We start from the raw sequence: 55,835 nt of genomic DNA on the forward strand, positions 1-55,835 counted from the left end.
CACTCCACCCACTTCCGGCCGCTGCTCGCCGCCCTCGACTGGGTTCCGGTCGGCCACCCCAACAAGAAGGGCGCTGTCACCGGCACGCCCGCCGTGGCGGTCGACGCGCAGGGCCGGGGCCACGTCTTCGTGCGGAACGGGGGCGGCGGGGTGAGCATGGTCGCCCAGAAGGAGAAGGGCGGCTGGGACCCCTGGCGGGACCTCAAGGGCGCTGATGTGCGGGACGGGTTGGCGGCGGTGACGGGGGAGTCGGGGCGGGTGGAGCTGTACGCGGCCGTGCCCGGCGGCATCCTGCACTGGCGGCAGGAGGAGCCGGGCGCGCGGCCGGTCCTCCAGGAGGCGCTGGAGACGCCGGTCCGTCCGGGCACCCTGTACGCGCTGGCGACCTCCGCGGAGAGCACGACCCTTTTTTACACCGATGATTCGGGTGACCTGTGCGCCTGGCGTCCTGGCTCCAAGCCGGCCGCCCTGCTGCCCTCCGCGGGCCCCGGCCCGGTCCGGGCCGTCCGCTGCGAACTCGACGGGTACGACTGCACGTTGCTCGCCCAGCGTTCGGCGAGCGGCCGGGTGGCTTTCGCCGCGTACCCGACCGAGCAGGAGTCGGCCGGCGCCTGGTGGGCGGAGTCCGGGCCGCTGCTCCCCGAGGACGCCGGGGTGTCGCCCGCCGTGGACGAGGACGGCCGTGTGGTGGCGGCTACGTCGTCCCCGTCCACCGGGAGTCTGCTGCTCACCCGCCGCAAGGACGAGCCGGGCCTCGCGCTGGAGGCGTGGCGGGAGGCATGAGGAGACGAAGGAGGGCCTCCGCCGTGTGGCGGAGGCCCTCCTCAGGGGTGTGCGGCGGTTACGCGGGGACCGACGCCACGCCCGGGGCCAGGAACTTCTTGCCGTTGACGCGCTCGGAGACGCCCTCGCGGTCCAGGTACGGAGTGATGCCGCCCAGGTGGAAGGGCCAGCCGGCGCCGGTGATCAGGCACAGGTCGACGTCCTGGGCCTCGGCGACGACGCCCTCGTCGAGCATCAGGCCGATCTCCTGGGCCACCGCGTCCAGGACGCGGTCGCGGACCTGCTCCTCGGTCAGCACCGTGTCGCCCTGCTTCAGCAGCGCGGCGACCTCCGGGTCCAGCTCCGGCTTGCCGCTGTCGTAGACGTAGAAGCCGCGCTTGCCCGCCTTGACGACGGCGGCGAGGTTCTCGGAGACCGTGAAGCGGTCCGGGAACGCCCGGTGGAGCGTCTCGGAGACGTGCAGGCCGATCGCCGGGCCGACCAGCTCGAGGAGGACCAGGGGAGACATCGGCAGGCCCAGCGGCTCGACCGCCTTCTCCGCGACCTCGACCGGGGTGCCCTCGTCGATGACGTTCTGGATCTCGCCCATGAAGCGGGTCAGGATGCGGTTGACCACGAACGCCGGGGCGTCCTTGACCAGGACCGCGGTCTTCTTCAGCTTCTTGGCCACCGCGAACGCGGTCGCCAGGGAGGCGTCGTCGGTCTGCTCGCCGCGGACGATCTCCAGGAGCGGGAGGACGGCCACGGGGTTGAAGAAGTGGAAGCCGACGACCCGCTCGGGGTTCTTCAGCTTCGACGCCATCTCCGTGACGGAGAGGGAGGAGGTGTTGGTGGCGAGGATCGCGTGCGCCGGGGCGACCGCCTCGACCTCCGCGAACACCTGCTGCTTGACGCCGATCTCCTCGAACACGGCCTCGATGATGAAGTCCGCGTCCGCGAAGCCTTCCGCCTTGTCCAGGACGCCCGTGACGAGGGCCTTCAGGCGGTTGGCCTTGTCCTGGTTGACGCGGCCCTTGGCGAGCAGCTTGTCGATCTCGGCGTGGACGTAGCCCACACCCTTGTCGACGCGCTCCTGGTCGATGTCCGTGAGGACGACCGGGACCTCCAGGCGGCGCAGGAAGAGCAGGGCGAGCTGGCTGGCCATCAGGCCGGCGCCGACCACGCCCACCTTGGTGACCGGGCGGGCCAGCGACTTGTCCGGCGCGCCGGCCGGCCGCTTGCCGCGCTTCTGCACCAGGTTGAACGCGTAGATGCCGGCGCGCAGTTCGCCGCCCATGATGAGGTCGGCGAGCGCCTTGTCCTCGGCGTCGTAGCCCTGCTGGAGCTCACCGTTCTTGGCGGCGGCGATGATGTCCAGGGCGCGGTAGGCGGCCGGGGCCGCGCCGTGCACCTTGGAGTCCGCGACGAAGCGGCCCTTGGCGACGGCCTGGTCCCAAGCCTCGCCGCGGTCGATCACCGGGCGCTCGACGACGATCTCGCCCTTGAGGACGGACGCCGTCCAGATCAGCGACTGCTCCAGGAAGTCGGCGCCCTCGAACAGCGCGTCGGCGATCCCGAGCTCGTGGACCTGCTTGCCCTTGAGCTGCTTGTTCTGGTTGAGGCTGTTCTCGATGATGACCGAGACGGCCTTGTCGGCGCCGATCAGGTTCGGCAGCAGCGTGCAGCCGCCCCAGCCGGGCACCAGACCGAGGAAGACCTCGGGCAGCGAGAACGCCGGGAGGGCCGCGGACACCGTGCGGTAGGTGCAGTGCAGGCCGATCTCCACGCCGCCGCCCATGGCCGCGCCGTTGTAGTACGCGAAGGTGGGGACGGCCAGCTTCGACAGCCGCTTGAAGACGTCGTGGCCGCCCTTGCCGATGGCGAGCGCGTCCTCGTGCCGCTTGAGCAGCTCGACGCCCTTGAGGTCGGCGCCGACGGCGAAGATGAACGGCTTGCCGGTCACGCCGACGCCGACGATCTCGCCGTCCGCGGCCTCCTTCTCGACCTGGTCGATGGCGGCGTCGATGTTCGCCAGCGACTGCGGGCCGAGGGTGGTCGGCTTGGTGTGGTCGTGCCCGTTGTCGAGCGTGATCAGCGCGAAGCGGCCCGCGTTCAGGGGCAGGTCGAAGTGGCGTACGTGCGCACTGGTGACGACCTCGTCCGGGAACAGCTCGGCCGCGCCCTTGAGCAGTTCGGCGGTGGTGCTCACTTGTCCCCCTCGAAGTGCGGGTTCTCCCAGATGACCGTCGCGCCCATGCCGAAGCCGACGCACATGGTGGTCAGGCCGTAGCGGACGTGCGGCTGCTCCTCGAACTGGCGGGCCAGCTGCGTCATCAGACGGACGCCGGAGGAGGCGAGCGGGTGACCGAAGGCGATGGCGCCGCCGTACTGGTTGACGCGCTCGTCGTCGTCGGCGATGCCGTAGTGGTCGAGGAAGGCCAGGACCTGGACGGCGAACGCCTCGTTGATCTCGAAGAGGTTGATGTCCTCGATCGACAGGCCCGCCTTGGCGAGGGCCTTCTCCGTCGACGGGATCGGGCCGTAGCCCATGACCTCCGGCTCGACGCCCGCGAAGGCGTAGGAGACCAGCCGCATCTTGACCGGCAGGCCGTTCTCGCGGGCGAAGTCCTCGGAGGCGATGATCGAGGCGGTCGCGCCGTCGTTCAGACCGGCCGCGTTGCCCGCGGTGACCCGGCCGTGCACGCGGAACGGCGTCTTCAGGCCCTGCAGGTTCTCCAGGGTGGTGCCCGGGCGCATCGGCTCGTCCGCCGTGACCAGGCCCCAGCCCGTCTCGCCGGCCTCGGGGCTGGTGCGCCGTACGGAGATCGGGACCAGGTCGGCCTGGATCTTGCCGTTGGCGTACGCCTTGGCGGCCTTGTCCTGCGAGCGCACCGCGTACTCGTCGGCGCGCAGCTTGGTGATGTGCGGGAAGCGGTCGTGCAGGTTCTCCGCCGTCATGCCCATGAACAGGGCGGACTCGTCGACCAGCTTCTCGCTGACGAACCGCGGGTTGGGGTCGACGCCCTCGCCCATCGGGTGGCGGCCCATGTGCTCGACACCGCCGGCGATGACGGCGTCGTACGCGCCGAACGCGATGGAGCCGGCCGTGGTCGTCACGGCGGTCAGGGCGCCCGCGCACATGCGGTCGATGGAGTAGCCGGGCACCGACTGGGGCAGGCCCGCGAGGATGCCGGCGGTGCGGCCCAGCGTCAGACCCTGGTCGCCGATCTGCGTGGTCGCGGCGATGGCGACCTCGTCGATCTTCTTCGGGTCCAGGCCCGGGTTGCGGCGCAGCAGCTCCCGGATCGCCTTCACGACCAGGTCGTCGGCGCGGGTCTCGTGGTAGATGCCCTTCGGGCCCGCCTTGCCGAAGGGGGTGCGGACGCCGTCGACGAACACGACGTCCCTGACAGTACGAGGCACGATGGCTCTCCTCCAGGGTGCGGGATGGCACTGCTGCGACACGCTGAGCGCGCGCTCAGGCTTATGCTACTTGTGGGTAACACTGCTGCACACCCCCAACGGCTGGAGCGGCGAAGGTCACACCCGAACGGCCCCCACGGCGCCGCCGTCGACCTCCGCGAGGGGGCGGCCGTCGACGGCTTCCGCGTCTTCTTCCTCCGGGTGCCGGACCGGGATCTCCTCCGTGCGCCGGGCCGGGATCTTCAGGATCTTGGCGTGATCTCGACGTCGGGCGGTGCCGGAAGACCCGGGCGGCGGTCAGGCGGACAGGGCGGTCACCAGCACCGGCGTGACCTGTTCCACCTGCCAGGGCCGCGCGCCGTGCCCGGTGAGCGCGGCCGCCACCGACTCCGCGTCCACGACCTGCGGCGGTTCCCAGCACACGCGCCGCACGGTGTCCGGCGTGATCAGGTTCTCCTGCGGCATGTTCAGCCGCTCCGCCAGCGCCGACACCGCGGCCCGCGCCGCCGACAGCCGGGCCGCGGCGGCCGGGTCCTTGTCGGCCCAGGCCCGCGGCGGCGGGGGGCCCGTCACCGGCTGGCCGGGCTGCGGGAGCTGGGCGTCGGGGAGTTCCTTGGCGCGGTCCACCGCGGCCTGCCACTGCTCCAGCTGGCGGCGTCCCATGCGGTGCCCGAACCCGTTCAGCGCGGCCAGCGCGTGCACGTTGGCCGGTATCGCCAGCGCCGCCTCGACGATCGCGGCGTCGCCGAGCACCTTGCTCGGGGAGACGTCCCGCCGCTGGGCGATCCGGTCCCGGGTCTGCCACAGCTCGCGCACGACGGCGAGCTGCCGGCGCCGGCGCACCTTGTGCATCCCGGAGGTGCGGCGCCAGGGGTCCTTGCGCGGCTCGGCGGGCGGCGCGGCCGCGATGGCGTCGAACTCCTGCAGGGCCCACTCCAGCTTGCCCTGCCGGTCCAGCTCCTTCTCCAGCGCGTCGCGCAGGTCCACCAGCAACTCGACGTCCAGCGCCGCGTACCGCAGCCACGGCTCGGGCAGCGGGCGGGTGGACCAGTCGACGGCGGAGTGTCCCTTCTCCAGGACGAATCCGAGGACGCCCTCGACCATGGCGCCCAGCCCGACCCGCGGGAACCCGGCGAGGCGCCCCGCGAGTTCGGTGTCGAACAGCCGGGTCGGCACCATGCCTATCTCCCGCAGGCACGGCAGGTCCTGGGAGGCCGCGTGCAGCACCCACTCCGCGTCGGCCAGCACCTCGCCGAGACCGGAGAGGTCGGGGCAGGCCACCGGGTCCACCAGCGCGCTGCCCGCGCCCTCGCGGCGCAGCTGGACGAGGTAGGCCCGCTGGCCGTAGCGGTAGCCGGAGGCGCGCTCGGCGTCGACGGCCACGGGTCCGGAGCCGGCGGCGAAGGCGGCGATCACCTCGGCGAGGGCGTCCTCGTCGGCGGTGACGGGCGGAATGCCCTCGCGCGGGTCCAGCAAAGGAATCGGCGCCCCGTCGTCAGTAGATCCGCCGTCGTCCGGAGGGGCGCCTCCGGTGGTTCGCAGTGAGATGTCTGCTGCGGTCTCTTGGGCGTCGGTCACCTGTCAAGGGTATCTGTGTGTGGACAGCGCCCGCCGACGTAACGTTCCGTCGGCGGGCGCCTGGGGGTCGTAAACCGGTCAGCACGATGAAACGTCCGGTTCACGACGTGGATGGGCGGGCGGACGGGGCTCGGGGGCCGGTCCTATTCACGCCGGTGAACGATCGGGGGCGGTGTCCGGGGTCGGGGTCTGCGGGGGCAGCGGGGATCAGTGGGGGAGTGGGGGTCAGTGGATGATGCCGGTGCGCAGGGCCACGGCGACCATGCCGGCGCGGTCGCCGGTGCCGAGCTTGCGCGCGATGCGGGCGAGGTGGCTCTTGACGGTCAGTGCGGACAGGCCCATGGAGACGCCGATCGCCTTGTTCGACTGGCCCTCCGCAACCAGCCGCAGCACCTCGACCTCACGGCCGGACAGTTCGCGGTAGCCGCCCGGGTGGCTCGGGGCGCCCGGGTGGCGGCGGTGCAGACGGGCGGCGGCCGCGCCGATGGGAGCGGCGCCCGGCCGGGTGGGGAGCCCGACGTTGGTACGGGTGCCGGTGACGACGTAGCCCTTCACACCGCCCGCGAGGGCGTTGCGCACGGCGCCGATGTCGTCGGCGGCGGAGAGGGCGAGTCCGTTGGGCCAGCCCGCGGCGCGGGTCTCCGACAGGAGGGTGAGGCCGGAGCCGTCGGGCAGGTGGACGTCGGCGACACAGATGTCGCGGGGGTTGCCGATGCGGGGACGAGCCTCCGCGACGGACGAGGCCTCGATGACATCGCGCACACCGAGCGCCCACAGGTGGCGGGTGACGGTGGAGCGGACGCGCGGGTCGGCCACGACCACCATTGCGGTCGGCTTGTTCGGGCGGTAGGCGACCAGGCTTGCGGGCTGCTCGAGGAGAACGGACACCAGGCCTCCTGGGGGGTGGGACGGCTTTGTAGGTCAAAGTCGTCTTCGGCACCAAACCTCCGGGCCTTTAGAAAAAGATCACGATTTAGTGAGTAACAATCTGCGCAATTCGGACAGGCTGTCGATCGTTCGGTGAACGAATCGGTTCGTTCGAGGGGTCACCTATGACTGAAAGTGGCCGTATCGACAAAGAGATGGGCAAAAAGGTGGTCAGTGGGGGCCTGCCGTGGTCGGTGGGCAGGCTGTCGTGTCCGGCGGGGAGGCTGCCTCGGTCAGCGGGGGGACTGCGGGCCGCGGCGTTGCGGCAGCGTCACCACCGACGCGTCGCCCGGTCCGGCCGGCGGCAGCCCGGCTACCTGCGCCAGCAGATCGCACCAGGCGGCGAGGTGGCCGGCCGTGTCCGGGACGCCGCCCAGGCCCTCGCGCGGCGTCCAGGAGGCGCGGATCTCGATCTGCGAGGCGGCGGGACGCTCTGCCAGCCCGCCGAAGTAGTGGGAACTCGCCCGGGTGACCGTGCCGCTGGGCTCGCCGCAGGCCAGCCCACGCGCCTGCAGCGCGCCGGTCAGCCACGACCAGCACACCTCGGGCAGCAGCGGGTCGGCGGCCATCTCCGGCTCCAGCTCCGCGCGCACCAGCGTCACCAGCCGGAAGGCGCCCCGCCAGGCGTCGTGCCCCTCCGGCTCGTGCAGCAGCACCAGCCTGCCGTCGGCCAGGTCCTGGTCGCCGTCGACGACCGTGGCCTCCAGCGCGTACGCGAACGGCGCCAGCCGCTGCGGCGCGCGGGTCGGCTCCACCTCGATCTGGGGCCGCAGCCGGCTGCCGCGCAGCGCCTCGACCGCGGCCCGGAAGGCCGGCGGAGCCGTGATGCCCGCATGCCGGTCCGCATCCCCGGTGTCCTTCGCGTCGTCCATGTCGCCAGCGCCGTCCGACAGTCGTTCCTGAGCCGCAGCCATGCGGGAAGGTTAAAGGGAACCGGGGCTTCGCGCTGGCCTAGACACCCCGGGCCCACGCCGCCGGACCGGCCGTGCGGCGGCGCGGGTCGGGCGAAGGGCATCGGCCGGGTTGGGCGGAGGACGCCGGCCGGGTTGGGCGGAGGGCGCCGGTCGGGTTGGGCGGAGGGCGCCGGTCGGGTCGGCGGAGGGCGGCGGCCGGGTTGGGCGGAGGGCGGCGGCCGGCGTCGTGCGAGACTTTCCCCGTGAGTGCCAACGACACCCCCGCGGGCCGCCCGCAGCCGACCGCCACGTACGACTCCGCCTTCCTCAGGGCCTGCCGGCGCGAGCCCGTGCCGCACACGCCGGTGTGGTTCATGCGGCAGGCCGGGCGCTCCCTGCCGGAGTACCGCAAGGTCCGCCAGGGCATCGGGATGCTCGATTCCTGCATGCGGCCCGACCTGGTCACCGAGATCACGCTGCAGCCGGTGCGCCGGCACGGGGTGGACGCGGCGATCTACTTCAGCGACATCGTCGTGCCGCTGAAGGCCATCGGCCTCGACCTCGACATCAAGCCCGGCGTCGGCCCGGTCGTCGAGCAGCCGGTCCGCACCCGCGCCGACCTGGCGCGGCTGCGCGACCTGACCCCCGAGGACGTCTCCTACGTCACCGAGGCGATCGGCCTGCTGACCCGCGAGCTCGGCCCGACCCCGCTCATCGGTTTCGCCGGCGCCCCCTTCACCCTCGCGAGCTACCTCGTCGAGGGCGGCCCGTCCCGCACGTACGAGAACGCCAAGGCGATGATGTACGGCGACCCGGAGCTGTGGGCCGACCTGCTCGACCGCCTCGCGGACATCACGGCCGCCTTCCTGAAGGTGCAGATCGAGGCGGGCGCCTCCGCGGTCCAGCTCTTCGACTCCTGGGCCGGCGCGCTCGCCCCCGCCGACTACCGCCGCTCGGTGATGCCCGCCTCGGCCAAGGTCTTCGACGCCGTCGCCGGGTACGGCGTCCCGCGCATCCACTTCGGCGTCGGCACCGGCGAACTGCTGAAGCTGATGGGCGAGGCCGGCGCGGACGTCGTCGGCGTCGACTGGCGCGTCCCCCTCGACGAGGCCGCCCGGCGGGTCGGCCCCGGCAAGGCGCTCCAGGGCAACCTCGACCCGACGGTGCTGTTCGCCACCACGGAGGCCGTCGAGACGAAGACCCGCGAGGTGCTCGACGCCGCGGCCGGCCTGGAGGGCCACGTCTTCAACCTCGGCCACGGCGTCATGCCGTCCACCGACCCCGACGCACTCACCCGGCTCGTGGACTACGTCCACACGCACACCGTGCGCTGACTCACCAGGTGTGCCGGGGCCGCGCCTGCCTGCCGAACAGCAGGCCGCGCGGTTCCGGCGGCGGGGGAGTGCCCGGTTTCAGCGGCCAGGCGAGCAGCATGCCGACGACGAAGCCGACCACGTGCGCCGCGTACGCCACGGTGCCGGCGGCGGAGACGCCCTCGCCCGAGGAGTACACCGCCTGCAGACCGAACCAGAAGCCCAGCACCAGCCAGGCGGGCAGTCTGAGCGGCAGGAAGACCAGGAAGGGCACGAGCACCCACACCCTGGCCTTCGGATACAGCACCAGGTAGGCGCCCAGGACACCCGCGATGGCCCCCGAGGCGCCGATCAGCGGGTCGGTGGAGTCGGCGTTGAACAGCGCGAAGCCGTACGACGCCGCGTAGCCGCACACCAGGTAGAACAGCGTGAACCGGACGTGCCCCATGCGGTCCTCGACGTTGTTGCCGAAGATCGCCAGGAAGAGCATGTTGCCCAGCAGGTGCAGCCAGCTGCCGTGCAGGAACATCGCCGTCAGGACGGACAGCGGCGGCGACTTGTCGTAGCCCGGCGGGGCCACCACGCAGCCCGCGCCGTGCGCGCCCACCGCCACGTCACCGGTCGGCACCAGCCGCGGCATCTGATGGTGGATCAGCTCCCGCGGCACCGCCGCGTAGTGGTCCAGGAACGCCTGCAGGTGGCACAGCTGCGACAGGCTGCTGTCGCCCGCCACGGAACCGGCCAGGCCGGGCGTGTACAGGAAGACCAGGACGTTCGCGGCGACCAGCGTGTACGTCACCCACGGGGTGCGCCGCACCGGGTTCACGTCATGAACGGGGATGACCACAGGGAAGTACTGCCCCCGATCGGATCGGCGAATCTGTGAACGGCCGCACGCGCCCGTGCGTATGTCTCCTCAACCGCCCGCGGCGCGGGGAAGGCGGGTCGCGGGGACGACGTGAGGAACAGGCGATGAACGACCGAGTTACTCCTGCGATGCACGCCCTGCCCGACGGTGAGGCGGAGCTCGCCCTCGTGGTCCGTCTGCCCTGGGAGGACGTGGCCAGGCTGGGCCAGGAGGCCGGACGGCTGGCATCGCAGATGCAGCGGCCGGTGACGCTGGACGAGGCGGTGAGCCACCGGCTGCGGTCGGCGCGGCCGGCCGCGGCGCACGCGAAGCCGGCGGGGGAGCAGCAGCCGGCCGGTGCCATGCCCGCGAGCGCGTCCGTGTCGTCGCTGCCGTCGCGGGCGCCGGCCGAGCACGCGCGGCAGGCGATCGAGCGGATCAACGGATCGGCCTGAGCGTCGCCGCGGGACCCGCCCCCGGGGCGGGGGCGCGTCCCGCCCGCTCGTCACACCGTGCCCCTGCCACGACGGTGCTCCGGCACATCCGTGCTCAGCTACACCGTGCCCCGTTTCACCGCCGCCGTCGCCTTGCGGGCCGCCACCAGCACCGGGTCCCACACCGGGCTGAACGGCGGGGCGTAGCCGAGGTCCAGGGCCGTCATCCGCTCCACCGTCATGCCGGCGGTCAGGGCCACGGCCGCGACGTCGACCCGCTTGCCCGCGCCCTCCCGGCCGACGATCTGCACGCCGAGCAGGCGGCCCGTCCGCCGCTCGGCGAGCATCTTCACCGTCATGGGAGAGGCGCCGGGGTAGTAGCCCGCCCGGCTGGTCGACTCGACGGTGACCGTCTCGAACTGCAGGCCGACGCGGCGGGCGTCCTTCTCACGCAGCCCGGTGCGCGCGATCTCCAGGTCGCACACCTTGCTCACCGCAGTGCCGACCACGCCCGGGAAGGTGGCGTAACCGCCGCCGACGTTGGTGCCGATGACCTGGCCGTGCTTGTTGGCGTGGGTGCCCAGCGCGATGTGGCGCTCCTGGCCGGAGACCAGGTCCAGGACCTCGACGCAGTCCCCGCCGGCCCAGACGTTCTGCTGCCCGCGCACCCGCATCGCGAGGTCGGTGAGCAGGCCGCGGTGGGCGCCGAGGGGCAGCCCGGCGGCCTCGGCGAGCGCGGTCTCCGGGCGTACGCCGATGCCGAGGACGACCACGTCCGCCGGGAACTCGGCGTCCTCGGTCGCCACCGCCCGCACCCGCCCGTCCTCGCCCGTGAGCACCTTGGTGACCTCGGCGTCGTTGACCATGGTGATGCCCAGGCCCTCCATGGCCGTGTGCACCAGGCGGCCCATGTCGGGGTCGAGCGTGGACATCGGCTCGCTGCCGCGGTTGACGACCGTCACCTCGTAGCCACGGTTGATCATCGCCTCGGCCATCTCGACGCCGATGTAGCCCGCCCCGACCACCACGGCGCGCCGCCCGCGCGTGCGGGCCAGCGTGTCCAGCAGGGCCTGCCCGTCGTCCAGCGTCTGCACCCCGTGCACGCCGGGGGCGTCGACGCCCGGCAGGTCCGGGCGGACCGGCCGCGCCCCGGTGGCGATCACCAGCTTGTCGTACGACGTCCAGGACTCCGCCCCGGAATCGACGTCACGCGCGCGGACCCGCCCCCGGGCGACGTCGATCTCCGTGACCTCCGTCCGCATCCGCAGGTCGATGTCCCGCGCGCGGTGCTCCTCGGGCGTGCGCGCGATCAGCCGGTCCCGGTCGGGCACGTCGCCGCCCACCCAGTACGGGATGCCGCACGCCGAGAAGGAGGTGAAGTGGCCCCGCTCGAACGCCACGATCTCCAGCTCGCCGGGGCCCCTCAGCCGGCGGGCCTGCGACGCCGCGGACATCCCCGCGGCGTCCCCGCCGATCACGACCAGTCGCTCCCTCGCACCGCTCATCGTCATGCGAACACGCTACGGCCACCCCCGACTTCAGTGGCGCTCGCCACCCTCCTCGGGCACCGGCCGGGCCGCCGGAAGGTGGCCCGAGGCGCCCGCCATCGGCGCGTTCGGCATCGTGGCGCCCGGCATCGGGGCACCCGGCGCCGGCGCGGTGGCCGTCCGCCGCGGCAGGCGGGGGCGCACCAGCCGCCGCCAGACGAGCACCAGCAGGACCGCCACGGCCGCGAACGGCAGCACCGCCCCGAACGCCACCGCCAGCCAGCGCAGCATCGTCACGAAGGCGTCCCAGCCGCCCGCGAGGGCGTCCACGAAGCCCGGGTCGTCGTCGTCCTTCGCGGCCTTCTTCACCGGCGTCTCGGACAGCGACAGGGTGATGGTGGCCAGGCTCGTGCGGTCCTTCAGGGACGCCTGCTGCGCCAGCAGCGCCTCCAGGTCGGCCTCGCGGCCGCTCAGTTCGCCCTCCAGCGTGACGACGTCGCTCAGCTTGGTGGCCTGGTCCATCAGTTCGCGGACCCGGGCGACGCTGGCGCGCTGCGACTTGATGCGGCTGTCCACGTCGACGACCTGGTCGGTGACGTCCTCGGCCTTCGCGGTGCGGTCCAGGAGCTTGCCCGCGCCCTGCAGATCGGTGAGGACGCCGTCGTACTTCTCCACCGGCACCCGCAGCACCACGCGCGTGTGCTCGTGGCCCTCCTCGTCGCGGGTGGTGTTCTCCTCGCCGACGTAGCCGCCCGCGTTCTCGGTGGTGACGCGGGCCTGGTCGAGTGCCTTCGGCACGTCCTTGACCTGAACGGTCAGCGAGGCGGTGCGGATGATGCTGCTCGCCGTGAGGCGGGGCGTGCCGGACGTCTTGCCGCCGCCCGCGGCGCCGCCGGGGGCGCCCTCCTTGGCGTCGCTCTGCGCACCCGCCTGCGCCTGGCTCTGCGCGCCGGCCTTGTTGTTGTCGCTGCCGCCGCCCGCGTCGCTGCTGCTGTCGTTCGCGCTGCTGCACCCCGTCAGCGCGAGGGCCGCGGCGAGCAGGATCCCGGCCAGGGCCGGAGCGGGTCGTACGGAACGCTGTGTGCGCATGTGGGCATCCCCCCGTGGGTCTGTGACCAATTACGTCTCTACGACGCGGCAGGCGGCCCGGGCGTTTGGCGCGGGTGGTTCCGATGCGGTCACGGTCACGACTCGACAGGGCCACAAGGCCCTGGCGTGAGTGCCGGTGGCGTCTGAGAGGGTGGAGCCATGAGCGGATCACGCACGGGCACGGGCCGGGTCGTCGTCGTCGGAGCGGGCATCGCGGGACTGGCCGCGGCACACCGGCTGCTGGAGCGCGGGGCGCGCGTGACCGTCCTGGAGGCGTCGGAGAGGACCGGCGGCAAGCTGCTCGCCGGTGAGATCGCGGGCGTCCGCGTCGACCTCGGCGCCGAGTCGATGCTGGCCCGCCGCCCCGAGGCGGTCGCTCTCGCCCGCGAGGTGGGCCTCGCCGACCGTCTCCAGCCGCCCGCCACCGCGACCGCCTCCATCTGGACCCGCGGCGCCCTGCGCCCCATGCCCAAGGGGCATGTGATGGGCGTCCCCGGCACCGCCGCGGCCCTGTCGGGCCTGCTCTCCGAGGAGGGCGTCGCCCGCATCGAGCGCGACGCCGACCTGCCCCGCACCGAGATCGGCGACGACGTGGCGGTGGGGGAGTACGTGGCGGCCCGGGTCGGCCGCGAGGTCGTCGACCGTCTCGTCGAGCCCCTCCTCGGCGGCGTGTACGCCGGTGACGCCTACCGCATCTCGATGCGTTCGGCGGTCCCGCAGCTCTACCGGGCCGCCCTGACGCACACCTCGCTGACCGAGGCGGTCCGCGAGATCCAGGCCGGCGCCGCGGCCGGCCCGCAGACCGGCCCGGTGTTCCTGGGCATCGCCGGCGGCGTCGGCACGCTGCCCCAGGCGGTCGCCGAGTCCGTCACCGCGCGCGGCGGCGAGATCCTCACCGGGCACCCGGCGACCCGGCTGCGCCGGGAGGCCGGCGGCTGGCGGGTCACCGCGGGCGACCGCGTCCTGGACGCCGACGCCGTGGTCCTCGCCGTCCCCGCGCCCGCCGCCGCGGACCTGCTGGCGGCCGAGTCCCCCGCGGCCGCCGCCGAACTGCGCACCGTCGAGTACGCCTCCATGGCCCTGGTCACCCTCGCCTACCGCCGCGCCGACGTCTCCCTCCCCGCCGGCAGCGGCTTCCTCGTGCCGCCCGTCGACGGCCGCACCATCAAGGCGTCCACGTTCGCCTCCCAGAAGTGGGGCTGGCTGGCCGAGTCGGCACCGGACGTGGTGGTGGTGCGCACCTCCGTCGGACGCCACGGCGAGACGGAGATCCTCCAGCACGAGGACGCCCACCTCGTCGACGTCTCCCGGCGCGACCTGAAGGCGGCCACCGGCCTCGACGCCACCCCCCTGCAGACCCGGGTCACCCGCTGGACCGACGGTCTGCCCCAGTACCCGGTCGGCCACCACGCGCGCGTGGCCCGCATCCGCGAGCATGTCGCCAAGCTGCCCGGCCTCGTCGTCTGCGGCGCGCAGTACGACGGCGTCGGCATCCCGGCCTGCATCGCGAGCGCCCACGCGGCCGTGGACCAACTGGACGGAGACCTCGGTGGTGTGCAACGGCTCACCGCCGACCCGGTGCAGAGTCTGCACGGAGGAGCAGGAGAATAAGGGACATGAGTGACGACGCCCCCACCACCGAGTCCGGCAGGATCCCGAACAAGGGCAAGCTGGCCAAGGACCTCAACGAGGTCATCCGCTACACGCTCTGGTCGGTCTTCAGGCTGAAGGACGTCCTGCCCGAGGACCGCGCGGGCTACGCCGACGAGGTACAGGAGCTGTTCGACCAGCTCGCCGCGAAGGACGTGACGATCCGCGGCACGTACGACCTGTCCGGGCTGCGCGCCGACGCCGACGTCATGATCTGGTGGCACGCGGAGACCAGCGACGAGCTGCAGGAGGCGTACAACCTCTTCCGGCGCACCAAGCTGGGCCGCGCCCTGGAGCCGGTGTGGTCGAACATGGCGCTGCACCGCCCCGCCGAGTTCAACCGCTCGCACATCCCGGCGTTCCTCGCCGACGAGACGCCGCGGAACTACGTCAGCGTCTACCCGTTCGTGCGCTCCTACGACTGGTACCTGCTGGCCGACGAGGACCGCCGCCGCATGCTCGCCGACCACGGCAAGATGGCCCGCGGTTTCCCGGACGTGCGCGCCAACACGGTCGCCTCCTTCTCGCTCGGCGACTACGAGTGGATCCTCGCCTTCGAGGCCGACGAACTGCACCGCATCGTCGACCTCATGCGCCACCTGCGCGGCTCCGAGGCCCGGATGCACGTCCGTGAGGAGATCCCGTTCTTCACCGGCCGCCGCAAGTCCGTCGCCGACCTGGTCGCCGGGCTGGCCTGACCGGCCCGGGCCGGAGTGGCCGAGGGGGGGGGGGGGGGGGGGGGGGGGGCGGGCCCCCCCCCCCCCCCCCCCCCCCCCCCCCCCCTCGGCTCCGCCTTCCGCTCCGCTGACTGCGACTGCGACTGCGACTGCGCCCGCGCCTGCCCTTGCCTCTGACCCTGCGTCTGCGGCTCCGGCTCCCGGTGCGGCGCGCAGGCCGCCCGCCGCACCGGCAGCCGCCCGTCCAGCAGGTACGCCTCCAGGTAGCCGTTGACGCAGCGGTTCGCGCCGCCCGCCACGCCGTGCGTGCCGGCGTCCCGCTCCGTCACCAGCACCGACCCCGACAGGCGTCGGCGCAGTTCCAGGGCGCCCTCGTAGGGGGCGGCGGCGTCCCGCTCGGCCGCCAGGATCAGCGTCGGCGGCAGCTCGCCGGGGCCGGTCCGCACGTCGAGCGGCCGCTGACGCGGCACCGGCCAGTACGCGCACGGCAGGTTCGTCCACGCGTTGCCCCAGGTCTCGAACGGCGCCACGCGCGCGAGCCGCGTGTTGTCCCGGTCCCAGACCCGGAAGTCCGTCGGCCAGGGCGCGTCGTTGCACTCGACGGCCGTGTAGACGGCGCTCGCGTTCTCCGCCTCGGCCGCCGTCTCCCGGGCCGGCGCGGCCTGCTCGATCAGCGGCTTCGGGTTGCCCTTGAGGTACTGCGACAGCGCCTCGGCGCGCAGCGGCCAGAAGTCGTCGTAGTAGCCGGCCGTCAGGAACGCGCCGCGCAACTGCCCCGGCCCCACCGCGCCGCCCGCCGGTTCGGCCGCGAGCCGCGCGCTCGCCCGGTCGTAGCTGCGCTGCACCGCGTCGGCCGTCGCACCCAGCCCGTACACGGCGTCGTGCCGGGCCATCCACTCCCGGAAGTCCGCCCAGCGGTCCTCGAACGCGGCCGACTGGGCGAGGTTGTTGCGGTACCAGATCTGCTCGGGGTCCGGGTTCACCGCCGCGTCGAACACCATCCGCCGCACGTGCGAGGGGAACAGCGTCGCGTACAGCGCCCCGAAGTAGGTGCCGTACGACGACCCCACGAACGTCAGCCGCCGCTCGCCCAGCGCGGCGCGCAGGACGTCCAGGTCACGGGCGTTGTCGAGGGAGGTGTAGTGCCGCAGCGCGCTGCCCGCCCGCCGGGCGCAGCCCCGCGCGTACGCCTTGGCCTCGGCGACGCGCTCCCGCTTGTACGGTTCCGAGGGGTGGGTGGGCGCCTGCGAGGGCCCCTTGAAGAACGTCTTCGGGTCCTGGCAGGACAGGGGGGCGCTGCGGCCCACCCCGCGCGGGGAGTAGCCGACCAGGTCGTAGGCCGCCGCGATGCGCTTCCACTCCGGCATCAGGCCCATCAGCGGGAAGTACCGCCCGTCGGCGCCCGGTCCGCCCGGGTTGAAGACCAGGGCGCCCTGGCGGGGCACCGGGCGCCCTGTGTCGCGCGGGTCCTTGCGCGTGGCCCGCACCCGGCTGACGGTCAGCCGGATCCGCCGGCCGTCGGGGCGGGCGTAGTCGAGCGGTACGGACACCGTGCCGCACTGCAGGCTGCCCGGCGTGTCCTGGCCGTCCGCGCAGGTGCCCCAGCGGATGCCGGCGGCCGCGGCACGCGCGGCGGCGACCGCCGTGCCGCGCACCTCGTCCGGAGTCCCGGGCGCGCCGTCGGCCGGGGCCGCGGCCAGGGTGCTCAGGAGCAAGGATCCGGCGGCCGTGTAGAGGGCGGGAGCTCTCATCGGTGTCCCTTCGGTGCGCGGCTGCGACAAAAGGGATGTTTCGTTCGCGTGCCGGGGAAGGCAAGCACCGTTCCGCCGGTGTCGCCGCCGATGCCCCCGTGCGCCCCCGGCGGGAGTCAGTCCCGGCGGGGCTGGTCGCGGTGCGCGAAGGCGGCGCGCAGGTCCGGTTCGCCGGCGGCCCGGACGCCGCGCACGGCGACCGAGGTGAGGAACGTGCAGTCGTCGGCGCCGGTCGCCCGCCGGGTCAGGGCGCCCAGCAGCCGCTGCCCGGCGGGGGAGGCCCAGCGCGAGCACGGGTGGACCTCGAGCCGGGCGATGGCCAGGCAGCTCAGGGTCAGTGTCAGCGGCAGCGCGAACCACAGGGCGACCAGATGGCCGGGTATGCCTTCCTGAACGGGCGTCAGCAGCGCGGCTGCGCAGAGGGCGGACACGGCGACCGCGGCGAGGCGCACCCGGTGGACGCCCGCCGCGACACTGCCCCGGCCGCCGTCCGGCTCGGCGAGGCCGGCCCGGACCAGCCGGTCGGCGATGCGGCCCACCTCGTCCGACGCGGCGACGGCCGCCCGGGCCGGGGCGATCCGGCTCTGCCCCTCCGGGCCGACGGCGTCGATGACCGCGCGTTCCAGGTCGTCCCGCCCGTGCGGCTCGACGACCGTCACCCAGCCGGTGTGGGCGAGCAGCAGCCGTCGTCGGCGTGCCATGGCGACCATGGCCACGTCGGCCACCCGGCTCCGCCCGCCGGAGAGGAACGCGGCCTCGTACAGCGTCAGTTCGTGTCCCCGGGCGTCCAGTACGGCGTCGGTGTCCACGGCCGCGGCGCGCGCCGCCGCCAGGCACAGCCGCGCGCACGCCGTGCCGGCCACGGCCCAGGCCGACAGGAGCAGAAGAACCCAGAACATGCAGCGTTTCTATGCCAAAGGCCGCACCGGACGCCATGCCCTGTTCATCATCCGGACGCGGAGTCGCGGATATGTGACGTTCCGCTTGAGGTGTGGCAGGACGAGGCGTGGCGTGGCTACGCGCTCGGCGGGGGCGGGCTGGAGGCGGCCGGCGGGAGCGGGTAGTCCGTCGAGGCCGACGGCGTGACGGGTACGGCCGGGACGGGATCGGAGACGGGACCGGGCGGGGCCGGGGACGGGGTGAGCGGCGGGGTGCTGTTCGCGGCCAGGTCGCGGGCCAGGGCGTCCCAGTCGACGTACCCGGTGGCCTCGAGGACCTTGATGTGGTCCAGCACCACCGTGTTGGCGTCGTCGGCGAGCGCCCGCACCAGCGAGTTGCCGGTTCCGGCGCGCACCTGTGCGACCAGCGAGAAGACCTTGCCGTGCGCCAGCCGCAGGATGTTGGCGAACTGCCGGTCGAATTCGGTTCCCTGCGCCGCGTCCAGGGTGGCCAGCCAGCCCTTCTGCTGGGCGTTGGGCTCGTCGGGCAGCCGCAGTCCCAGCCGGCCCGCCACCTCGCGGACCCGCCGGTCGAGGAAGGTGTGCCCCTCGACGAGGTGCCGCCCCGCCGTCCGTACGGCCTCGGTGGTGCCCTTCTGCTGGGCCTGCTGCCCGGCGGGCAGCTCCCACAGGCCGGCGAGGCGGACCTTGGTGACGAACTCGCGGTCGGCGGCGGACAGCGGGCCGTACGCCGTCGACATGGTCTGGGCGTTCAGCACGTCGACGCCGGTCCCGGACCGGTCGGCGTAGGACCAGATCGGGAAGATCAGCGCCGCGAGGGTCGCCGCCAGGCCCGTGATGATGATCCCGGTGCCGCTGACGATGCCTCTGCCTGCTCCTGTGCCTCTGTACCTGCCTCTGCCTCTGACCGGCGGCCGCGGTCGCATGGTGCCTCCTGCTTGCCCCACCGCAGCTGGTGCGCTCCGGATGCGGATCGGCATAGTACTGCGGAGGCCGTATCACCTTCCGTACCGGGTCAGATGATCGCCAACGGGGGTGAATGCGGTACGGAAGGCCGGTTCAGCGGTGCGGCAGCACCCTGCGCGCCGCCCGGGCGATCCGCACGGCCGGCCGCCGGGACCGCGGCGCGGGTCCCGACCGGTCCTGCCACCACTGCCGCAACTCCCGCCGGGCGGGCGCGGTTTCGGCACCGCCGGTGAGCAGCAGGTGCGCGGCGAAGTCCAGCGCGTCACGCCGGTACCCGCCGGTCATCGGATGTTCCTGGGCGTAGGCGAGGAAGGCGGCACGGTAGCGATCGCCGAGGATCGCGGGCAGTTCGGGCGCGACCTTGCCCACGACGTCCGCCCGCTTCCCGGCCAGCGCCCGCGCCTGCACGCCCAGCCGCACCCGGTCGAACCCCTCCGGCGCGGGTGTCCCGGCGACGAGCGCGGACAGCAGAGCCGCCTGCGCCAGCCCGACCCGCTGCCGCACACCCGGGCCGACCGCCGCCGCATCCGGCTCATTGCCCGGCGGTACGGCTCCGGTGGTCGTCGTCGCCTCCGTCTCGTTGACCGGCGGTACGGCTCGCGTGGGCGCCGCCTTCGCCTCGTTGCCCGGCAGTCCGCTTCCGGGAGTCGCCTCCGCCCTGCCCCTCTCCACGGCCCCGCGGATCGCCGTCAGCTCCGCCTCCAGCGCCGCCGGTTCGGGGAAGTTGTCATCCCGCTCCAGCAGGACCCCGGGCGGGGAGACGCGTGAGGCGAGGTCGGTCAGGATGTCGAGGACCGGCTCCGGCACCGGGTGGGCGTGGCTGTCGTGCCAGACGCCGTCCCGTTCGAAGCCGCCCGCGACATGGACGTACGCGATGGCCTCCAGGGGGAGTTCGGCGAGCGCCTCGGCCGGGTCCTCGCCCCGGTTGACGTGGTTGGTGTGCAGGTTGGCCACGTCGATCAGCAGCCGGACGCCGGTGCGGTCGGCGAGCTCGTACAGGAACTGGCCCTCCGTCATCTCCTCGCCGGGCCAGGCGATCAGCGCGGCGATGTTCTCGACGGCGAGCGGCACCGGCAGCGCCTGCTGCGCTATCCGGACGTTCTCGCACAGCACGTCCAGGGCGTCCCGGGTGCGCGGCACGGGCAGCAGGTGCCCGGCCTCCAGCAGCGGGGACGCGGTCAGCGCCCCGCCCGCCCGCACGAACGCGATGTGCTCGGTGACCAGCGGCGACCCCAGCGCCTCGGCCCGCTCCGCGAGCGCGGCCAGCCGGCCCTCGTCGGGGCGGTCGGCGCCACCGAGGCCGAGCGAGACGCCGTGCGGGACCACCGTCACCCCGCGGGCCCGCAGCCGTCGCAGGGACTCGGGGAGGTGGCCGGGGCAGACGTTCTCGGCCACGGTCTCGACCCAGTCGATGCCCGGCATGCGCTCCACCGCGTCGGCGATCTCCGGCCGCCACCCGATGCCCGTCCCCAGTCGCCGCATGGTCCCCCTCCTCGGCTTCCTCCCCGACCGCACGCCGGCCGCCCGGCGCGCGGTGTGACGGGGGTATGGCCCCGGCGACCGGAACCCAACCCCGCCCCCGGCACCTTCAGAGCAACATTTGAGGTTCGGCCCGGCTCTCGCCGGTCAGGCGGCTCGGCGCAGCGCCGGATGGTCGGCGACCACCGTGCAGGAGCCCGGCGCGATCTCCGTGAACCCGGCGTCGCGCACCAACGGCATTCCGCTCGCGGTCAGTTCGTCCCACCGGCCGGGATCGGCGGTGCGCACGGCGAGCGGGAACCCGGCGTCCCGCCAGGCGGCCCGTTCCTGGTCCGACAGCTCCCACCAGGCCAGTTGGGCGCCGTGCCCGGCCTGCGCCATCGCCTTCCCGGCGGACATGCCGAGGCCGGGGTTCAGCCACAGCACGGGCCCGGACGGGTCCGCCGCCGCGGGCGGCTCCGGGTCGTCGAGGTCGGTGCCGGACACCTGGAGCCGGGCCAGGTCCTTCGGCCACCCGTCGAGCGGCACCGGCGGGAACACCCGCACCTGCGCCGACCCGCCCGTCACGGTGATCCCGGCCAGCGCCTCGGCGCGCCGCCACTCGGCGCCGCGGGCCCGCCGCACCACCTTGCGGATCCGGGCGTCCTGCCAGTCCCGCACGGCCTGCGCCCACTCGCCGTCGCCGACGGAGCGCGCGTCGCTCAGCATGACCAGCACGGCGCGGGCGGCGGTCTCCAGCGCGTCGGTGCGGGCGGGCGGCGCCGTCTTCTCGATCCGGACGACGAGGGGCAGCACGAACTGCGGAGCCTCGTCCCGCGCGGTGCGCTCGGCACGGAAGGGACTCTCGCTCGGGGGTATGGAATCAACGCTCACACCGGCCCACCCTAAGGGGGCCGCGGTCACCCGGAGCAGGCGGTGCGCTGCGCCTCCTGCCACTCGCAGACGGGGCAGAGCGTGATCCCCTTGTACGACCGCGGGTACTCGGTGGGCTCCCGGCACAGCACGCACTCGGCGTAGGGCGGGCCGTCGGCCTTCGGCGGCCGGGCCGCGTCGATCAGGCAGTAGTCGTCGTCGCTCATGCGTCCAGCGTAGGCCGGTCAGCGGCGGGCGGCGGCGGCCCGGATCAGCTCGGACACCTTCACCAACCGGTAGCCCCTGCGGCGCAGTTCGGGCACGATCGTGCGCACCGCCCGCTCCGTCGCCGGGGCCGCGCTGCGGGTGCAGTGCATGACCACGACCGACCCCGGCCGCACGCCGTCCAGCACCTGCCGGGCCACCGCGTCGGCGTCCGTGGCGAACGCGTCCCCGCTCACCACGTCCCACTGCACGGCGGTGACGCCGGCCGGGGCCAGCTCCTTCAGGGCCCGCTGGTCGTGACACCCGCCGGGGAAACGGAAGTACGGCATCGGGTTCGCCACCCCGGCCTCGCGGAACGCGGCGTACGCCCGCTCCACGTCCGCCCGCATCCGGTCCGGGGACACGGTCGGCAGGCCGTAGCAGTCGCCGGTGAAGGCGTAGTGGCTGTAGGAGTGGTTGGCGACCTCGAACAGCGGGTCCCGCGAGATGCCGCGCGCCTGGACCGGGTACTGCTCGGCCCACCGCCCCGTCATGAACACGGTCGCCGGCACCTTCAGGGCCCGCAGGGTCGCGATCAGCTCCGGGTTGTCGAAGTGCTCCCCGCGGGCCGCCCGTGCCCCCTGGTCGGCGGTCATGTCGGCGTCGAAGGTGAGCGCCACGGTCCGGTCCGGTGTCCTGGGACCGTGGGTGAAGACGGGCGTGAGACCGGCCGGGCCGGGGGCGAGGGTGGGCGGCCGCGCGGGCGCCACGGTGTGCGGCCGCGCGGGTGCCACGGTGTGCCGCGCGGGGGACGGACGGGCGGTCGGCCGGGCGGCCGGGGGCGTCTGGGCCGTGCCGCAGGCGGTGAGGGCGGCGGCGAGCGCGCCGAGGACGGCCAGGCGTCGTACGGGAACGATCATCGTACGAAGATATGACCGCAAGTGCGGGCGCATCGGTCGCGGGGCCTTCGGTCCCCCAGGCGTCACCCGCCCGGCGTCACCCGGCCCTCGTCCATGCGGTCTGCGTCACCCGCTTCGCGTTCCGCTCACAGGTCCCGCCGCTCCAGCGGCCGTGTCGCCGGGCCCTCGATCACCTTGCCGTCCGTGTCGAAGCGGGAGCCGTGGCAGGGGCACTCCCAGGCGCGTTCGGCGGCGTTGAAGGACACCACGCAGCCGAGGTGGGTGCAGCGCGGGGACAGGGCGTGCAGGCGGCCGTCGTCGTCGCGGTAGACGGCGAGACGGTCGCCGTCGACCCGTACGACGGCGCCCTCGCCCGGCGGCAGGACGTCCACCGGCGGTGCGGGCCGCAGCCGGTCGCCGACGAAGTGGAGGGCCACCTCGGCCTGCGTCCTCAGGAACGACGGCGCCTCGCGCACCGCCGTCAGCAGCCGGCGCGGATCGTACAGCCCGCTCCACTCGCACGGTGTGCCGGTGATCAGCGCGGTCAGCAGCAGGCCCGCCATGATGCCGCCGCTCATTCCCCAGCCGCCGAAGCCGGTGGCCACGTAGGTGTGCCGGGCGCCCGCGTGCAGCGGGCCGGCCATGGCCACCGTGTCGGTGGGGTCGATGTCCTGGGTGGCCCAGGAGTGGGTGAGGGAGACGTCGGGGAAGTGCTCGGTCGCCCAGGAGGCGAGCCGGTCGAAGCGGGCGGGGGTGTCGCCGGTGCCCGGCGTGAAGTGCTCCCCGGTGACGATCAGGAGGCGCTCCTCCCCGTCGCCGAGCGGCGCCGTGCGCACCGAGCGCGTGCCCTCGTCCGGGGTGATGTACATGCCGTCGGGGTCCTGATCGGCGGGCAGCGGCCCGGCGACGACCAGTTCGCGGCGCGGGGAGAGCCGGGCGAACAGCAGCGCCCGGTCGAACACCGGGTAATGCGTGGCGACCACCACGTCCCCGGCGGTCACCGTGGCACCCGTCCCGGTGGACAGCCGGCACGGGGAACCCTCGTCCAGACCGTGCACGGTGGTGTGCTCGTACACCCGGCCGCCGTGGGCGATCAGGTCGTCGGTGAGGGCCAGCAGGTACTTGCGCGGATGGAACTGCGCCTGGCCGGTCACCCGCACCGCCCCCGCGACCGGGAACGGCAGCCCGGTCTGCGTGGTGAACGACGCCGGCAGCCCGGCCTCCCGGGCGGCCCGCGCCTCCGCCCGCAACTCGTCCACCCGGCCATCGTCGCGGACGTACGTGTACGCGTCGCGCGTCTCCCACTCGCAGTCGACGCCCAGCTCGTCCACGACCGCGGCGGCGTGCTCGATCGCCTCGCTCTGCGACCGCGCGTACAGCCGGGCGCCCTCCGGGCCGCGGGTGCGCCGCAGCCGGTCGTAGACGAGCGTGTGCAGCGCCGTGAGCTTGGCGGTGGTGTGCCCGGTGACGCCCGCCGCCACCCGGTCCGCCTCCAGCACCGCGACGCTCCTGCCCGCCCGCGCCAGCTCCCGGGCCGTGGACAGCCCGGCCATGCCGGCGCCGATCACGGCCACGTCCACGCCGATGTCCTCCCGAAGGGGCGGGTGGGCGCGGCCGGGAGCGGTCTGAAGCCAGTACGAGCCGCTGACCTGCCGGTTGTCGTTCATGGCCGCCGGGTACCCAGCCACCGCCGGTTCAGTGACCGAGGCTGCGGCGCTGCCCGGAACGCCAGTCGCGCGGCCCGGACGCCGCTACCCGCCCCAGGGCCCGGTCACCGCGAAGGTCGTGCCGGGGGTGTAGCAGTTGACGTACATCGTCCGGCCGTCCGGGGAGAAGGTGACCCCGGCGAACTCGCCCCACTCCGGGGACTCGGGCGTGCCGATGTTCTGCCGGCCGCGGGCCATCGGGTACACCTCGCCCTGCCGGGTGACCCCGAAGACGTACTGGGCGCCGTTGCCGTCCTCGCAGACCATCAGGCCGCCGCCGGGGGCCAGGCAGATGTTGTCGGGGGACTCGCCCGGCAGCTGCACGTCGGTGTCCGGACCGAAGACGATCACCAGGGTCAGCCGGCGTGCCCCGGGGTCGTAGCGCCAGATCTGCCCGTAGTGGTCGGCGGCCGAGCCGTCGGCGCTGCGCGCGAACGACGACACGAAGTACACGCACCGCCCGCCCCAGTAGCAGCCCTCCAGCTTCTGCGCGTGCGTGACGCCCCGCGGGCCGAAGTCCTGCAGCCGCACCGGCGTCCGCGCGGCCAGCGGATCCGGTACGTCGACCCACTCGATGCCGTCGAAGGAGGTGCCCGTCTCCTGGACGGGGGAGAGGTCGGGCACGCCGGGCACGCGCATCGCCTGAAGCCTGCCGCCCGCGCGCAGCGAGCCGGCCCCGCCGAGGGGCCGGTGCGGCAGAAAGCGGTAGAAGAGGCCGAAGGGTCGGAGGAAAGCGTCCTCGGTCTCGTACACGGTGCCGTTGCGCGGGTCGATCGCGACCGCCTCGTGCTGGAAGCGGCCCAGCGCGGTCAGCGGCACGGCGCCGGTGCGGCGCGGGTCGGCCGGATCGACCTCGAAGACGAAGCCGTGGTCCTTGGTGTAGCCGTTGGTGCCCGCCCTGTCCTCGGTCTCCTCGCAGGTCAGCCAGGTACCCCAGGGGCTCGGCCCACCGGCGCAGTTGACGGCGGTGCCGGCGACGGCGACGCGCTCGTCGAGCACCCTGCCGTGGGCATCCAGGGTCAGGGCCGTGCAGCCGCCCTTGCCCGCCGGGTCGTAGGTGAGGCCCTCGACGGCCGGCACGGGGTGGGTCGCGGTGGGGCGGTTCTCGTGGTTGCGGACCAGGTGGACGCGCCCGTGTCCGCCCGGCAGGGCGGCCATGCCGTCGTGGTGGGAGGGGACGGCGCCCTCGCCGGACCGGAGCGGGTCGCCCTCACGGGAGAGCACCCGGTAGCTGAATCCTTTCGGCAGGTCGAGCAGGCCGTTCGGGTCGGGGACCAGGGGGCCGTGGCCGCCGTGGCCGAGGCCCTGGGCGGCGGCGGTGCCGGCGAACAGTTCCGAGAGGGCCCCGGAAAACGCGATACCCGCGCCTAAGGCACCGGTGCGGGCGAGGATCTGACGTCGTGTCGCGGACATGCGGCAGCAACCTTCCTGCTGGCGGACAGGAACTGTGACCCCGCTGTGTCTATCACCCGGCGCGCGGCCCGGGAACCACGCGCGGAGCACGTGTCACGGCTCGAGCGGGCGCTGCTCCCGGGCCTTCTCCAGGAACCGCAGCAGCTCCACCGGGAAGGGGAGGACGAGCGTCGAGTTCTTCTCGGCGGCCACCGCGACCACCGTCTGCAGCAGCCGCAGCTGGAGCGCGGCGGGCTGCTCGGACATCTGCTTGGCGGCCTCGGCCAGCTTCTTGGACGCCTGCAGTTCCGCGTCCGCGTTGATGATCCGCGCCCGGCGTTCCCGGTCGGCCTCGGCCTGGCGGGCCATGGAGCGCTTCATCGTGTCCGGCAGCGACACGTCCTTGATCTCCACCCGGTCGATCTGCACGCCCCAGCCCACGGCCGGGCTGTCGATCATCAGCTCCAGGCCCTGGTTGAGCTTCTCCCGGTTGGACAGCAGGTCGTCCAGCTCGCTCTTGCCGATGATGGACCTGAGCGAGGTCTGCGCCATCTGGGAGACGGCGAACTTGTAGTCCTCGACGTTGATCAGCGCCGCCGCCGCGTCGACGACCTTGAAGTAGACGACCGCGTCGACGCGCACGGTCACGTTGTCCCGGGTGATGCCCTCCTGGGCCGGGATCGGCAGCGTGACGATCTGCATGTTGACCTTGCTCAGCCGGTCGACGAACGGGACGATCAGCGTGAAACCGGGCGGCCGTGCGGAGCCGGCCAGCCGCCCCAGCCGGAACACCACCCCGCGTTCGTACTGTTTGACCACCCGCGCCGCCGCGGCGAGGTAGACGACACCGGCGGAACCCACCACGGCAACCGCCGTCACCAGCTCTGGGAGCATGACGACCTCCTCCGTCAGAGGTCTCGTATGGCTGCTCCTGCCACGATAGGCCCGTGTCCGCTCCGGGGCCACGGACGGCCCCGGACCGGCGGCGATCCGGGCAGCGGGGCCGGGCGGCGGAGACGTGGCGGCCGGGGCGACGGCCGTGGCGGCCGTGGCGGCCGTGGCGGCCGTGGCGGCCGTGGCGGCCGTGGCGGCCGTGGCGGCCGTGGCGGCCGTGGCGGCCGTGGCGGCGGGGCCGTGGTGGCCTGGTCGCTGGTGCTCTGACCGGAAACGATCAACGGGTTCCGTCCTGATCCGGGCGTCGCGGAGAACTCTCATGCGGTCGTGTCATGTGTCTGTGTGCATGCGTCGCGGTGGAGATCAATAGCCTGTCGTCCGCCGTGCTCCGGCCGGGTTGACGTTGCGGACGTTCCAGGTCAACGAGTCACCACGTCGCTTCTGTGAGCGGTGTCAATGCTTCGCGAAAATTGACCCCCGCAGAGTCCGGGAACATCGACCCCGGTCTGCCAGGGCGGCCTTGCGGGAACCGCTCGGGATAGGGTTCAGCCGTGAGTCTTGAGCAACTTCGCGGCCAGTTCTACTGGTTGACGTCGGTCGTCCTTCGGACCGATCTTCAACCGAGCGAGGCTGTCATCGAGCTGAACTCGGAAAGCGCCGGTGCGACGCTGCGCCTTGAGGGCATCGTGCATGCCCGCGCCTGCCTTGCTGGCCCGGACTGCGACTTCGTGGACGAGGTCATTGTGCAGGAACTGCCCCAGCACGGCCCCTGGCCGGCCGAGGCCCACCACCTTGTGCACCATCACGACAACCGCCGTGCACTGCAGTGGTTGACCATCATCGGTCCGAGTGAGGTGGAAATTCTCGCTGAAAGGTTCAGCGAGGACTAGCTGTTCAGTCCCGTCCGGCACGGTCACGGCACCCGGTTGCCGCCAGTCGACGCCAGCATCATCGTGCGCCGATGGCGCACCGAGCTGGTGCTGCCCCGGCGCACGATCTGCTGCAGCTGGTGCCCCGCCTGGTCAGTCAACCTGCGCACACGGACAGGCTCAGCCACCACACCCCCAGTGGTCGGATCGGACGTCACGCACATCCAACCGCCGGAACCACCACCCCGGCCGACCTTCCCGGTCAGAGCACTAGCGGGTCTCGACCAGGCTCTTGCCGTCCCGGGCCAGCGCGGTGAGCCGGGAGATCGCCCGGAAGTACTTCTTGCGGTAGCCGCCGTTCAGCATCTCCTCGCTGAACAGCCGGTCGAAGGGCAGCCCCGAGGCCACGACGGGGACCTCGCGGTCGTAGAGCCGGTCGGCCAGCACGACGAGCCGCAGCGCCGTCGACTGGTCGGGCACCGGCCGCACGTCGGTGAGGCAGACCGCCTTCAGGCCGTCGGTCAGGGCGCCGTACCGGCTGGGGTGGACCTTGGCGAGGTGGTCCAGCAGGTGCGGGAAGTCGTCCAGCGAGGCGCCCTCGGTGGCGTACGCCGTCTTCGTCACCTGCTCCTCGGAGTACGGCTCCGGCGCCTGCGGCAGACCGCGGTGGCGGTAGTCCTCGCCGTCGATGCGCAGGGTGCGGAAGTGGGCGGACAGGCCCTGGATCTCACGCAGGAAGTCGGCCGCCGCGAACCGGCCCTCGCCGAGCTTGCCCGGCAGCGTGTTGGAGGTGGCGGCCAGGGCGACGCCCGCGTCGACGAGCTTGCCGAGCAGCGTCGAGACCAGGACGGTGTCGCCCGGGTCGTCCAGCTCGAACTCGTCGATGCACAGCAGACGGTGACCGGACAGCGTCTGCACCGTCTGCTGGAAGCCCAGCGCCCCGACCAGGTTCGTCAGCTCCACGAACGTGCCGAACGCCTTCAGGGCGGGCTCGGCCGGGGTGGCGTGCCAGAGGGAGGCCAGCAGGTGGGTCTTGCCCACGCCGTAGCCGCCGTCGAGGTAGACGCCGCGGGGGCCGGCCGGGGACTTGGGGGCCTTGGCCCGGCCGAGGCCGAAGAACCCGCGTCGGCCGCCGCCGAGCGCGTGCGCCCCGCCGAGCCCGCCCGCGAAGCCCTCGAGGACGCGGACGGCCTCGGTCTGGCTGGGCTGGTCCGGGTCCGGGAGGTAGGTGCCGAAACGGACCCCGTCGAAACGCGGCGGCGGCACCATCTCGGCGACCAGCCGGTCGGCGGGGACGTGCGGCTCACGGGCGCACAGGGACAGCGGAGCCGTTTCGGCCATGGGACTCAGACCAGGGGCGGCGGGGAAGGAGGACACGATTACCCATGCTAAGGGCCGTGCCACACTGCACGGCATGCGACGCCTGTTCCCTGTGACCGACCAGACAGTGGCGCGAGCCCCCGGTGAGAAGGGCGCGGCCGACGGTGCCGGTGTCCCGGGCGACCCGGGCGAGCGCGAGCGGATCCTCGAACGCGGGCGGACCCTCGACCGCGAGCGGACCCTCGACCGCGAGTGGAGCCTCGACGAACTCGCCGACGCCTACGCCCATCCCGAGCCGACGGCCGGCGGACAGCGGGTGCCCTGGCTGCGTGCCAACATGGTGTCCACGCTCGACGGGGCCGCCCAGCACGACGGCCGCTCGCAGCCCATCTCCTGCGCGGCCGACATGCGCGTCTTCGGCACGCTGCGGGCGCTGGCGGACGTGGTGGTGGTCGGCGCGGAAACGGTACGCCGGGAGGGTTACCGCCCGGCACGCGCGCGGGCGGAGTTCGCCCGGCGGCGCGAGGCGGCCGGGCAGCGGCCGGTGCCGGCCATAGCGGTGGTCAGCGCGAGCCTGGAGCTGGACTTCTCGCTCCCGCTGTTCACCTCGCCACTGGTGCCCACCCTGATCCTCACCGGCGCCGCGGCCGACCCCGGCCGCCGGATCGCCGCCGAGCGGGCGGGCGCCCAGGTGGTGATCGCCGGCGACGGCGTCGGCGTGGATCCCGTACGGGCCGTCGCCGCCCTCGGCGAACTCGGCCACACCCGGCTCCTGACCGAGGGCGGGCCGCGGCTGCTGGGCCAGATGGTCGCCTCCGGCGTGCTCGACGAGCTGTGCCTGACGATGTCCCCGATGCTCACCGCCGGCGACGCGCAGCGCATCGCGGGCGGGCCGTCGGTCGCGGTGCCGCGACGGTTCTCGCTGGTGTCCCTGCTGGAAGAGGAGGGGTTCCTCTTCGGCCGTTACGCCCGGGCGTGACAATCGTTGCGTGCCGCCCGCGGGCCGCGACGGACGGGGGGCTGCCGTTCCGGCCGGCTCCGGGCGGGCACACTGAAGATCGCAGCCCCGTGGGATCACGGGGCAGGATGGTTTCCGCAGAAGGGGCGCCCGGTGTTCACAAGCGTACTGATGATCGAGAAAGCACTGACGTCCGCGGACGTGGAGTTCGTGACCTCGCTGCACGGGGACGAGCCCGTCTCCTTCCACGTGCTGCTCCAGCCCCGCGGCGACCAGGCGGACCGCCTGCTGCGGGCCATCGACGATGTCGCCCTCGGCGAGCTCGACGAGGCCGCCCGGGAGGGCGAGACCCCCGAGGGCGAGGAGGCGAAGGGGTTCGGTGAGCGCGCGCTGGAGGTGTCGCTGCAGGCGCTGCACGCGGCCGGGTGCGAGGCGGAGGGCAGACTCGTCGAGGACCACCCGCTGGACGCGCTGAAGTCCCTGGTCGAGGAGATCGGCGCCGACGAGGTGATCGTCCTGACCGACCCCCACTACGTGGAGGAGTTCTTCCACCGCGACTGGGCGTCGCGGGCCCGCCACAAGGTGGGAGTACCGGTGCTGAAGCTGTTCTCACACAGCAAGGCGTAGCCCCTGCGGGGTGCGCGGGGCCGCGCGCGGCCCGGGCGTGAGCGGTCAGGGGGATGCGCTTCCCCGGGCGTGGCGCGGCTGTCCGTGGCCAGGGCGTGAGCGGTCCGCGGGGCGAACCCGCCCAGGCGTGGCGCCGCTGCCCGTGGTCCCGGTGTGAGCGGGCCGGGGCGGGCCCGGGCCGGCGTCGTCGGCGCGGGCGTGGACGTCCGCGTCCGGCGGCCGGGTCGGCAGCGCTTAGGCTGGGGCCGTTCACGCCTCGCATCCGGATCTTGGGGAGAAACGCATGGCACCCGGCCTTCCTACCGCCATGGACCGACCGCACTTCATCGGCATCGGCGGCGCCGGGATGTCGGGCATCGCCAAGATCCTCGCGCAGCGCGGGGCGAAGGTCGCGGGCAGCGACGCGAAGGAGTCCGCGACCGCCGAGGCGCTGCGCGCGCTGGGCGCCACCGTGCACATCGGGCACGCCGCCGAGCACCTGGCCGACGACGCGAGCTGCGTCGTCGTCTCCTCGGCGATCCGCGAGGACAATCCCGAGCTGGTCCGCGCCGCCGAACTGGGCATCCCCGTGGTGCACCGCTCCGACGCGCTGGCCGCTCTGATGGAGGGCCGGCGCGCGATCGCCGTCGCCGGCACCCACGGCAAGACCACCACCACGTCGATGCTGGCGGTGTCCCTGACCGAGCTGGGCCTGAACCCGTCGTACGCGATCGGCGGCGACCTGAACGTGCCCGGCTCCAACGCCCTGCACGGCGACGGCGACATCTTCGTCGCCGAGGCGGACGAATCCGACCGCAGCTTCCACAAGTACGCCCCCGAGGTCGCGATCGTCCTCAACGTGGAGCTCGACCACCACGCCAACTACGCCTCCATGGACGAGATCTACGAGTCCTTCGAGACGTTCGCCGGCCGGATCGTCCCCGGCGGCACGCTGGTGATCTCCGCCGACCACGAGGGCGCGCGGGAACTGACGCGGCGGCTGGCCGGCTCGGTGCGCACGGTGACGTACGGGGAGGCGGAGGACGCCGACGTGCGCGTCCTGTCCGTCGTCGCCCAGGGCCTGAAGAGCGAGGTCACCGTCCTGCTGGACGGCCGGGAGCTCACCTTCACCGTCTCCGTCCCCGGCCGCCACTACGCCCACAACGCCGTCGCCGCGCTCGCCGCGGGCGCCGCCCTCGGCGTCCCGGCCGACGGACTGGCCCCCGCCCTGGCCGCCTACACCGGCGTCAAGCGCCGCCTGCAGCTCAAGGGCGAGGCGGCCGGCGTGCAGGTCGTCGACTCCTACGCCCACCACCCGACGGAGATGACGGCCGACCTGGAGGCCATGCGTGCCGCCGCCGACGGCGCTCGCATCCTCGTGGTCTTCCAGCCGCACCTGTTCTCCCGCACGCAGGAGCTCGGCACCGAGATGGGCCGCGCCCTCACCCTCGCCGACGCCTCCGTCGTCCTCGACATCTACCCGGCCCGCGAGGACCCGCTGCCCGGGGTGACCAGCGAGCTGATCATCGAGGCGGCGCGGGCCGCGGGCGCGGACGTGACCGCGGTCCACGACAAGGACGAGGTGCCGTCGGTGATCGCGGGAATGGTGAAGCCCGGCGATCTCGTTCTGACCATGGGTGCGGGCGACGTCACCGACCTCGGCCCGCGCATCCTGGACCGACTTTCACAGTGAGGGGCTGACGCTCATGTCGTACGACGTCGAGAAGCCGGACGAGCAGTGGCGAGCGGAGCTGACGCCGGCCGAGTACGCGGTGCTGCGCCAGGCCGGCACCGAGCCCGCCTTCGTCGGGGAGTACACCGACACCAAGGCGAAGGGCGTCTACTCCTGTCGCGCCTGCGGGGCCGAACTGTTCACCTCGGACACCAAGTTCGAGTCCCACTGCGGCTGGCCGTCCTTCTACGACCCCAAGGACAGCGACGCGGTCGAGCTCATCGAGGACCGCTCGCACGGGATGGTGCGCACCGAGGTGCGGTGCGCCCGCTGCGGCTCCCACCTCGGCCACGTCTTCGAGGGCGAGGGGTATCCCACTCCGACCGATCAGCGGTACTGCATCAACTCGATCTCGCTGCGTTTGGCACCGGATGAGGTGTGAGGGGCGGGAGGTCGGCGCTCCTGTGAATCCGTCGACTCGCGAAGTCGTCGAGATCCGCTTCAATGTCTGGCCGGTGACCTGACATTACTTCGCTGATCTGGAATACGTGCAGGTCAGAAGGGGTCTGACTGTTCGGTGTCAGACCCCTTGATTTTTACCGTGCTGGACAGGTGCGGGATCTGTGCTGGATGAGAGCGCACATGCCGGCGCGCGCACTGTCCAGACCTGGCGGCGATGGGAAGCGTGGGCGGGTCAGCGCTCCCGCCGATAGGGGTCCACGTACGGCTCCATGGACTGGCGGACCTCTTCCCGGACCGGGTCCATGAGCGGCCCGGGGGCGTAGTAGCGGGCTCGGGCCTTCCCGTGGGGGACGAGCCAGCCGCGGGCGACGAGTTCCCGGATGTCGCGGATGGCTTGCTGGTCGCTCAGGTCGGCGTCCTGCTGGTAGACGGTGCGGCGGACCTTCGCGTCGGAGAACGCGGGCAGCAGGGCGTAGACGACCCGCTCGTCCAGGCCGGTTGCCTCGACGCCCTCGACCAGGCGGGTCCAGGCCCGCGACATGACATCGAAGCGGCGCTGGGCCTGCTGGGCCTGCCGGTGGTGCGCGGTCAGGCAGAACCGGATCCAGGGCCGGGTGTCCCGCTCGGGGCTCCAGTGCGGGCCGCCCAAGTCCTCCAGGACCTGGTAGTAGGCGTACGTGTTCTGCCCCCGGCCGAGCCACTCCTCGATGGAGGAGAACTCGGGTGGCATCAGGGCCTCGCGGGAGAACACGAGGGTGGACAGGGCGCGGGACATGCGTCCGTTGCCGTCCTTCCAGGGGTGGATCTTGACGAGGTTGAGGTGTGCCATGGAAGCACGGACGTGGACGGGAGCGTCGAGGTCGCCCTCGTTGAGCCAGTCGATGAACTCCGACATCAGAGCGGGGACGTCCGCCTGGTCCGGTGCGGTGTAGGCGGGGACCAGGGGGTCGTCGGGGCTGGTGACGTAGGCGGGGCCGTCGCGCCAGCGGCCGGGGCGCTTGTCGAGGTGGTGGCCTTGCAGCATGAAGTGCAGGCCGTTGAGCAGGCCGGCGTCGTACCGGAAGTCGTCACCGGCGTCGGCGAGGGCCTGGATGTAGGTCATACCGCGCTGGTAGCCCTCCAGCTCGGCACGAGTCTTCTCCCCGGTCTCCAGCGGTTCCTCGCCGGACATGAGGGCTTCCACGTCATCGACTGTCGCGGCGTACCCCTCGATGGTGTTCGATCCGGCGATAGCGCGGGCGGTGAGGTTGCGGCGCAGCTGCCGGGTCCAGCGAGGGGTGGCCCGGAGCATGTGGCGCAGGGAGCGACGCATGCTCTCGATCTCGTCGAGGGCCCGCTGGTCGTCGGCGTCCAGGGAGGGAGTGGCGTACAGCATGTCTCCATGACACGATAATGGTGACATCAAGTCAAGCGCGCTGGCAGACCGAGTTCGCCTACACCTACGGCGAGCCGCCCGCCGGCTCCCTGGCCGCGGCCTTCCTCACCTACCTCACCGAACAGGGCGGCCGCGACGTCCTGCGCGCCTACGGCAGCCGCCTGCGCGCCGAGGTGGAGAACCCGCTCGTGTGCGAACCCACGTGACACACCCGCGCGTCGCCGCTGCCGCCGATCAGTGCGAGCCGGCACCGCGTACGCGGGGTCCGCGTACGGGCCCACGGGGTGGACAGTACGCGAAACCGATTCCTGACGTCGGGTGTTGAGCACGGGGCGGCGCATGGGGGCCGTCGCGGTGCGGTAGGCGGAGAGGGGCGGTGGATGGACAGCGTCAACGGCGACGAGGCCCGGACCGGACAGACGACAGAGGCGGACGACGAGGCGGACGATGCGGCGGTTCCGGCCGGGGTGTGGGAGCGGGAGCCCCATCCGTCGGACAGCCTGCGCACGTTCGGCGCGGTCGTCCAGGCCTTGCGCGAACACATGGGACTCAGCCGTGCCGAGCTCGCCGCGCTGGTCCAGTACTCCAAACACACTGTGGCGTCAGTGGAGTTGGGCCGCCGGATGCCGGACCAGGCGTTCATCGAGCGCGCGGAGGAAGCGCTCGGCAACACCGGTGCGCTGCGCAAGGCCGCCCGGTATCTGACGCGGGGGGAGGCGGGCCTCGCGGCGTGGTTCCGGCGGTGGGCCCGGCTGGAGCGGGAGGCGGTGAGCCTGTGCACGTACGAGTGCAGGCTGCTGCCGGGGCTGTTGCAGTCGGAGGCGTACGCGCGGGCGGTGTTCGACAACAGCGTTCCGCTGCTGACCGATGAGCAGACGGAGGCACAGCTCACTGCCCGAATGGGCCGCCAGACGATGCTGCGGGAGCGGCCGACCGTGCCGTTCAGCTTCATCGTGGAGGAGTCGGTCTTCCGGCGCGGGCTGGGCGGGCCACAGGTGCAGACGAGCATGCTGGACCATGTGCTCGAACTGACCGCGCCGCGCAACGTGACTCTCCAAGTGGTGCCGCTGAAGCTGGAGTTCCACGGGTGCCTCGACGGCCCCGTGCGAATTCTGGAGACCCAGGAGGGGAGACGGCTCGGGTACTCGGAGGGACAGCAGAACGGGCGGCTGATCTCCGACCCGAAAGAGATGAGCCTGCTCTGCCGACGCTATGACACACTGCGCTCGCAGGCCCTCAACCCGAGAGAATCCCGGGACCTGCTGGAGCGACTCCGAGGAGAGCCATGAGCAGCGGTACGACGGAACTCGCCTGGTTCAAGTCCAGCTACAGCGGTACCCAGGGCGACGACTGCGTTGAGGTCGCGATCGCCGAACAGGCCGTACACATACGGGACTCCAAGGACGTGACCCGCCCGGCGTTCGCTGTGAGCCGTGAGCTCTGGGGGCAGTTCGTGCGGTTCGCGTCGGGGTACTGAGACAACCCGGAGGCGACCGGCGGGCCGTCTGCCGGTCGCCTCCGTTGGGCTCAGCTCACGACGGGTGCCGGGGCGGCGCCGAACGGTACCGACGCGTGTGAGGTGACCGGGGCCGGGTGGCGCCACAGGCCGCGGCGGGTGAGTTCGGGCAGCACGCCCTCGCCGAACCAGTAGGCCTCCTCGAGGTGGGGATAGCCCGAGAGCACGAACTCGCTGATGCCGACCGAGCGGTACTCCTCGATCAGGTCGGCGATCTCGGTGAACGAGCCCACCAGAGCGGTGCCGGCGCCGCCCCGCACCAGCCCGACGCCGGCCCAGAGGTTGGGGTAGATCTCCAGGTCGTCCTTCGAGCCGCCGTTGAGTTCGAGCATGCGGCGCTGTCCCTCGCCGCCCGAGCGGCGCAGTCCCGCCTGGATGCGGTCGATGTCGGCCTGGTCGATCCGGTCGAGCAGCCGGGCCGCCTCCGCCCACGCGGCACCGGAGGTGTCCCTGGCGATGGTGTGCAGCCGGATGCCGTACCGGAGCGTCCGGCCGTGCTTCGCAGCCGCTGCGCGGACCCGGTCGAGCTTCTCGGCCACGGCGGCCGGCGGCTCGCCCCAGGTGAGGTAGACGTCGGCGTGCCTGGCGGCCACCTCGATGCCCTCGGGCGAGGAGCCGCCGAAGTAGATCTCGGGCTGCGCGTCGGGGAGGTTGTTGAGGCGTGAGGCCTCGACCGACAGGTAGCGGCCCTGGAAGTCGACCGTCTCGCCGGCCCACAGCGCCTTGACGATGGTCAGGAACTCGTCGCAGCGCGCGTAGCGCTCGGCCTTGGTGAGGAAGTCGCCGTACATCCGCTGCTCGTGGTCCTCGCCGCCGGTCACGATGTTGAGCAGCAGGCGGCCGCCCGAGAGGTTGACGAAGGTGCTCGCCATCTGGGCCGCGAGGTAGGGACCGACCGAGTCGGGGCGCAGCGCGACGAGGAACTTCAGCCGCTCGGAGAGGGAGTTGACCATCGCGGTGGTCACCCAGGCGTCCTGGCACCACGCGCCCGTGGGCGTCAGCGCGGCTTCAAATCCGAGCTGCTCGGCCGAACGCGCGATCTGCCCCAGGTAGGGCACGGACGCGGGCCGGCCGGCGGCCTCCGCGGTGAGTCCATGGCCCCCGCCGATGATGTGGCGGCCGTCGCCGCCGTTGGTGGGGAGGAACCAGTGGAACTTCAGGTCGTTCACGAGTACGTCTTTCGTTGTCGGATCAGGCCGGGTGGACTTTCGGGGGCGCGTTGTCAGAGCTGGCCGTGCCGGGGCGGCAGGTGTCCCTCGACCGCCCAGCGGCCGAGGTGCTGCAGCTTCCACGCCGCCGGGTCGTGCAGGCTGTGGGTGCGGGCGTTGCGCCAGTGCCGGTCGAGCCCCTCGACGCTCAGCGCCGCCCGGGTCCCGGCGACCTCCAGGAGCCGTGAGCCCACCTCGACCGACACCCGCGTCGAGGAGGCGCGCGCGGCGGCGACGGCGAGGCTGGCCGCGGCGGCCGATTCCTCCGAGAGGTCGCCGTCGGCCGTGTCGACGGCACGCCCCGCCTCGGCCAGCAGCGCTTCCGTGCCGCGCACCGCCAGCTCCATCTCGCCGAAGGCGTGCACCACCACCGGGTCCTGCGCGGCGCGGTCGATGCCGTGGATCGCCACCGCGTCGGGGTAGGGACGCGACTTCGTGGTGACGAAGGCGGCCGCGTCGTCGAGTGCCGCCCGCGCGATGCCGGTGTCGATGGCGGCGTGGATCAGCTGGGCGAAGGAACCGTACGTCGTGGGGCCGTCGAAGACCTCGGCGTAGTCGGTGATCCACTCCTCGCCCACCGCGACGTCCGTGAAGGTGGCCGTACCCGAGGCGGTGGTGCGCTGGCCGACGGCGTCCCAGTCGTCGACGACCGAGACCCCGTGGGCGTCGCGGCGTACCCATGCGACGTGCATCGGCCCGTCCGGCCCGAGGTGGGCCAGCACGGGGATCCAGTCGGCGAAGAGCGCGCCGGTGCAGTAGAACTTGGTGCCGTTGAGCCGCCATCCGTCCCCGTGCGGGTCGCGGGTCAGGGTGGCGCGGAAGTCCCGCACGTGCTTCGTGCCCAGCTCGGACTGGGCGTTGCCGAACCACCGGCCCGCCAGGACCTCGCCGAAGAGCCGCTCCTGCTGCGCCCGGCTGCCCTGCAGCCGCAGCTGGTTGACGTAGATGAAGTGGCTGAGCGGGATCTGGCCGAGGTTCGGGTCGGCCCGGCTGATCCGCCGCACCACCTCCGCCACGGCCGATGCGGGAAGACCGGGACCGCCGAACGCGCGCGGCACGGTGATGGCCAGCAGGCCGCTGCCTGCCAGTCGGCGGAGCTGTTCGAACGGCAGGATCCGCTCGCGGTCGCGTGACGCGGCCCCGGTGGCGAACTCCTCGGCGAGCCGGGCGGCCGCGGCGAGCGCGCCCGGAGTGTCGAGCACCTCCACCCGTGCCGCCTCCCCGCCCGGCCGACGCGCGTCGGCCGGCGCGCCTGACGCCCTGCCCCCGCCCCCGGTGGTGGCCGGGAGCCGGTCCTCCTGCAACGTCATGAGATGTGTGCCCTTTCCCGGATCAGTGAGTGGCGGTGAGCGCGGCGGTCTGTTCCGCTTCGGCCCAGCTGCGCGGGCCGTTGGTGAAGGCTCCGCGGTATCGGGCCGCCGGATGGCGCTCGGAGAGCCGGTCCTGGCCGAACAGCTTGCGGCGCAGCGTGCCCTCGCCGTACTCGCTCTGGGCGAGGCCGCGCTCGCGCAGCACCGGCAGGACCTTGTCGGCGAACTCCTGGAAGGACCCGGGGATCACCCAGTTGATGACGTTGATGCCGTCGACACCGGCGGCCTGCCACACCTCGACGGCGTCGGCGATCTGCTCGGGCGTGCCCACGATCACGGTGTCCTCGAGCCGCTGGATGGCCAGGTCGCCGACGGTCGGCTCGCGGTCGGTGATGTGCTTGCGCAGGTGCTCCAGGAAGCCCTTGGCCGTGTTGGTGTCGATCCGGCTCAGCGGGGTGTCGGCGGGGTAGACCCGGCCGGCCTTGTCGACGATCGCGGAGTGCGCGGCGTAGCCGTCGGAACTGACGTACTCCTGGTACCACGCGAACTTCTCGCGGGCCTCCTCCTCGGTGTCGCCGATCACGAAGGAGAGCCCCTGGTGGAAGGTGATGTCCCGCGGGTCACGGCCGTACGACACCGCGAGCGCGCGGGTCTCCTCGATCTGCTGGCGGGCGATCTCCGGCGTCGGGGCGATCAGGAAGACGGCCTCGGCGTTGCGGGCGGCGAAGTCGCGGCCCGGGCCCGAGGAGCCGGCCTGGAAGAGCAGCGGCGTCCGCTGCGGCGAGGGGGCCGGGAGGAACGGCCCCTCGACGCGGTAGCGCGGCGAGGAGTGGAAGATCTTGTGGATCTTGTTCGGGTCGGCGTGCCGGCTGCCCGCCTTGTCCTGGACCAGCGCGCCGTCGTCCCACGAGCCCTCCCACAGCTTGTAGGTCACGTCGACGAACTCGTCGGCCCAGCGGTAGCGCTCGGAGTGGTCCTCCAGCGCCTCGTAGCCGAAGTTGCGGTAGCCGTTGTCCTGGGTGCCGGTGACGATGTTCCACGCGATGCGGCCCTTGGAGATGTGGTCCAGGGTGGTCAGCTGGCGGGCGAAGTTGGTCGGGTGCTGCTGGAAGACGTTGCTGGTGACGGCCAGGCCGATGTGCTTCGTGTGGGCGGCCAGGGCGCCGACGAGCACGGCCGGGTCGTTGCTGGGGATCTGCAGGCCTTCGTTGACGTAGACCGAGTAGTCGGCCTCGGCGTCGCCGTACAGGCCCACGACGTCGGCGAAGAACATCGAGTCGAACTTCGCCTCCTCCAGGATCCTGGCGAGGTCGATCCATGTCTCGACGTCGTTGAAGTTGTGCTGCTGGGCGTCCGGCCGGCGCCACTGGCCGTGGTGGATGTGGCTCGTCGTGTTCATCACGAAGGCGTTGAAGAACAGGCGCTTGCGCTGGGCGGGGGTGGTGTCGATGGTCATGAGGCACTCCTGTGCGGGGCGGAACGCGCGGTGTCGTGAGTGTGGACGGTGGGACTGTCGGTGGGGCCGCTCGCCCGGTTCGCCTGCGCGGCCTGCCAGGTGCGGGTGATCCACTCGCTCGGCGAGGTGCCGTTGAGCGCCGCGTCGCCCACGATCGTCTGGCGGTAGATCGCCGGGTTGTGCGAGGCCAGCGTCCGGGCGTTGCGCCAGTGCCGGTCGAGCCGGAACCGCTCGGTCACCGCCGACGCGCCGCCGACCTCGAAGATCTCCGTCGTCAGGTCGAGCACGAGCTCGATGACCGCCGTCTGGGCCGCGAAGACCGCGAGGTCCGCGGCGTCGAAGAGCTCGGGGGTGGCCTTCTGCCGGAGCTGGGCCCGGTGCACCCGGTCGAGCTCGTCGACGGCGGCCAGGGTGATCGCGGAGGCGCCGAAGGACTTCGAGCGGACGCGTCCGACGACCTGCTGGACCTGCGGGTCGAGCCGTGGCTGGGGGTACAGCGGGTTGGCGAGGTTGCGCCCACGCTGCTGGACGAAGGCGACGATGTCGCGGACGGCCGCCCGTGCGATGCCGGACAGCGTGGCGAGGTGGACGAGCTGGAAGACCGCGAGCAGTGTCGTCCCGCGGAAGACCCCGTTGGGACGGACCTCGACGTCCTCCGGTGCGATCCGGACGTCGTCGAAGATCGTCGTGCCCGAGCCGGTCAGGCGCTGACCGAAGCCGTCCCAGTCGTCGATCCGTCGCACGCCCGGGGCGCCGGCCGGGACCAGGACGTCGGCGCTGTGCTCGGCGTCGAGAGCCGCGGTCGTCTGGATCCAGTCGGCGAAGAGGCTCCCGGTGGAGTAGAACTTCCTGCCGTTCAGCGACCAGCCGGCGGCGTCGCCGGAGCCCGCCGCGCGGACCGTGGTGACGTTCTCCCAGAAGGAACCGTTGCCCTGCTCCGACTGGGCGTTGCCCACGATGACGCCCGCCGAGATCCGCCGCAGCCGGCGCTCCCGGACCTCCGGGTCCTGGTGCACCAGCAGCGACTCGACGAAGCCGATGTGGCCCCGCCACAGCTGCGGCAGGTTGGAGTCCGCCTCCGCCAGCTCGATGAGCAGGCGGAAGAACTGCGGCAGCGTCGCGCCCAGCCCCCCGAACTCCACGGGCACCCGGACCCGCCCGAAGCCGGCCGTCCGCAGCGCCGCCACCTCGTCGTACGGCAGCCCGCGGTCGGCCTCGCGGTCGATCGCGCCGCGGGCGATCTCCTCGAAGACCGGCCCGAAGCGTTCGCGGAGCTCCGCGTCGGTGATCCCTCCACCGAGGGTGTCGCCGCTCATGCCTGCGAGATCCGGGGCAGGGCGGTCAGGAGCCGCCGGGTGTAGTCGTGCCGCGGGCGCTCGAAGACGTCGTCCGCGGTGCCCGACTCGACGACCCTGCCGTCCTTCATCACCAGGATCCGGTCGCTCATGTGGTGGATCACGCCCAGGTCGTGGGAGATGAACAGGTACGAGACGCCGAGCTCGTCCTGGAGGTCGGTGAGCAGGTCGAGTACCTGCGCCTGGACCGAGACGTCGAGGGCCGACACCGGCTCGTCGCAGACGATGACACCGGGCTCGGGGGCCAGCGCCCGCGCGATGGCGACGCGCTGGCGCTGGCCGCCCGAGAGGCGCAGCGGGGCCGAGTCGAAGTGCTCCTCGCGGAGCCCGACCTGCTCCAGGAGCCGGACGGCCCTGCCGCGGGCCTCCGCCCGCGAGGAGGGCGGGGTGGGCCCGGTGGCCAACGCGTCCGTGAGGATGCGCCCGACCGGCCACCGGGGGTCGAAGGAGCTCAGCGGGTCCTGGTAGACCACGCCGATCCGGGGGCGCAGCGGGCGACGCTGTGCCTGGGTGAGGCTCGACCACGCCTGGCCGTGCAGCAGCACCTCGCCGGCGGTCGGGCTGATCAGGGACAGCGCGATCCGGGCGGTGGTGGTCTTGCCGGAGCCGGACTCGCCGACGATGCCGAGCGTCTCACCCTGGAAGAGCTCGAAGGAGACGTCGTCGACGACGGTGCGGTCGATCTTGTCCGGGCCGGTGTAGACCTTGGTGAGGTGACGGGCGTCGAGGACCGGGCGGCCCCGCTCGATCGGCTTGCGGGTGCGGACGGCGGGCGAGCCGGCGGCGTCCGGAGCGGGCTTCACCAGCCGCTGGCCGCGGGTGTGCTCCGACGGCACCGCGTCGAGCAGCGCCTGGGTGTAGGGGTGCCGCGCGTCGCGCAGGATCCGGTGCGCGGGACCCTGCTCGACGATCTCGCCGTCCTTCATGACCGCGATGTCGTCGGCGAGGCGGGCCACGACGGAGAGGTCGTGGCTGATCAGGATGATCGCCCGGCCGCGTTCCTTGGCCTCGATGAGCAGGTCGAGGATCTGGGCCTGGATGGTGACGTCGAGGGCCGTCGTCGGCTCGTCGGCGATGAGCAGCGGCGGGTCCAGGGCGATCGCCCCGGCGATCAGGGTGCGCTGCCGCAGGCCGCCGGACAGCTCGTAGGGCCGCTGGCGCGCCTTCACCTCCGGCTCGGGCACGCCGACCGAGGCGAGCAGCTCGATCGCGCTGGCCTTGCGGGAGGCCCTGGTGCCGACGCCGTGCAGCCTGAGCGGCTCCGCCACCTCGTCACCGACCTTGCGGAGCTGGTCGAGGGAGACCAGCGCGTCCTGGAGGACGAAGCCGACCTCCTTGCCCCGGATCCGGCGCCAGGCGCGTTCGCTCTGCCGGGTGAGGTCGAGGCCGTCGAGCGTCATCCGGTCCGCGCTCACCCGCGAGCCGCCGCCGGTGAGGCCGACGAGCGTGCGGGCGGTGACGGACTTGCCGGAACCGGACTCGCCCACGATCGCCAGGCAGCGGCCCGGGTGGGCGGAGAAGGAGATGCCGTGGACGACCTCCCGGCCGCCGAACCGGACGCGGAGCCCCTCGACGCTGAGCAGCGGCGCGACGGGGGCCGCCCCGTCGGTACGGGCGGACCGGCCGGCCGAGGCGACCTGCCCGGTGCCGGTGTCGTCGGCTGAGGTGTCGGTGGTGTCCAGCGAGACGGTCATCGGGCCGCTCCTTCCAGTCGCTGTCGGATCGCCCGGCCGAGGGTGGTGACCGAGATGGCGAAGAGGACGATCACGAGGCCCGGGAGGACCTCGAGCCACCACTGGGTGGTGATGTAGTTGCGTCCGGAGTCCAGGAGCGCGCCCCACTCGGGGCTCGGCGGCGGGACGCCCAGGCCGAGGAAGGCCAGGGACGAGGCCCACACGATGGACTGTCCGACGCCGAGGGTGACGACGGCGACCAGCGGGCGCATGGCGTTGGGGAAGAGGTGGTGGCGCAGGACCGTCCACCGGCTGTGGCCCAGCGCGTGGGCCGACTCGATGTAGCCGGCCTGGCGCACGTTGAGCACCTGGCCGCGCACCATGCGGGCGTAGCCCGGCATGGAGCTGATCCCGACCGCGATGATCGACGTCTTGACCGACGGCCCGAAGACGGAGATCACCAGCAGCGCCGCCAGCAGGGACGGGAAGGCGAAGAGGACCTCGAGGGCGCGGGTGACGACCGTGTCCACCACGCCGCCGGCGAGCGCGGAGACGAAGCCGAGCACGATGGCCAGGCCCATGGCGATCGCGGTGGCGCCGAGGCCGATCCCGAGGGAGAGCCGGGTGCCGTGCACGACTCGGCTGAAGACGTCGCGGCCGGCCTCGTCCGTGCCGAACAGGTGGTGCCACGACGGCGCGGCGAGGGCGTCGGTCAGCTCGACATGGGTCGGCGTCGTGGAGGCGAGCACGCCGGGCGCGATCGCGGCCAGTACGACGAGCGCGATGAACACGGCGGAGAGGGTGGCGCCGAGGCCGAGGCTCAGGCGGACGGCCCGCCGGGGCTCGGCCGCCTCCGTGCTGATCGGCTCTGGGCCGACCGGGTCGGGACTGAGCGAGACGGTGGTCATGAGGCACGCAGCCTTGGGTCGATGACGGTGTAGGCGAGGTCGACGAGGAGGTTGGCGACGACGTAGATGGCGGCCACGACCACCACGACTCCGGCGACGGTCGGGACGTCGCGGGTGCTGACCGCGGTGTTGAGGACCATGCCGATGCCGGGCCGCCCGTAGATGTTCTCCACGATGACCGCGCCCGAGACGAGCGCGCCGAGTGCCCAGCCCGACAGGGTGACCGCCGGCAGCACCGCGTGCCGCAGGGCGTGCCGGAGGCGTACGGCGGTGTCGCTCATGCCCCGGGTACGGGCGGTGGTGACGAACGGCTGGTCGAGGACCTTGTCGAGCTCGTCACGGATGACCTGCCCGAGGAAGCCGCTGAGCGGGATCGCCAGGGTGAGCACCGGGAGGACGAGGCCCGAGGCGCCCGAGCCGCTGATGACGGGGAAGAGCGGGATCTTCACCGCGAGGACCACCAGCAGGATGACGCCCACCCAGTAGTGCGGCAGGCTCGCGGTGAACGCCTCGAAGACCGAGCCGAGTCCTTCGAGGGCCCGTCCGCGCTTCACGGTGAGCAGCGAGACCGCGAGCGCGATCACCCAGGCCACGACGAGCGCCGAGACGGTCAGCACGAGGCTCGGCACGATCTGGGCGCCGATCACCCGCGTGACCGGCTGGTACTGGGTGTAGGAGGTGCCGAGGTCGCCCTTGAAGAAGCCGCCCAGGTAGTGCAGCCACTGCGAGACCAGCGGGTTGTCGAAGCCGAACTCGTGCCGCACTGGCGCCAGTTCGGCCGCGGTGTAGTTCTGCTGCTTGCCGTTGCGCATGTTGAGGATCGCCGTCGCGCGGTCGCCCGGGATCAGGATCTGGGCGAACCAGGCCAGGGAGGCCGCAGCGAGGAGCACGCCGACCGCCGAGACGATCTTGACGGCGGCCCTGCGGGCGGCCCGCGCGGTCGCCCACGCGGGCCGCCTCGGCGTCGCGAGCGACGCCGGGTCGGGGGTGATGGCAGTCATGACAGACCTCGCCTCACTGCTTGCCGGTGAAGTACGCGTCGGAGAAGACCGGCTCGCCCTGGCTCTTCTCGACCCAGAAGTTGTGCAGCTTGTCCGAGACGGCGATCAGCGTGTTCTGGGTGTAGAGCCCGACGCCGGCGGCGTCGTCGTTGATGATCTTCTGGGCCTGCTTGTACTGGCCGAACCCGGCGGCGGTGTCGGTGTTCGTGTTGGCCTTGTCGATCAGCTTGGTGAGCGTGGAGTTGTTGTAGAACGACTGGTTGTTGCCGTTCGGGCTGTCCTTGGTGGACTCACGCCAGACGATCCAGAGGATCGCCGGGCTGGGGCTGGTCCAGTACGACGCCTGGGCGTCGTAGCCGTTCGGGCCGCTGTACTTGCCGCCCCACGACTCGGCCTGCGTGGCGGGGACCAGGGTGACGCCGAAACCGTTCTGCTTCCACTGCTCCTGCAGCGCCTGCAGGACGGTCGCGCCCTCGCTGGTGAAGATGTAGCCCGGGCCGTAGACGAGCCGGATCTTCAGCTTCTGCCCGCCCTTGGCGTAGATCCCGTCGGCGCCCTTCTTCCAGCCGGCCTGCTTCAGCAACCGGTCGGCCTTGCCGGGGTTGTAGGGGTACGGGTCGGTGCCGAGGTAGCCGGGGGTGGACTGCGAGACGGCGGGGTTGGGCTCGTAGGGGATCACGCCGTGGAAGCCCGCCTCGACCGCGGCCTTGCGGTCGGCGGCGTAGGCGAAGGCCTGCCGGACGAGCTTGTCCTTGAACGGCCCCTTCACGGTGTTGAGGTAGAACGAGACCGGGTGACCCGGGGTGATGTAGCGGATCGTGTTCCTGAACTTGGCCTGGGCGTCCTTCCAGTTGACGGTCGGGACCTCGTAGACCACGTCGGACTGGCCGGTGGTCAGCGAGGCGTAGCGCGAGGTGCCGTCGGCGACGAACTTCCAGTCGATCCTGTCGACGTACGCCGGGCCGTGGTGCTTCGCGGTCGCGGGCCACGAGGTGTAGTGGGGGTTCCGCTTGAAGACGACGTTCTGGCCCTTGTTCCACTTCTCGACGGTGAAGGCGCCGGAGCCGATCGGCCGCTCGCAGTTCTGCTCCTTCGTCCGGGTCTTGAGCGCGTGCTCGGACTGGATGCCGAAGTAGCCCTGCGTGATCAGGCGGAGGAACTCGGGGTAGGGCTTGGTGAGGTGAATGGCGACGTGGGTCGCGTCGACCGCCTCGGCGTTCTTGTAGTACGGGTCTATGGACACCTTGGCGGTGCCGTTGAGGTCGCTCTTCTCGAACTGCTCGAAGTTGTAGGCGACGGCCTCGGCGTCGACCGGGGTGCCGTCGGTGAACTTCACGCCCTTCTTGAGGGTGAAGGTGTAGGTCAGGCCGTCGGCCGAGGTCTTCCACGAGGTGGCCAGCCACGGCTTGACGCTGCCGTCCTCGGCCTCGGTCACCAGGCCGTCGAGGACCTGGCGGGAGATGTAGGCCTGCTGGATCCAGCCGCCGAAGATGCAGGGCGGCTCCTGGACGTGCGTGTAGGTGATCGTGCCGCCCTGGACGGGCTTGCCGCCGGTGCCGCCGGCCGAGCCGCTGCCGCTGCCGCAGGCCGCCAGCGCGAGACTCGTGAGCACGGCGCCGACGGAGGTGACGGCGAGACGGGGTCTGGTGAAGTGGGTCATCAGCTGGCTTTCTTTGCAGGGCGGTTGGGCGTGGGGATCGGGTCCGAGATGCCCTCGGGGCGAGGAAGGTTCTTGCCGCCGCGGTAGTGGGTGGCGGGGTGGTTGGGAGGGAGCCGGTCGCCGCGGCCGAAGATCCGGTCGCGGAGCGACTCGGACTCGTCGTACGACGTGCGCAGCCGGCCCCGGGCCCGCAGGACGGGCACGACGAGCTCGATGAAGTCCTTCGCCGTGTCGAACGTGTGGTACTGGAGCAGGTTGATGCCGTCGAGGCCGAGGTCGTCGAGCCAGTGCTCGATCGCGTCGGCCGCCTGCTCGGGGGTGCCGACGACCGACAGCGGGTGGCGGGAGATGTCGCCGAAGCCGGCAAGGAACTCACCGACGGTTCCGTCGGACTTCAGCTGCCCCCAGCGGCCGGCCCGGCCGTCCTCGACGGCGATGTCGGCGAGCGGGGTCTCCGGCGGCAGCGCGGTCGGGTCCCAGGGGAGTCCGGTGTGGGCGAGGTAGCCCTCCGGGTCGGAGAGTTCCTGGAAGCGGGCGGCCTTGGCGCGCGCCTCCTCCTCGGTCGGCGCGACGATGACGCCGGCCGTCGTGATCACCTTGAGGTCGTCGCGGGTCCGGCCGGCGTCGACGGCGGCCTGCTTGAGACCGGCGACGAGTTCCTTGACCGCGTCTGGGGTGCCGCCGCCGGTGAAGACGACCTCGGAGTGCTTGCCGGCGAAGGCGATGCCGTCGGCCGACTGGGTCGCGGTGAAGAGCACCGGGGTGCGTTGGCGGCTGGGGCTGGGCAGGTGCGGGCCCTCGACCTTGAAGTGCTTGCCGACGTGATCGATCGGGCGGATCTTCGCCGGATCGGCGAACACGTTGTGCTCGCGGTCGGCGATGATCGCGTCGTCGTCCCAGCTGCCCTCCCAGAGCTTGTAGAGCACGTCGAGGTACTCGTCGGCGATCTCGAACCGCGTGCCGTGCTCGACCTCGTCCGGCAGCCCGTGGTTGCGGGCGGCGTTGGGCAGGTAGGACGTGACGATGTTCCAGCCGACGCGGCCCTTGGTGAGGTGGTCGAGCGTGCTCGCCCGGCGGGCCCAGGCGAACGGCGGCTCGTACGTCGTGGAGAAGGTGATCCCGAAGCCGAGGTGCTTCGTCACGGCGGCCATGGCCGGCACGACGACGGCCGGGTCGTTGTTGGGGATCTGCAGACCCTGCTTGATCGCGGTCTCCGCGGAGCCGCGGAAGGTGTCGTAGGTGCCGACGACGTCGGCGAGGAAGACGGCGTCGAAGCCGCCCTTCTCCAGCAGCTGGGCCAACTCGGTCCAGTACTCGATGTCGTTGAACCGCTCGCGGTTGTTGTCCGGCAGCCGCCACAGGCCGTGGGTGATGTGGCTGACGCAGTTCATCTCGAAGAGGTTGAGGATGAGCCGCTTCTTCCCTGGGGAGCGCGGTGGTCGAGCGGATGGCTGGGTGCGGGACATGGGGGCCCTTCGGGGGTGTTGCTGGGTGGTGCGGAGTCCGGCCCGGGGAATCAGGCAGCGGCGAGGACGCGGTGGCGGGCGGTGAGCGCGGACGAGAAGGCGTCGGCGACCCGGTAGACCTCGCGGGCGGTGTCCTCCTGGACGGTGACCGCGCCGTCCGGGGCGACCGTGATGTGCTTGTCGACCACGAACCAGCCGGGCAGTACATGGTCGGCGCCCATGGAGGTGAGCACCGGCCTCAACGCGTAGTCCACGGCCAGGACATGGGCCGGGCTGCCGCCGGTGGCCAGCGGGAGCACCGCCTTGCCCGCGAGGGCGTACTGGGGCAGCAGGTCCAAGAGGGTCTTGAGCAGACCGGAGTAGGCGGCCTTGTAGACGGGTGTCCCTATCACCACACCGTCGGCCTGCTCGAACAGCCGGGCCGCCCCCTGGATCGCGGGGTGGCCGAAATCAGCCCCCAGCAGCGCCTCGGGGGGCAGCGTGCGCACGTCGAGTGGGATCACATGGTGTCCCTGCCCGGCCAGGCGTGCGTCGAGGTGGCGCAGCAGGCGACCGGTGCGGGAGGTCGGGGACGGGCTTCCCGATACGGAGAGCACGGTGGGCATGGGGGCTCCTTCACAGAGGGCAGGGCGGCAGGGCGCACTGGAACGCCGGCCGTGGGCTGCCGTCCCGTACCGGCCGAGGCGGCGGAAACAGGCAGGTCACGGTTGGGTGAGGGGATGGAGAGAAGAAACGCCGGACCGGCGGAACGTCAGGAAGGACGCCGCCCGGCTGCGGGCGGGCGAAACCTGGGGGTCACGGCGGGAAAAGCGCGAGAGGAGGCCCGCTCAGCGGGCGGCGCGAGGCGAACAGAGGCCGCTGGACACACGCACGAGGTCGACATGACGTCGACGCGTGAGGTCCTTGGGCTGGTTCATGTGAAGGATTTAAGCAGACAATGGCCCGATTGGTCGAGATGACTCCTGTTAAGAATCCGTGATGCCTTGATAGGGTCCCCCTTTCATGCGGATCGAACAGCTCGAGTACCTCCAGACCGTCGCCCGGCTCGGCTCCCTGCGCCGCGCCGCCGAGGCGCTGCACCTGTCACAGCCCGCGCTCAGCGAGACCGTGCGCAATCTCGAACGCGAACTCGGCGTCGACCTGCTGGACCGCCACCGTTTCGGGAGCCCGCACCAGCGATGCCGGACGCGAACTGCTGCCGCACGTCGCCGCGGTCCTGGAGGCCGTGGACCGGCTGCGCCAGGCCGCCGACCACCAGCACCAGGTCAGCCGGATGGTCAGGCTCGGCACCGTGCACGCCGCGACCGTCCCGCTGCTGGTCCCCGCCGTCCAGGACTTCCGCGCCGCACACCCGCGGACCCAGGTCGAAGTCGTCACCGCCCAGCAGGTCGACATCCACCGGATGCTCGCCGAGGGCGGCCTCGACCTGGGCCTCGTCAACTACCTCAGCGGCGACGACCTGCCGCCCGACCTGGACTCCACCCAACTGCTGCGCGGTCGCCCCGTCGTCTGCCTGCGCCCCGACAGCCCACTGGCCGCGCACTCCGCCGTCAGCGTCGACGCCCTGCTGCGCGAGCCGCTGATCGTCATGCGAGCCGGTTATGTGATGCACCGCTACATCCACCGGCTGCTGCGCGGCCGCACCCCGGTCTTCTCCTACTCCACCGACGGCGCCGAGATGGGCAAGCTCATGGTCGCCGAGGGCCTGGGCGCCACCGTACTGCCCGACTTCAGCGTCATCGGCGACCCGCTGGAACGCCACGGCGTCATCACCTGGCGTCCGCTCGCCGACGCGGAGAAGGGCACGGAGGTGGTGATGGCCGCCGAGCGCCGCCGCTCCGGTTCGTCCGCGCGGGCCGTCCGCGATCTGCACGACATCCTGCTGGAGCGGGCGCGGTTGTACCGGCGCTGACATCCCCCGCCTGCCGCCTGCCGCCTGCCGCCTGCCGCCTGCCGCCTGCCGCCTGCCGCCTGCCGCGACGGGCGACGGTAGGGGCTTCCCGGCCGCGGTGATCGCGCATTTGTGGCGTGGGTCGCCACGGTTTACGGTGAAAATGCTTGGAGAGCTTCGCCGGTGCGGGCCGAGAGGCGGCGCGTGACCGGGCCGGCTCCAGGTGAGGGAAGTGATCCGGTTGTCCGTCGCCTGGGACGACATAGGCGGACTCGTCGACGCCCATGAACGTTTTCTGAGCGGGGCGCCCGTCGAGGCGGACGTGCGCGGCCCGGTGCTCGGGTCCTGGAAACGCTGCCGGTCCGCCGGACTCGAACCGCATCAACTGGTCATCCCGCAAGCGCCGGACCTGGTGCTGGACGACCGGTTCCTGCGCGCGGCGGACCCGGTACTGCGGGAACTGGCGGCCTCGCTGACGGACGTCGGCATGTCGATCGCGCTGTGCGACGCGCACGGCCGGATGGCCCGGCGGATCGGCGGGGACCTGCGGTTGCGTGACCGCCTCGATCAGGTCGGGTGGGCGCCCGGGCACGACACCTCCGAGGCGGTGGCCGGCACCAACGGCGTCGGCACCGCGCTCGCCGAGCGCAGCCCCGTCTACGTCGCCGGCCGCGAGCACTTCGCCGACTGCCTGCAGCCCTTCGCGTGCGCCGGTTCCCCGGTCCGCGATCCGCTCAGCGGACGCATCGAGGGCGCCCTCGACCTCACCTGCCTGCGCGACCAGGGCGACCCGGTCATGCAGCGGCTGGTCCACGCCGCCGTCCAGCACATCGAGTCCCGTCTGCTGGAGCAGGCCACCCAACGGGAGCGTGCGCTGCTGGCCGCGTACCGGCGGGCCGGCGCGCAGGCGGGCGAGTGGCCGGGGCAGCCGGAGGCGCCGGGCGGCGAGGACCGGCTGAGCCGGGTCGACCTGGCGGTGCTGCGGGAACGCGCCGAGGAGCTGATCGCGTCGCCGCACCGCATCCTCGACGAGGTCACCCTGCCCGACGGGCGCGTCGCCGCCCTGCTGCGCCGGCCGGTCCAGGGCCCCTCGGGGGAGACGGGCGTCGCCGTCGAGGCCCGCGTCCTCGGCAGCCCCCGCCCGATCACCCTCGACGTCACGCCGCCGCCTCCGCTCGTCGGGCCGACGGCGGAGCCGGCCCGGGCCCCCGCCGTCGTACGGGCCGTCGTCCCGCCGCTCCCGGCGGGGCCGCCGCAGCCGTCGGCGCCCTCGGAGCCGCCCGGGAACGCCGTGGACGCCGTGGACGTCGCGAGCGGGGTGGCCGCGGGCGACGACGGGCGGCTGGTGCTGGTCGGCGAGCCCGGCGTCGGGCGGCTGGCCGTCCTGGCGCGCCGGCGGCTGGAACTGCTGCACGAGGCCGGGGGGCGGATCGGCACCACCCTCGACGTCACGCGCACCGCGGAGGAGCTGACCGAGGTGGCGGTGGAACGGTTCGCCGACGTCGTCACCGTCGACCTGCCGGACGCGGTGCTGCGCGGCGAGGAACCCGGACCGCTCGGCGCGGGGACGCGGCTGCGCCGGGTCGCCGTGGCCGCCGGGGGCGAGGCGCCGCACCCGTACGGCGTCGGCGAGCAGGTCGTGTACGAGGCCGCCGCCCCGCAGGCGCGCAGCCTGGAGGGCACGCAGGCGGTGCTGGAACCCGAGCCGGGCGACCGCACCGGCAGCACTTGCCGCACTTGCCGCACCGACGGCACAGACCAGGCCGGCCGCGCCGACGGCACCGGCGGTACCGACGGCACCGGCCACATGGACCGCGCCGACCGGGAACCGCTGCCGCCCGCGTCGGCGCCCGCGGCCGGCGTTCACTCCCTGATCACCTTGCCGTTGTCGGCGCGCGGCGCGGTCCTCGGCGTGGTGAGCTTCTACCGCTGCGGGCGGCCGGCCCCCTTCGAGGACGACGACCTGTCACTCGCCCAGGAACTCGCCGGCCGCGCCGCGATCTGCGTCGACAACGCCCGCCGCTACACCCGCGAGCACCACACCGCCCTCGCCCTGCAGCGCAGCCTGCTGCCGAAGGGGCGGCCCGAGCAGAGCGCGGTCGAGGCCGCCTACCGTTACCTGCCCGCGCGGGCCGGCGTCGGCGGCGACTGGTTCGACGTCATCCCGCTGTCCGGGGCCCGCGTCGCGCTGGTCGTCGGCGACGTCGTCGGCCACGGGCTGCACGCCGCCGCCACCATGGGCCGGCTGCGCACCGCCGTGCACAACTTCTGCTCCCTCGACCTGCCGCCCGAGGAACTCCTCACGCACCTCGACGACCTGGTCGCCCGGCTCGACCGGTGCGAGGGCTGGGCGGTGGGCGGCGCCCAGGGGGATTCCGGGATCGTCGGGGCGACCTGCCTGTACGTCGTCTACGACCCGGTGTCCCGGCACTGCTGCCTGACCAGCGCCGGACACCTGCCGCCCGCGATCGTGGGCCCCGACGGGACCGTCGAGATCCTCGACCTGCCCTCCGGGCCGCCGCTCGGGCTCGGCGGCATGCCCTTCGAGATGGTCGAGCTGGAGCTGGCCGAGGGCAGCCAGCTGGTGCTCTACACCGACGGGCTGGTCGTGGACCGGGTGCACGACATCGACGTCGTCCTACAGCGGCTGCGGGAGGTGCTGGCGGTGCCCGGCCGGGCGCCCGAGGACACCTGCGAGGCGGTGCTGGACGCGTTGCTTCCGGTCAGGCCGAGCGACGACGTGGCCCTGCTCGTCGCCCGCACCCGCGCCCTGGGGCCGGAGCAGGTCGCCCAGTGGGACCTGCCCTGCGACCCGGCGGTCGTCGCCCGCACCCGCGCCGCGGTCATCCGGCAACTCGCCGTCTGGGGCCTGGACGACATGGCCTTCACCACCGAACTGGTCGTCAGTGAACTGGTCACCAACGCCATCCGGCACGCCACCGGCCCCGTCCAGCTCCGGCTCCTGCGCGACCGCGCGCTGATCTGCGAGGTCGCCGACGGCAGCAGCACCGCGCCCCGCCTGCGCCGCGCCCGCACCGAGGACGAGGGCGGCCGCGGCCTGTTCCTGGTCGCCCGGCTGACCGAGCGGTGGGGGACGCGGTACACCGCCGACGGCAAGGTGATCTGGACGGAACAGCGACTGCCCTGACACTGACGGGGTTCAGGCCGCTGCCTGTCGTGGACCACCCGGTCACCAGCCGGTCAGCAGCAGGTGGTTGACCAGCAGGGCGAGCGCGGCCTGGGCCGCGAGCCAGCCGCGCCGTCCGGTCGGGAACGCGCAGGCCGGCAACAGCCACCAGGCGAACGGCAGCCAGATGCGTTCCGTCTCCGCCTTGCTCATCCCGGACAGATCGGCGACCAGGAGGGCGAGCAGCGCGGCGGCGATCAGCAATTCCAGGCGGACGGGGCCGGCGGGCGCCGTGCCCGTGCGCCGCAGTCCCGCCGCCCTGCGCCCCAGTCCGGCCGCCGTGCGCCGCAGTCCCGCCGCCGTCGCCGGGCCGACGACGAACACCGTGCAGGCCAGGTTCGCCCACACCCAGTAGCCGTACGGCCTTACCCCGCCGACGCCTTGGTGGTAGCGGGTGACCAACAGGCGGTACGCGGCCCACCAGTCGAAACCCAGCGCGGTGAACACCACCGGGACGACGGCGAGTCCGGCCGACAGGAAGGCGAGCGGGGAGAGCGGCGGGCACGTGCGGAGGGTGTGGCGGGCGCAGGGCATGCGGGGGGTGCGGCGGGAGCCGAGGAGCAGGACGGCCGCGGCGATCACGGCGAAGAGGGTGAGGCCGTAGGAGAGGTAGGCGGTCAGCCCGAACAGCAGGCCCGAGGCGAAGCCGGTCGCGCCCGGCCGGTGACCCGTGACCGCCAGGGCCAGCAGCGCCACCGCCCAGGCGACGACCGCCGCGAAGTACCCGTCCGCCGAGGTGCCCACCCACACCGCGCCCGGGGCCAGGGCGAGGAAGGGCGCGGCCCGTCGGGCCGGCCGCTCCGCGACCAGCGCCCGCACGGCGACCAGGACCGCGGCCGGCGCGGTCGTGCCGACGGTGATGACGAAGACGCCCGCCCAGCCGCCACCGCCCAGGCCGATCCGGTCGAGCAGCACGAAGGTGAGCGTGGCCGCGGGAGGGTGCCCGGCGACGTGCGCGGGCCAGTTGCCTGGCGCGTCGATGAGGATGTGGTGGGTGAAGTCCCGCAGGGCGGCGGGGATGTCGGGGAAACGGCCGACGGCCCGGAGATACTCGCTGCGGGTCGTGAGCTGTTCGGCGACTCCCCGGTACCAGCCGTCGACGAGGGCCAGCGACCACGTCCAGGCCGCCGCCGTTCCCCACACCGCGAACAGCAGCCGCCGCCACGGCAGTCGGGCGGCGAGTGGCACGCCGTACGCGATCACCGCGATCGCCACGGCGACCGCGGCCGGCGTACCCGGGCCGACGTGCGGCTCCCAGGTCGCGAGGAGCGGTGGCCGGCCTACCCGGAGCGAGCCGGTCCGGTCCTCCAGGGCGTCGCCCACCAGGACGGCGGCCACGACCAGCAGCGCGGCGGCCCCGGCGGCGTACAGGTCACGTCGGAGGGCCGGTCCGCGGCCACGGCGGGCGTCGCCGCGGGGGAGGGGGCCGGGAAGGCGGGCGTCGTCGGGCAGGGCGTCGTCGGGGAGGGCGCGGGTCACGCCGAAAACGGTAGGACCGGGCGGCCGGGCCGGCCCGCTGACGTGGGCGGACGTCAGAGTTTCGTCATGGTTCCGGCGCCCTTCGCGGGGGTGCCGCGGACCTACGGTCGGGGCATGACACGGACTCCCTTCTCGCCCGGCTTCTGGCGCAGCCCCGTGCGCGGCCCCTGGTTCACGTCGGTGCTCGGCCTGGTCCTGCTCGGCGGTGTCACGCTGCTGTTCGTGACGGGCCTGCTGTCGTACGCCGCCTACAACCCGGACCTCTCCCCGCTCAACGACAGGACTCCGGACAAGGGCATCCTCGGCTTCTACCTCTTCCCCTGGCCGACCCACCCGCACTGGCTGTACCGGCTCACCCAGGGTGTCCACGTCACCCTCGGCGTCGCGCTGGTCCCCGTGCTGCTGGCCAAGCTGTGGTCGGTCGTGCCCCGGCTGTTCGCGCTGCCGCCCGCCCGGTCCCTCGCCCACGCGCTGGAGCGGATATCGCTGCTGCTCCTGGTCGGCGGCGGCCTCTTCGAGTTCACCACCGGCGTGCTCAACGTCCAGTTGGACTACGTCTTCCCCGGCTCCATCTACCCTCTGCACTTCTACGGCGCCTGGGTGTTCTTCGCCGCGTTCCTCGCGCACGCCGCGCTGAAGACACCGGCCGCGTTGCGCGGGCTGCGGCAACTGCGTTCGGAGGAAAGCGAGTTGACGTCACCGCGGCCCGCCGAGCCGACGGTGTCCCGGCGCGGTGCGCTCGGGCTGGTCGGGGGCGGCTCGCTGCTGCTGGTCGCCACGACCGCCGGGCAGACCTCCGACGGGCTGCGGTGGACCGCCCTCCTCGCACCGCACGGCGGCGGTGAACCGGCCGCGGGACCGGGCGGCTTCCAGATCAACAAGACGGCCGCGCGAGCGGGGATCCGGGCGGCGGAGACCGCCGAGGACGCCTGGCGGCTGGTGCTGACCGGACGCGCCGGCACCGTCCGGCTCGGCCGGGCCGAACTGCTGCGACTCCCGCTGCACAGCGCGGCGTTGCCCATCGCCTGCGTGGAGGGCTGGTCCACCTCCGACCAGTGGTGGCGCGGCGTGCGGCTGCGCGATCTCGCCGCCCTCGTCGGACACGACGACCCCGCCGACGTCCTCGTGGAGTCGTTGCAGCGGCACGGCGCCTTCCGCCGGGCCGCCCTGCGCGCGAACCAGGTCGCCGACCCCCGCTCCCTGCTCGCCCTGTTCGTCAACGGCGAGGAGCTGACCCCCGACCACGGCCACCCGGCGCGGATCATCGTGCCCGCGGCACCCGGTGTGCTCAACACCAAGTGGGTGGCCCGGATGACCTTCGGAGACCTGTGATGCGGAGACCTGTGATGCGCCGCCTCGGGAACGCCTTCGGCAGTCCTCGGCAACTCGTCGTGCTCGGCGGCTCGTTCGCCCTCGCCGGCTACGCGGGCGTACGGCTGCTCGCGGCGGACCGGTTCGGCGTCGTGCTGTGGGTGGTGGGGGCGGCGCTGCTGCACGACCTGGTGCTGCTGCCGCTGTACGCGGCGGCGGACCGGGCGCTGGTGCGGGCGGTGGGCCGCAGGCGGACGTGGGCCGGGTACGTCCGGGTTCCCGCGGCGCTCTCGCTGATGCTGCTGCTGGTGTGGTTCCCGCTGATCAGCGGGCAGGTCGCGGGGCGTTACGCCTCCGCCACCGGCCTGTCCCCGGACGGCTTCGCCACCCGCTGGCTGCTGGTGACGGCCGCGCTGTTCGCCGGCTCGGCGCTGCTGTTCGCGCTGCGGCTGCGCAGGGCGACGAAGCAGCGGCCGCCCGCCGTCCACTGAGCGTCGGCACGCCAGCCCGCCCGGCCCGTGAGCCGCAGCAGGGCGGGCGTGCCGAGCCGCGCCCACGGGAAGGGGCGGCCGGCGCTCCCGCGGGCGTCGGTGACGTGCACCCTCACCCGTTCGTCGATGTCCGGCCCGGGCACCGTCTCGGCGATCAACAGGCCACCGGGGGAGAGGAGCCGGGCCACCCGGTCGAGGAGGGCGCGCGGGTCGCCGCCGATGCCGACGTTGCCGTCGATCAGCAGCGCGGTGCCCCAGCGGCCCTCGCCGGGCAGCGGCTCGAAGACGGAGCGGCGCAGCGCCTGCCCGCCGAGGGCCACCGTGCGGGCGACGGCGGCCTCGCTCACGTCGATGCCCAGCACCGGTCGGCCCCGCGCGGCCAGCGCCGCGACCAGGCGGCCCGGCCCGCAGCCGACGTCCAGTACCGCGCCCTCGCAGCGCCGCAGCACCTCCAGGTCGGCCGCGTCCGCGTCCGCGCACCAGCGCTCCACCTCCAGGGGCAGCAGCCAGCCGTCGGCCCGGCGCAGGAAGAGCGGACC

General features: G+C 72.9%; 47 protein-coding genes and 3 pseudogenes (2 of these 50 only partly in view). 16 read left to right on the plus strand and 34 right to left on the minus strand.

The features are described from left to right. Nucleotides 1–783, plus strand: the 3' portion of a protein-coding gene (locus ACZ5GT_RS14860) for a hypothetical protein (RefSeq protein ID WP_469021662.1). The gene continues 234 nt to the left of window position 1, outside the view; only the last 783 of its 1,017 coding nucleotides appear in the window; the start codon falls outside the window, past its left edge; the stop codon is at nucleotides 781–783. Between the two features lie 58 nt (nucleotides 784–841). Here ACZ5GT_RS14860 and ACZ5GT_RS14865 read toward each other — a convergent pair whose 3' ends face one another. From ACZ5GT_RS14865 to ACZ5GT_RS14885, 5 genes are all read right to left on the minus strand, one after another. Next, on the minus strand, nucleotides 842–2,971 hold the full coding sequence (locus ACZ5GT_RS14865; RefSeq protein WP_469021667.1) for a 3-hydroxyacyl-CoA dehydrogenase NAD-binding domain-containing protein: 2,130 nt from the start codon (nucleotides 2,969–2,971) through the stop codon (nucleotides 842–844). Then, nucleotides 2,968–4,185 carry a thiolase family protein gene (locus tag ACZ5GT_RS14870; protein WP_469021671.1) on the minus strand — a complete coding sequence of 406 codons (1,218 nt, stop codon included), beginning with the start codon at nucleotides 4,183–4,185 and terminating at the stop codon, nucleotides 2,968–2,970. Before ACZ5GT_RS14870 ends, ACZ5GT_RS14865 begins: the two co-directional genes overlap by 4 nt. A gap of 297 nt (nucleotides 4,186–4,482) precedes the next feature. Then, nucleotides 4,483–5,763 carry an HRDC domain-containing protein gene (locus tag ACZ5GT_RS14875; RefSeq protein ID WP_469021677.1) on the minus strand — a complete coding sequence of 427 codons (1,281 nt, stop codon included), beginning with the start codon at nucleotides 5,761–5,763 and terminating at the stop codon, nucleotides 4,483–4,485. 225 nt (nucleotides 5,764–5,988) lie between these two features. Then, entirely contained in the window at nucleotides 5,989–6,651 is a 663-nt protein-coding gene (locus ACZ5GT_RS14880; RefSeq protein ID WP_324786662.1) for a response regulator transcription factor, read from the minus strand. A 272-nt stretch (nucleotides 6,652–6,923) separates the two neighbouring features. Beyond that, nucleotides 6,924–7,604 carry a DUF3000 domain-containing protein gene (locus ACZ5GT_RS14885; protein WP_469021683.1) on the minus strand — a complete coding sequence of 227 codons (681 nt, stop codon included), beginning with the start codon at nucleotides 7,602–7,604 and terminating at the stop codon, nucleotides 6,924–6,926. A gap of 242 nt (nucleotides 7,605–7,846) precedes the next feature. Between ACZ5GT_RS14885 and hemE the strand changes: the two genes are divergently transcribed. Continuing rightward, a complete protein-coding gene (gene hemE, locus ACZ5GT_RS14890) occupies nucleotides 7,847–8,917 on the plus strand; it encodes a uroporphyrinogen decarboxylase (RefSeq protein WP_469021688.1) in 1,071 nt (356 codons plus the stop codon). Between the two features lies 1 nt (nucleotide 8,918). Here the strand turns inward: hemE and ACZ5GT_RS14895 are convergent, their stop codons facing one another. Continuing rightward, the gene (locus ACZ5GT_RS14895) at nucleotides 8,919–9,743 is read right to left on the minus strand and encodes a rhomboid family intramembrane serine protease (RefSeq protein WP_469021693.1); all 825 of its coding nucleotides are present in this window, start codon (nucleotides 9,741–9,743) and stop codon (nucleotides 8,919–8,921) included. Nucleotides 9,744–9,868: 125 nt separating this feature from the next. Between ACZ5GT_RS14895 and ACZ5GT_RS14900 the strand changes: the two genes are divergently transcribed. Beyond that, the gene (locus tag ACZ5GT_RS14900) at nucleotides 9,869–10,198 is read left to right on the plus strand and encodes a hypothetical protein (RefSeq protein ID WP_469021696.1); all 330 of its coding nucleotides are present in this window, start codon (nucleotides 9,869–9,871) and stop codon (nucleotides 10,196–10,198) included. A 98-nt stretch (nucleotides 10,199–10,296) separates the two neighbouring features. Here the strand turns inward: ACZ5GT_RS14900 and ACZ5GT_RS14905 are convergent, their stop codons facing one another. Together ACZ5GT_RS14905 and ACZ5GT_RS14910 are read right to left on the minus strand one after the other, a co-directional pair. Beyond that, nucleotides 10,297–11,688, minus strand: a complete 1,392-nt coding sequence (locus tag ACZ5GT_RS14905; protein ID WP_469021699.1) for an FAD-dependent oxidoreductase — start codon at nucleotides 11,686–11,688, stop codon at nucleotides 10,297–10,299. Nucleotides 11,689–11,715: 27 nt separating this feature from the next. Beyond that, nucleotides 11,716–12,753: a DUF4349 domain-containing protein gene (locus ACZ5GT_RS14910; protein WP_469021702.1), complete on the minus strand. Its 1,038-nt coding sequence runs from the start codon at nucleotides 12,751–12,753 to the stop codon at nucleotides 11,716–11,718. Between the two features lie 159 nt (nucleotides 12,754–12,912). Between ACZ5GT_RS14910 and hemG the strand changes: the two genes are divergently transcribed. Next, on the plus strand, nucleotides 12,913–14,364 hold the full coding sequence (gene hemG / locus ACZ5GT_RS14915; protein ID WP_469021704.1) for a protoporphyrinogen oxidase: 1,452 nt from the start codon (nucleotides 12,913–12,915) through the stop codon (nucleotides 14,362–14,364). A 5-nt stretch (nucleotides 14,365–14,369) separates the two neighbouring features. Beyond that, a complete protein-coding gene (hemQ, locus tag ACZ5GT_RS14920) occupies nucleotides 14,370–15,101 on the plus strand; it encodes a hydrogen peroxide-dependent heme synthase (protein WP_469021707.1) in 732 nt (243 codons plus the stop codon). Between the two features lie 164 nt (nucleotides 15,102–15,265). Here hemQ and ACZ5GT_RS14925 read toward each other — a convergent pair. The 10 genes and pseudogenes from ACZ5GT_RS14925 to ACZ5GT_RS14970 all read right to left on the minus strand — a co-directional run. After that, nucleotides 15,266–16,831: pseudogene (locus ACZ5GT_RS14925) on the minus strand (alpha/beta hydrolase); the annotation flags it as partial. Between the two features lie 116 nt (nucleotides 16,832–16,947). After that, nucleotides 16,948–17,730 (minus strand): TIGR04222 domain-containing membrane protein, encoded by a 783-nt coding sequence (locus ACZ5GT_RS14930; RefSeq protein WP_469021710.1) that lies wholly within the window; start codon nucleotides 17,728–17,730, stop codon nucleotides 16,948–16,950. A gap of 116 nt (nucleotides 17,731–17,846) precedes the next feature. Continuing rightward, nucleotides 17,847–18,656: a DUF4142 domain-containing protein gene (locus ACZ5GT_RS14935; protein ID WP_469021716.1), complete on the minus strand. Its 810-nt coding sequence runs from the start codon at nucleotides 18,654–18,656 to the stop codon at nucleotides 17,847–17,849. Nucleotides 18,657–18,789: 133 nt separating this feature from the next. Then, nucleotides 18,790–20,178, minus strand: coding sequence for an MbnB/TglH/ChrH family RiPP precursor modification enzyme (locus ACZ5GT_RS14940; RefSeq protein WP_469021721.1), 1,389 nt, complete (start codon nucleotides 20,176–20,178; stop codon nucleotides 18,790–18,792). 144 nt (nucleotides 20,179–20,322) lie between these two features. Further along, on the minus strand, nucleotides 20,323–21,048 hold the full coding sequence (locus tag ACZ5GT_RS14945; RefSeq protein WP_469021725.1) for an aminoacyl-tRNA hydrolase: 726 nt from the start codon (nucleotides 21,046–21,048) through the stop codon (nucleotides 20,323–20,325). 26 nt (nucleotides 21,049–21,074) lie between these two features. Next, nucleotides 21,075–21,254: a hypothetical protein gene (locus ACZ5GT_RS14950; protein WP_469021728.1), complete on the minus strand. Its 180-nt coding sequence runs from the start codon at nucleotides 21,252–21,254 to the stop codon at nucleotides 21,075–21,077. Nucleotides 21,255–21,272: 18 nt separating this feature from the next. Continuing rightward, a complete protein-coding gene (locus ACZ5GT_RS14955; protein WP_469021734.1) occupies nucleotides 21,273–22,151 on the minus strand; it encodes a polysaccharide deacetylase family protein in 879 nt (292 codons plus the stop codon). A gap of 125 nt (nucleotides 22,152–22,276) precedes the next feature. Next, nucleotides 22,277–23,797 (minus strand): FAD-dependent oxidoreductase, encoded by a 1,521-nt coding sequence (locus tag ACZ5GT_RS14960; RefSeq protein WP_469021738.1) that lies wholly within the window; start codon nucleotides 23,795–23,797, stop codon nucleotides 22,277–22,279. Between the two features lie 84 nt (nucleotides 23,798–23,881). Further along, on the minus strand, nucleotides 23,882–25,249 hold the full coding sequence (locus ACZ5GT_RS14965) for an alkaline phosphatase PhoX (RefSeq protein WP_469021745.1): 1,368 nt from the start codon (nucleotides 25,247–25,249) through the stop codon (nucleotides 23,882–23,884). Between the two features lie 93 nt (nucleotides 25,250–25,342). Beyond that, nucleotides 25,343–26,122 (minus strand): slipin family protein, encoded by a 780-nt coding sequence (locus ACZ5GT_RS14970; RefSeq protein ID WP_469021749.1) that lies wholly within the window; start codon nucleotides 26,120–26,122, stop codon nucleotides 25,343–25,345. 551 nt (nucleotides 26,123–26,673) lie between these two features. Here ACZ5GT_RS14970 and ACZ5GT_RS14975 point away from each other — a divergent pair. After that, complete coding sequence (locus ACZ5GT_RS14975) at nucleotides 26,674–27,012, plus strand: hypothetical protein (RefSeq protein WP_469021756.1); 339 nt, start codon at nucleotides 26,674–26,676, stop codon at nucleotides 27,010–27,012. 26 nt (nucleotides 27,013–27,038) lie between these two features. Here ACZ5GT_RS14975 and ACZ5GT_RS14980 read toward each other — a convergent pair. Then, nucleotides 27,039–27,179 (minus strand): annotated as a pseudogene (locus ACZ5GT_RS14980) (IS630 family transposase); the annotation flags it as partial. A gap of 82 nt (nucleotides 27,180–27,261) precedes the next feature. Beyond that, on the minus strand, nucleotides 27,262–28,368 hold the full coding sequence (gene zapE, locus ACZ5GT_RS14985) for a cell division protein ZapE (RefSeq protein ID WP_469021760.1): 1,107 nt from the start codon (nucleotides 28,366–28,368) through the stop codon (nucleotides 27,262–27,264). Nucleotides 28,369–28,405: 37 nt separating this feature from the next. Here zapE and ACZ5GT_RS14990 point away from each other — a divergent pair, with 37 nt between their 5' ends. The 4 genes from ACZ5GT_RS14990 (at nucleotide 28,406) to msrB (ending at nucleotide 31,989) form a co-directional block, all read left to right on the plus strand. After that, nucleotides 28,406–29,290: a pyrimidine reductase family protein gene (locus ACZ5GT_RS14990; RefSeq protein WP_469021765.1), complete on the plus strand. Its 885-nt coding sequence runs from the start codon at nucleotides 28,406–28,408 to the stop codon at nucleotides 29,288–29,290. A gap of 132 nt (nucleotides 29,291–29,422) precedes the next feature. Then, on the plus strand, nucleotides 29,423–29,896 hold the full coding sequence (locus ACZ5GT_RS14995) for an indole-3-glycerol phosphate synthase (protein WP_324786702.1): 474 nt from the start codon (nucleotides 29,423–29,425) through the stop codon (nucleotides 29,894–29,896). Between the two features lie 283 nt (nucleotides 29,897–30,179). After that, a complete protein-coding gene (gene murC / locus ACZ5GT_RS15000; protein ID WP_469021768.1) occupies nucleotides 30,180–31,568 on the plus strand; it encodes a UDP-N-acetylmuramate--L-alanine ligase in 1,389 nt (462 codons plus the stop codon). 13 nt (nucleotides 31,569–31,581) lie between these two features. Beyond that, nucleotides 31,582–31,989 (plus strand): peptide-methionine (R)-S-oxide reductase MsrB, encoded by a 408-nt coding sequence (gene msrB / locus ACZ5GT_RS15005; protein ID WP_469021773.1) that lies wholly within the window; start codon nucleotides 31,582–31,584, stop codon nucleotides 31,987–31,989. A gap of 252 nt (nucleotides 31,990–32,241) precedes the next feature. Here msrB and ACZ5GT_RS15010 read toward each other — a convergent pair whose 3' ends face one another. Beyond that, on the minus strand, nucleotides 32,242–33,384 hold the full coding sequence (locus tag ACZ5GT_RS15010) for a Fic family protein (protein ID WP_469021776.1): 1,143 nt from the start codon (nucleotides 33,382–33,384) through the stop codon (nucleotides 32,242–32,244). A gap of 17 nt (nucleotides 33,385–33,401) precedes the next feature. On the opposite strand from ACZ5GT_RS15010, the gene ACZ5GT_RS15015 reads away from it, so the two are divergent. The 3 genes from ACZ5GT_RS15015 (at nucleotide 33,402) to ACZ5GT_RS15025 (ending at nucleotide 34,861) form a co-directional block, all read left to right on the plus strand. Further along, nucleotides 33,402–33,590: a hypothetical protein gene (locus ACZ5GT_RS15015; protein WP_469021779.1), complete on the plus strand. Its 189-nt coding sequence runs from the start codon at nucleotides 33,402–33,404 to the stop codon at nucleotides 33,588–33,590. A gap of 174 nt (nucleotides 33,591–33,764) precedes the next feature. Further along, nucleotides 33,765–34,673 (plus strand): helix-turn-helix domain-containing protein, encoded by a 909-nt coding sequence (locus ACZ5GT_RS15020; RefSeq protein ID WP_469021782.1) that lies wholly within the window; start codon nucleotides 33,765–33,767, stop codon nucleotides 34,671–34,673. Then, complete coding sequence (locus tag ACZ5GT_RS15025) at nucleotides 34,670–34,861, plus strand: DUF397 domain-containing protein (protein WP_469021785.1); 192 nt, start codon at nucleotides 34,670–34,672, stop codon at nucleotides 34,859–34,861. Before ACZ5GT_RS15020 ends, ACZ5GT_RS15025 begins: the two co-directional genes overlap by 4 nt. 50 nt (nucleotides 34,862–34,911) lie before the next feature. On the opposite strand, the gene ACZ5GT_RS15030 is transcribed toward ACZ5GT_RS15025, so the two are convergent. The 11 genes from ACZ5GT_RS15030 to ACZ5GT_RS15080 form a co-directional block, all read right to left on the minus strand. Then, entirely contained in the window at nucleotides 34,912–36,069 is a 1,158-nt protein-coding gene (locus tag ACZ5GT_RS15030) for an LLM class flavin-dependent oxidoreductase (RefSeq protein ID WP_469021788.1), read from the minus strand. Between the two features lie 53 nt (nucleotides 36,070–36,122). Further along, nucleotides 36,123–37,418 carry an SfnB family sulfur acquisition oxidoreductase gene (locus tag ACZ5GT_RS15035; RefSeq protein WP_469021790.1) on the minus strand — a complete coding sequence of 432 codons (1,296 nt, stop codon included), beginning with the start codon at nucleotides 37,416–37,418 and terminating at the stop codon, nucleotides 36,123–36,125. A gap of 22 nt (nucleotides 37,419–37,440) precedes the next feature. Continuing rightward, nucleotides 37,441–38,874, minus strand: coding sequence for an NtaA/DmoA family FMN-dependent monooxygenase (locus tag ACZ5GT_RS15040; protein ID WP_469021793.1), 1,434 nt, complete (start codon nucleotides 38,872–38,874; stop codon nucleotides 37,441–37,443). Next, the gene (locus tag ACZ5GT_RS15045; protein ID WP_469021799.1) at nucleotides 38,871–40,190 is read right to left on the minus strand and encodes an acyl-CoA dehydrogenase family protein; all 1,320 of its coding nucleotides are present in this window, start codon (nucleotides 40,188–40,190) and stop codon (nucleotides 38,871–38,873) included. The genes ACZ5GT_RS15040 and ACZ5GT_RS15045 overlap by 4 nt, the downstream gene beginning before the upstream one ends. After that, nucleotides 40,187–41,923 (minus strand): dipeptide ABC transporter ATP-binding protein, encoded by a 1,737-nt coding sequence (locus ACZ5GT_RS15050; RefSeq protein ID WP_469021802.1) that lies wholly within the window; start codon nucleotides 41,921–41,923, stop codon nucleotides 40,187–40,189. The genes ACZ5GT_RS15045 and ACZ5GT_RS15050 overlap by 4 nt, the downstream gene beginning before the upstream one ends. After that, a complete protein-coding gene (locus tag ACZ5GT_RS15055) occupies nucleotides 41,920–42,810 on the minus strand; it encodes an ABC transporter permease (protein ID WP_469021805.1) in 891 nt (296 codons plus the stop codon). The genes ACZ5GT_RS15050 and ACZ5GT_RS15055 overlap by 4 nt, the downstream gene beginning before the upstream one ends. After that, complete coding sequence (locus tag ACZ5GT_RS15060; RefSeq protein ID WP_469021810.1) at nucleotides 42,807–43,811, minus strand: ABC transporter permease; 1,005 nt, start codon at nucleotides 43,809–43,811, stop codon at nucleotides 42,807–42,809. The genes ACZ5GT_RS15055 and ACZ5GT_RS15060 overlap by 4 nt, the downstream gene beginning before the upstream one ends. 13 nt (nucleotides 43,812–43,824) lie before the next feature. Next, on the minus strand, nucleotides 43,825–45,471 hold the full coding sequence (locus ACZ5GT_RS15065; RefSeq protein ID WP_469021816.1) for an ABC transporter substrate-binding protein: 1,647 nt from the start codon (nucleotides 45,469–45,471) through the stop codon (nucleotides 43,825–43,827). Next, nucleotides 45,471–46,937 carry an NtaA/DmoA family FMN-dependent monooxygenase gene (locus ACZ5GT_RS15070; protein ID WP_469021821.1) on the minus strand — a complete coding sequence of 489 codons (1,467 nt, stop codon included), beginning with the start codon at nucleotides 46,935–46,937 and terminating at the stop codon, nucleotides 45,471–45,473. Before ACZ5GT_RS15070 ends, ACZ5GT_RS15065 begins: the two co-directional genes overlap by 1 nt. 50 nt (nucleotides 46,938–46,987) lie before the next feature. Continuing rightward, entirely contained in the window at nucleotides 46,988–47,542 is a 555-nt protein-coding gene (gene ssuE, locus ACZ5GT_RS15075; RefSeq protein ID WP_469021825.1) for an NADPH-dependent FMN reductase, read from the minus strand. A gap of 222 nt (nucleotides 47,543–47,764) precedes the next feature. Beyond that, a complete protein-coding gene (locus ACZ5GT_RS15080) occupies nucleotides 47,765–47,854 on the minus strand; it encodes a putative leader peptide (RefSeq protein WP_360758204.1) in 90 nt (29 codons plus the stop codon). Between the two features lie 85 nt (nucleotides 47,855–47,939). Between ACZ5GT_RS15080 and ACZ5GT_RS15085 the strand changes: the two are divergent. Both ACZ5GT_RS15085 and ACZ5GT_RS15090 read left to right on the plus strand, forming a co-directional pair. Then, nucleotides 47,940–48,849 (plus strand): annotated as a pseudogene (locus ACZ5GT_RS15085) (LysR family transcriptional regulator). A gap of 211 nt (nucleotides 48,850–49,060) precedes the next feature. Continuing rightward, nucleotides 49,061–51,976, plus strand: a complete 2,916-nt coding sequence (locus ACZ5GT_RS15090; protein ID WP_469021832.1) for a SpoIIE family protein phosphatase — start codon at nucleotides 49,061–49,063, stop codon at nucleotides 51,974–51,976. Nucleotides 51,977–52,018: 42 nt separating this feature from the next. On the opposite strand, the gene ACZ5GT_RS15095 is transcribed toward ACZ5GT_RS15090, so the two are convergent. Further along, a complete protein-coding gene (locus tag ACZ5GT_RS15095; protein ID WP_469021837.1) occupies nucleotides 52,019–53,494 on the minus strand; it encodes a hypothetical protein in 1,476 nt (491 codons plus the stop codon). A 114-nt stretch (nucleotides 53,495–53,608) separates the two neighbouring features. Between ACZ5GT_RS15095 and ACZ5GT_RS15100 the strand changes: the two genes are divergently transcribed. Beyond that, nucleotides 53,609–54,826, plus strand: a complete 1,218-nt coding sequence (locus ACZ5GT_RS15100; RefSeq protein ID WP_469021841.1) for a molybdopterin-dependent oxidoreductase — start codon at nucleotides 53,609–53,611, stop codon at nucleotides 54,824–54,826. Nucleotides 54,827–55,151: 325 nt separating this feature from the next. On the opposite strand, the gene ACZ5GT_RS15105 is transcribed toward ACZ5GT_RS15100, so the two are convergent. Continuing rightward, nucleotides 55,152–55,835: the 3' portion of a class I SAM-dependent methyltransferase gene (locus ACZ5GT_RS15105; protein WP_469021846.1), read on the minus strand. 198 nt of this gene lie beyond the right edge of the window; 684 of the gene's 882 nt are visible here — the last part of the coding sequence; its start codon lies off the right edge, out of view; the stop codon is at nucleotides 55,152–55,154.

This window comes from Streptomyces sp. NPDC031340, assembly GCF_055569945.1.

Excerpts from the sequence above, each read along its gene's own strand:
- ACZ5GT_RS14885 (WP_469021683.1), bottom strand. The coding sequence starts at position 7,604 with ATGGCTGCGGCTCAGGAACGACTGTCGGACGGCGCTGGCGACATGGAC.
- ACZ5GT_RS14900 (WP_469021696.1), top strand. The coding sequence starts at position 9,869 with ATGAACGACCGAGTTACTCCTGCGATGCACGCCCTGCCCGACGGTGAG.
- ACZ5GT_RS14905 (WP_469021699.1), bottom strand. The coding sequence starts at position 11,688 with ATGACGATGAGCGGTGCGAGGGAGCGACTGGTCGTGATCGGCGGGGAC.
- ACZ5GT_RS14910 (WP_469021702.1), bottom strand. The coding sequence starts at position 12,753 with ATGCGCACACAGCGTTCCGTACGACCCGCTCCGGCCCTGGCCGGGATC.
- hemG (WP_469021704.1), top strand. The coding sequence starts at position 12,913 with ATGAGCGGATCACGCACGGGCACGGGCCGGGTCGTCGTCGTCGGAGCG.
- hemQ (WP_469021707.1), top strand. The coding sequence starts at position 14,370 with ATGAGTGACGACGCCCCCACCACCGAGTCCGGCAGGATCCCGAACAAG.
- ACZ5GT_RS14930 (WP_469021710.1), bottom strand. The coding sequence starts at position 17,730 with ATGTTCTGGGTTCTTCTGCTCCTGTCGGCCTGGGCCGTGGCCGGCACG.
- ACZ5GT_RS14935 (WP_469021716.1), bottom strand. The coding sequence starts at position 18,656 with ATGCGACCGCGGCCGCCGGTCAGAGGCAGAGGCAGGTACAGAGGCACA.
- ACZ5GT_RS14940 (WP_469021721.1), bottom strand. The coding sequence starts at position 20,178 with ATGCGGCGACTGGGGACGGGCATCGGGTGGCGGCCGGAGATCGCCGAC.
- ACZ5GT_RS14950 (WP_469021728.1), bottom strand. The coding sequence starts at position 21,254 with ATGAGCGACGACGACTACTGCCTGATCGACGCGGCCCGGCCGCCGAAG.
- ACZ5GT_RS14955 (WP_469021734.1), bottom strand. The coding sequence starts at position 22,151 with ATGATCGTTCCCGTACGACGCCTGGCCGTCCTCGGCGCGCTCGCCGCC.
- ACZ5GT_RS14960 (WP_469021738.1), bottom strand. The coding sequence starts at position 23,797 with ATGAACGACAACCGGCAGGTCAGCGGCTCGTACTGGCTTCAGACCGCT.
- ACZ5GT_RS14965 (WP_469021745.1), bottom strand. The coding sequence starts at position 25,249 with ATGTCCGCGACACGACGTCAGATCCTCGCCCGCACCGGTGCCTTAGGC.
- ACZ5GT_RS14970 (WP_469021749.1), bottom strand. The coding sequence starts at position 26,122 with ATGCTCCCAGAGCTGGTGACGGCGGTTGCCGTGGTGGGTTCCGCCGGT.
- ACZ5GT_RS14990 (WP_469021765.1), top strand. The coding sequence starts at position 28,406 with ATGCGACGCCTGTTCCCTGTGACCGACCAGACAGTGGCGCGAGCCCCC.
- murC (WP_469021768.1), top strand. The coding sequence starts at position 30,180 with ATGGCACCCGGCCTTCCTACCGCCATGGACCGACCGCACTTCATCGGC.
- msrB (WP_469021773.1), top strand. The coding sequence starts at position 31,582 with ATGTCGTACGACGTCGAGAAGCCGGACGAGCAGTGGCGAGCGGAGCTG.
- ACZ5GT_RS15010 (WP_469021776.1), bottom strand. The coding sequence starts at position 33,384 with ATGCTGTACGCCACTCCCTCCCTGGACGCCGACGACCAGCGGGCCCTC.
- ACZ5GT_RS15015 (WP_469021779.1), top strand. The coding sequence starts at position 33,402 with ATGGTGACATCAAGTCAAGCGCGCTGGCAGACCGAGTTCGCCTACACC.
- ACZ5GT_RS15020 (WP_469021782.1), top strand. The coding sequence starts at position 33,765 with ATGGACAGCGTCAACGGCGACGAGGCCCGGACCGGACAGACGACAGAG.
- ACZ5GT_RS15025 (WP_469021785.1), top strand. The coding sequence starts at position 34,670 with ATGAGCAGCGGTACGACGGAACTCGCCTGGTTCAAGTCCAGCTACAGC.
- ACZ5GT_RS15035 (WP_469021790.1), bottom strand. The coding sequence starts at position 37,418 with ATGACGTTGCAGGAGGACCGGCTCCCGGCCACCACCGGGGGCGGGGGC.
- ACZ5GT_RS15040 (WP_469021793.1), bottom strand. The coding sequence starts at position 38,874 with ATGACCATCGACACCACCCCCGCCCAGCGCAAGCGCCTGTTCTTCAAC.
- ACZ5GT_RS15045 (WP_469021799.1), bottom strand. The coding sequence starts at position 40,190 with ATGAGCGGCGACACCCTCGGTGGAGGGATCACCGACGCGGAGCTCCGC.
- ACZ5GT_RS15050 (WP_469021802.1), bottom strand. The coding sequence starts at position 41,923 with ATGACCGTCTCGCTGGACACCACCGACACCTCAGCCGACGACACCGGC.
- ACZ5GT_RS15055 (WP_469021805.1), bottom strand. The coding sequence starts at position 42,810 with ATGACCACCGTCTCGCTCAGTCCCGACCCGGTCGGCCCAGAGCCGATC.
- ACZ5GT_RS15060 (WP_469021810.1), bottom strand. The coding sequence starts at position 43,811 with ATGACTGCCATCACCCCCGACCCGGCGTCGCTCGCGACGCCGAGGCGG.
- ACZ5GT_RS15065 (WP_469021816.1), bottom strand. The coding sequence starts at position 45,471 with ATGACCCACTTCACCAGACCCCGTCTCGCCGTCACCTCCGTCGGCGCC.
- ACZ5GT_RS15070 (WP_469021821.1), bottom strand. The coding sequence starts at position 46,937 with ATGTCCCGCACCCAGCCATCCGCTCGACCACCGCGCTCCCCAGGGAAG.
- ssuE (WP_469021825.1), bottom strand. The coding sequence starts at position 47,542 with ATGCCCACCGTGCTCTCCGTATCGGGAAGCCCGTCCCCGACCTCCCGC.
- ACZ5GT_RS15080 (WP_360758204.1), bottom strand. The coding sequence starts at position 47,854 with ATGAACCAGCCCAAGGACCTCACGCGTCGACGTCATGTCGACCTCGTG.
- ACZ5GT_RS15100 (WP_469021841.1), top strand. The coding sequence starts at position 53,609 with ATGACACGGACTCCCTTCTCGCCCGGCTTCTGGCGCAGCCCCGTGCGC.